This is a genomic window from Ruegeria sp. HKCCSP346, assembly GCF_017872595.1.
Classification (GTDB): domain Bacteria; phylum Pseudomonadota; class Alphaproteobacteria; order Rhodobacterales; family Rhodobacteraceae; genus Ruegeria.
The window spans coordinates 1,300,249-1,357,175 of record NZ_JAEDOT010000001.1 but is presented as its reverse complement, the minus strand read 5'-3'; the positions used below and the strand labels follow the sequence as shown (position 1 = coordinate 1,357,175).

The window sequence follows — 56,927 nt, the reverse complement described above, 5'->3', positions numbered from 1 at the left end:
GAAGCGATTGAATTCTCTGGTATCGAGCCCGAGATGGCTGATCCGCGCAAGTTCTCGGCGCCCATCGATGCAGGCTCGGTGCACCAGGGTGCCGCGTTGGAGGTGAAGCCGTTGGATTGGGGCGGACTGGCCGAAAACTGCATCGGTCGGGAAAATCCACGCGTTATCCTTCTGGACCGCGTTACGGACCCGCACAATGTCGGGGCGATTCTGCGCTCGGCCGAAGTTCTGGGTGCCAGTGCCGTCATAGGCACCCGCCACCATTCCGCGCCCGAGACCGGGGCCCTGGCAAAAACCGCCAGCGGCGCGCTGGAGCGTCAACCCTATCTGCGGATGCGCAACTTGGCCGACACAATTGTTGAACTACAGAATATGGGATTTCTGGTCCTTGGGTTGGATGGTGAAGCAGAGGTAACGATCGAAGGCGCGCTGAGCGACGGTCGGGACCGCCCCGTCGCACTTGTTCTGGGGGCGGAAGGCCCGGGATTGCGCCAAAAGACGAAGGAAACCGTGGATCAATTGGTGAAAATTGACGCAGCCGGGGGATTCGGATCGCTGAATGTCTCAAATGCGGCGGCAATCGCCTTATATGCATCCCGGCCCTGACAAAAAAAGGAGAGCGCTATTTCCGGTCCATCCAAAATTGCGACCTGCTGCTATTGCGGGACCCGGGCTGCGCTGGTCCTGAGGGGCAAAGAACGGCACGAGCTGAGCTGTTCCAGTTGTGGCGCACCTTTGCACGATCTGAAGATGCTGCCCAAGCGGAAGGCCGCGCCTGCCAAAACGGTGCGATCTGCGGTTTCTCATGCCCCTCCGCGGAAGGCCAAGCGAAAAAAGAAGAAAAAGAGCATGTTCTCGCGCGTGTTCGATGAAGCCTGGGATGTGATCGAAGACATTTTCGATTGAACGTTTTTGGGTGAAGATCGTTCACATCCACGTCAACAGGGGTTCCGCATGCAGCAAAAAATTGCATCTTGATTCCCCAGTGATTTCAGATTCTGACATGGCAATGCTGACCCGACGTTCCACACTTGGCGCGCTGTGCGCTTTTTTTCTGGCGCCTGCCACGTATGCGCAGGAAAGGCCCGTTTACTACGCCACCGAAGGGGTGGCGTTGGCCGGGTATGACGCCGTGTCCTATTTCGACGGTTCTACGCCGATCATGGGCATGCCCGAGAATTCCGTGATGTGGAAAGGGGCGCGGTGGCATTTCACCTCGCAGGAGAACCGCGAGCTGTTCGAAAGCAATCCCCGTGCTTTCGCGCCGCAGTTCGGCGGGTATTGTTCATATGCAATGGCGATGGGCGTTCTGAAGAGCTCGGACCCCAAGGCCTGGAAAGTCGTGGATGGTCGTCTGTACCTGACACACTCGATCGAGATCGAAGAAATCTGGAAGCAGGATCAGGCAGAATACATTGAGTTGGCTGAAGAAAACTGGCCGGCAATCCTCTATCACGAATGAGCGGGAATCAGCTAATTGTGAAGAGTCATCACAAAAATGCGCCGCCCCTCTTTTTTTTAACAAATATATGCCTAAATGTCACAGTGACCGCGGAATGGAACTGCCGCGGGTCATTTCACTGTCCCTCGTTCCAACAACTGGCGCCCAAGGTTTCTTGGGCGCTTTTTTCTTTTTGGAACCCTGCTAAGGATAGGGCATGCCAGACTATTCCGATCAGCACCTGAGAACCATTCTGCAACGCACCAAGTCCGTTGCCGTTGTCGGGGTGTCCATGAACCCGGTGCGGCCCAGCTACTACGTCGCCCGCTACCTGTCGTTGAAAGGGTTCAACGTGATCCCGGTCAATCCGGGCCATGCCGGGAACGACCTGTTTGGCCAGACGGTACGCGGCAGCCTTTCGGAGATATCCGAACCCGTGGACATGGTAGACATCTTCCGACGGTCCGAATCCGTGCCGCCCATTGTGGACGAAGCGCTGGAGGGGTTCCCGTCCCTCGGAACGATCTGGATGCAGATCGGGGTTGAACACCCTGAAGCGGCAGCCAAGGCCGAGGCCCGCGGTGTGGACGTCGTGATGAACCGCTGTCCGAAGATCGAGTATCAGCGCCTGTTTGGCGAGCTGCGCATGGGTGGGTTTTCCACCGGGATCATCTCGTCCAAGCTTTAGGGCGTTGCTGGCTGATAGGGTTTCAGGCGGGCAACCTGTTCCTGTCGTCGTTTTTCCAGCACCACGTCCCGAGGGACCCAATCATATCGGGTATCCTCGACCAGAGGTGACCAGAACAAAACCCCGCCATAGCGCCACGGATCCAGCACGACGCCCTCATACAGCGATTCACCCTTGCGACTGATAATCGCGGTGCTGTGGTCGATCCTCAACGGATTGTCGGCGTTGGCGATGGCGCGGTGCAATTCCAGCGTCTGGAAGTTTTCCTGTTTCAGACGACGCTCGATATCCTCGGCCCAATGCCAGCACAGACCACGCGGGCGCAATCCCTTGTTGACCTTCGCATTGTGGATCAGCGGCGGGTCGGTGATCTGGTATTCGTCCACCAGCTGCGCGGTATAGGAATAGGCGACTTGCGCCGCCCGGCGGGCTTCTTCCGGATCGATATCCGGGCCAAGACGCTGAATCTCGGCTGTCAGGCGTTGCACCTCATCCCCGGTCGAAGGGGGAGGCGCCGCACATGCCGCAACGATGGCAAGCGTTGCCACAAGCATCAAAATTCGGATCATGTCGCGCCCTCGGCCTGTCATTCTGACGCCCGAGTATAGCGGGCGTTGCGGCGGCGCGGAACCCGGCCGTTACCCTTTGGGGCGGGCGGCTTTTTCGGCAATGCCGCTGATGCCCTGACGGCGCGCAAGTTCGGCCAGAACATCCTCCAGCGCCACGTCCCGGGCGGCCAGCATGACCAGCAGGTGATACAGCACGTCTGCGGCTTCGGCGGTCAGCTTGGCCTGATCGCCCTTTGTGGCTTCGATGATGGCTTCGATGGCTTCTTCACCAAATTTCTCGGCGCATTTCTCAGGACCCTTTGCAAGCAGCTTGGCTGTCCAGCTTGAATCGGGATCAGCCCCTTTACGCGCCTTAATCGTGGCAGCAAGGTCGTGCAGAATGCTCATGTCAGCCTCATCGGAATGCCTGCGGCGGCCATATGCTCTTTGGCTTCGCGGATCGTGTATTCTCCGAAATGGAAGATCGAGGCTGCAAGCACCGCACTTGCGCCACCTTGGGTGACGCCTTCGACCAGATGGTCCAGTTTACCGACACCGCCGCTTGCGATCACGGGCACATCCACGGAATCGGAAATCGCGCGGGTCAGGGGCAGGTTGAAGCCAGCCTTGGTGCCGTCGCGGTCCATCGAGGTCAGCAGAATTTCCCCGGCGCCTTTGGCGACAACAGTTTTTGCGAACTCGACCGCATCAATGCCCGTTGACTTGCGGCCGCCATGCGTGAAAATCTCCCACTTTCCGGGGCTGACCGTCTTGGCGTCGATGGCGCAGACGATGCACTGGCTGCCGAATTGATCTGCTGATTCCGCGATCACGTCGGGATTGGCGACGGCTGCCGAGTTGAAGCTGACCTTGTCTGCCCCCGCCAGCAACAGGGCGCGGACATCATCCTTGGTGCGAACTCCGCCGCCGACTGTCAGAGGTACAAAGCACTGCTCGGCGGTGCGCTGTACCACATCGAACATGGTGCCGCGGTTTTCGTGGGTTGCGTGGATATCAAGAAAACAGATTTCGTCCGCGCCTGCGGCGTCATACGCCTTGGCCGATTCCACGGGATCGCCCGCATCGCGCAGACCGACGAAATTCACGCCTTTGACCACGCGGCCATCGGCAACATCAAGGCAGGGAATGATCCGGGTCTTCAGCATCTGATCGTCCTTCGTTGCCGAACCTTTACCGACAAAGCGCCGCCGATGCCACAGACGTTTTGCCGCCCATGGCCCTGGTAGCACGGGCCATGGGCGGAGCGGGGGGCTTAGTGATCCCGGTTCTTCAGCAGTTTCAGTGCCGAAAGCAGGTTTGCCTTACCATCGGTCCATGGCAGCGCTCCGTCGGTTTCGACGATTTGCCAGTTTCCATCCTGTGCAAAACTCTCAATTCGGGATTTGTCGGGGCTCAGGATCACAACGCTGCTGGTGGCGGCTCCGGTTTCAACCTGCTCTTTACCCACGGCCAGCTGCTGATGCGCAGCGGTCAGGTTCAGGCTGTCGGCAATTCGGGCCAAAGGCTGGACCAGATCGTAGAACCGGTTTGTGATGTGGAACACCAAAACCCCATCATCGGCCAGGCGGCTGGTGTACATCTCTACCGCCTCGCGTGTGATCAGGTGAAGCGGAATCGCGTCCGAGCTGTACGCATCCAAAACCAGGATATCGAAGGCAAAAGGCTTTTGCTTCAGAACGATCCGGGCGTCACCCAGATGGGTCTCGGAATCGGGCGTGCATTCCGACAGATAGGTGAACAGCGAAGGGTCGCGTGCGATCTGGTCAACGGTCGCGTCGATCTCGAAGAAGTCCCAGTTTTGAGCAGGCTGCCGATAGCAGGCCAGTGCACCTGTTCCAAGACCGACAATTCCGATGCTGTTGGATTGCTTGCCGAAGTCCGACGTGATGACCTGCGCCATCGGTCCTTCGGGGTGATAATAGGACAGCGGTGTGGGTCGAGTGCCATATTCGGATTCGCGTTGCCAGCCATGCACCGTGGTGCCGTTCTTGTAAAGACGGTAGCCCTTGCTTGAATACACGGAATGCACGCCGAAAAAGCTGCGATCTTCGAACACCGGATTGTTCTTTACCGCAAATGCGGGAAGCAGAACGACGGTAAGAACCACAGGGATACGCATGGCCTGCGCCCGGAACAGGTACAGCACTGCGAATATCAGCAAGAACAGCGCGCCTGCACGCGGGATATCCGCGCTCAGCGCCGCGACGCCGCGTGTCGCACCTGCGATGACGAGGATGAAAACACTTGCCGCGATGCCCATGATGACATGGCGAAGGGCAAATCCCGGGGCGCGGACAAGAAACAAGCCTCCGGCCAGAATCATGGTGATTGGCGCCTCCAACTCACGTGTGAAGGCAATCGGCGCAACGATCGAGTTGAACAGCCCGCCAATTGCTCCGCCCATGGAAAGGGCGATGTAGAACACGGTCAATTGCTCGGCGGATGGGCGCATGTCGTACAGCAGGCGGTGCGCAAAAAGGGCGATGATGAACAACACCGGGACATAGAGCAGAATAACCACCGGCGCGTCATGCTCGCTGACCACCTTGGACACCAGTAAGACACCCGCCGCCAGCGCCGCCAGCATGGGCAGGTTCAAGGCGTCAAGCGTCAGGTGTTTCCATTTGGCAAACGCGATGATGAAGGACAGGATATAGACCGCCAGCGGAACAACCCAGATCAACGGGAGAGCACCCAGATCCGTGCTAACCCGCGTTGTGAAGGACAGCATCAAGGAAGAGGGGATGAAGGCGACGAACACCCAGACAGCGATCTGCCGCAGGGTCGGGAAACTGGCCTTGAGCGCCGTTTGAACCGACGGCTTCGTGTGCCGTGATCCCCGCAAGGCGATCATGCCACTGCCAAGCAAAAGCGCGCCGAGCAGCACGAAGCCGACCAGCCAGGCACGGCTGATCTCGGCTGCGCCAAAAAAAGGATCCGCAACCAGGGGGAAGGCCAACAACGCCAGCAAGGATCCGACATTGCTGGCGCTGTAGAGGAAATACGGATCATCCGCCGAAGGCCCGCCCGACCTGGCGTACCAGGCCTGCAACAGGGGCGCATTTGCCGACAATACCGCAAAAGGTACACCCACACCTACGGCGAACAGGCCAAGCGTTTGCAGCGCGGTCGAGGTCGAGGCGTCATAGCTCCAGCTTTCGCTGGTGGACAGCGGCAGGAAAGTCAGCGCCGCCACCCAAAAGGCAAAATGGGCGATGATCTGCCAGCGCAAGGGCAGAAACTTGGTCAACAGGTGCGCGTAAACATACCCGAGTATCAGCACCACTTGGAAAAACAGCATTGCGGTCGTCCAGACCGCCGGGGCACCGCCGATCTTGGGAAGAACCAGTTTGGCAAAAAGCGGCTGGACAAAGAACAGCAGACTGGCGCTCGTGAAAATCGCCGCGCAGAAGATCGCAATGGTTGCCGATGCGATTCTGGACGTCTTGGGAACGTCTAGGTTGGAAATACTCACGTTTGCCACCCGGGTTGTTGTATTTGACGAAGGAGTTAAGCGGGGATTCCGCCCGAATTATGGCTCAACACAGTAAAATGTTTGGCTTCTGGTCGGATTGTTCTCGAAAGCAAGGGTAAAATGGGCGTCATCAATTCTGGCAAAGCTTTGCTGATGCCAGACTTGTGATTGTCAGATTTCCAAAACCTGTGAGAATTGGAGTGAATATTACAGAAGGAATACCGACATGCGTAGCTTGATACTTGCTTCAATTTTTTCGCTCGGAGGGGCTTTGGCCGCCATGGCTGACGACATCATCAAAGTTCAAACGAACAAATCCGTAGCCGAGGCGCTGGATGCGCTGGAAGCAGCGGTTGGCAACGCAGGGGCCACTGTCTTCGCCCGTATCGACCACGCGGCCGGGGCGGAAAAGGTCGGTACGCCCATTCCGGCCAATCAAGTGCTGATTTTCGGCAATCCTGCGCTGGGCACGCCGGCCATGCAGATCGATCCGCGTGCAGGATTGTTCCTGCCGCTCAAGGTGCAGGCGTATGAGGATGGGAACGGTCAGGTCTGGTTGGCCTATGAAGACCCCAAGGAAACGATGGACGAGCTGGATGACGTCGAAAAGTCACCTGTAGTCGAGAAGATGCGCGGTGCGCTCGCCAAGTTGACCGCTGCGGCCGCGGGTTAGACCTTTTGGGTCATGTGCTTGCGCTTTTCAAACGCGCAAGCGCGTTTCGCGCGATCAGGATGTGAAATGGCAGGATCGCAGCCAGGTACAGGCGCCCGCCAAGGTTATGGCGTCGGACCCATGTGGCCAGCGAGATGCGGCCGTTTTCCGACAGGACGGACACCCGGAAATCCAGGTGGCGATCGTTGAATCCTGCGATCACCTCGGTCCTGCCATCATGTTCGACCGGGAAGATCCCCAGCTTGTCGTCAGCATCCGGGCCGGTCGTGCTGAGGCCAAAGGGTGTCACCAACAGGCCGCGCAGCCGAACCAATGCCAGCGCCCATCCGGGGAACGCGGTGATGATTTCCGCGGCCCGGCGCGGCGGAAGATTGGATTCAACACTGAAGCAGTCCAGAAAGTCGCCGGTTTTGAATCGTTCGTTCAGCAGGCTGTGCGCGGACAGTTCGGAACGCTTTACCGGCGAATGAAACATAAAGCTATCCTCTGAGCGCGGTCAGAGCCTCTTTCAGATCAATCGCTCCATCATAAAGCGCGCGGCCGGAAATGGCACCGTTCAAAGCTGCGCCACAATCGCGCAGGGCGATCAGATCGGCGATCGAGGACACGCCGCCAGATGCGATGACCGGAATATCGACCGATTTGGCAAGCTCTGCGGTGGCCTCGACATTGGGGCCCTGCATCGCGCCGTCCCGGTTGATGTCGGTGTATATGATCGCAGCGACGCCCGCGTCTTCGAAGCTGCGGGCCAGATCGGTTACCTGAACGTCGGTTTCTTCGGCCCAACCCTTGGTGGCAACCAGACCGTTGCGCGCGTCGATGCCCACGGCGACCTTGCCGGGAAAGGCTTTGGCCGCTTCGCGCACCAGATCGGGGTTCTCGACCGCGACCGTGCCCAGAATCACGCGGGCCAGGCCTTTGTCGATCCAGGTCTCGATGGTGGACATGTCGCGGATGCCGCCTCCCAATTGCGCGGGCACGTCGCAGGCTTTCAGAATCGCTTCGACCGGGGCGGCGTTGACCGGCTCACCTGCAAAAGCGCCGTTCAGATCGACCAGGTGCAGCCAATCGCACCCGGCCTCGACAAAGGCGCGGGCCTGCGCGGCGGGGTCTTCGTTGAACACGGTGGCCTTGTCCATTTCACCACGCAGCAGGCGCACGGCATTGCCGTCTTTGAGGTCGATGGCGGGGTAGAGGATCATGTCGGGCGGCCCTATATCTGTGTTGCACGCGCGGGATATCGCACAGGCGGGGCAGGGGATGCAACGCGACGCTGGGTCATTCTTGCCCGCAGCTGGTTGCCGGGTCAGACTGCCATCAAAACAGGGAGACAATCATGAAGAAATTTACGTTTGCAGCGGGTTTGATGTTTCTTGCGACCAGCGCGATGGCTGCGGATCCCGTCGACGGTCTGTGGAAGACTGCACCCGGTGATACCGGCGGCTATCTGCACGTGACGATTTCCGGATGCGGCAGTGCGATCTGCGGAACCATCGACAGCGCCTTTGATGCGGATGGCAACGAGCAGCTGGAATATGAAAACCTGGGCAAGCAGATCATTTGGGACATGGTGCCCGATGGCGGCGGAAGCTATGATAGCGGCAAGATCTGGGCACCGGACCGGAACAAGACATACAATTCAAAAATGTCACTGGACGGCCAGAACAAACTGACCGTCAAGGGATGTGTGGCGGGCGGTCTGATCTGCCGCGGTCAAACCTGGACGCGTGTTCAGTAAGCCTCAGGGTTTCCAGGTCAGGAAGTTGCCCAGCATGCGCAGGCCAACGTCCTGGCTTTTCTCGGGGTGAAACTGCATTCCAACCATCGTGTCGCGGCCAATGACGGCCGTGACCTCCTGCCCGTAGTCCACATAAGCCAATCTCTGTGCCGGGTCGGACACCCGGAAGTGGTACGAGTGGACGAAATAGGTGTGATCGCCGGATTTCACCCCGTTGAACACCGGGTGATCGCTGTCCAGAACAAGATCGTTCCAGCCCATATGCGGAACTTTCAGCGATGTGTCTGACGGCTCGATCCTGACGACATCGCCGGCAATCCAGTCCAGACCATCCGTTTCGCTGTATTCATGGCCTTTGGTTGCCATCAACTGCATCCCCACACAGATGCCCAGAAACGGGCGGCCTTTCTGTTCGACCGCCTCGACCATCGCGTCATAGATGCCCTTGTGCCCACGCAATTCGGCAGCGCATGCCGGAAACGCCCCGTCGCCCGGCAGAACCAAGCGATCCGCGCGTGCCACAACATCCGCGTCCGAGGTGACGACAACCTCACCGGCGCCGACCTCTTGCGCCATGCGCTGAAACGCTTTTTCCGCCGAGTGCAGGTTGCCGCTTTCGTAGTCGATAATGGCGGTCAGCATTTACAACGCGCCTTTGGTCGACGGAATCGCATCTGCCTTGCGCGGATCGGTTTCAACGGCGTCGCGCAGCGCGCGCGCGACGGCCTTGAATGCGGCCTCGGCGATGTGGTGGCTGTTGAAGCCGTGCAACTGGTCGATATGCAGCGTGATGCCGCCATGGGTGCTGAGCGCCTGAAAGAACTCGCGCACAAGTTCTGTGTCGAATGCACCGATTTTCTGCGTCGGCAGGTCCACATTCCAGATCAAATAGGGGCGGCCGGACAGGTCCAGCGCACAGCGAACCTGAGCGTCATCCATCGGTAGGTGGCATTCTCCGTACCGCCGGATACCCTTTTTGTCGCCCAGGGCCTGCGTCAAAGCCTGCCCCAGCGCGATGCCGGTATCTTCGACCGTGTGGTGATCATCAATGTGGTAATCGCCCTTGGCGCGGATCGTCATGTCGATCAGCGAATGGCGCGCCAGTTGATCCAGCATGTGATCAAAAAATCCAACTCCGGTCTGATTTTCATACATGCCGGTGCCATCCAGATTGATCTCGACCGAAATTTCGGTTTCGGCAGTCTGGCGGCTGATCTTTGCGCTGCGCATGGGCGAATTCCTTTTGCTACAGGCGCGCTTATAGACGGGGAAGGTCGGGGTTTTCCAGACCGCGCGTTGCGAACGCTGCAAACTGTTGCAGGGGATTGCGCCCGGCTTGGCCCCGTGTCAGCTTGTCAACAATACGAACCGATAGGGTCAAACCATGTCCACCTGCGTTTTCATCCAGATCCGTTGCAAGCCCGGAACCACCTACAAGGTCGCCGAGGAAATCGCCCTGCGCGAAATCCATTCTGAACTGCATTCCACCAGCGGTGAATATGATCTGCTGCTCAAGCTATATATCCCCGAGACCGAGGATGTGGGCCATTTCATCAACGAACACCTGCTGGTGATTCCCAATATCGAACGCTCGCTGACCACAATGACGTTCAAGGCTTTTTAACCCAGTTCGAATGAGGTGACGCCAAAGACACGGCTCAGATCGATATCCGGCTCGTGGCCGGAATACATCCGGGCCGTTTCAAACACCTTTTCCAACCCCAGCTTTTCGGCAAGCGCAATCGCGGCCGTGTTGGGCAAAGGCATGTCAATGAAAACGGCCTCCTGTGAATGGTGGGGTGGCACGGTTTCCAGCAAACCGGCCAGCAGGGCTTTGGCGATGCTCTCGCGATCTGCAAAAAGCGGCCCGATCTTGTAACCTGTCTGGCAGGGGCGCAACGTTGCATACCCCTTGATCCGACCATCCTCGGAATACACGCGGGACATATGGCCCGGCGCGCTGATCCAGCCCTGCAAGAACGCGTCGCGGCGGGCCGGAAAAAGGTGCCGGTCGTAGGCGAACAAAGCCTCGGACGCCGCCGTCAGGGGATCAACGCCGGTTGATGGGGTCAGAGCCTGCTGCAACTTCTCTATAGTCCCCGTGAAACGATAGTTGTTATAGGCAAAGGAAAAACCGGACTTGCGGTAGTTATCCTGCTGCTCGACGACCCCATCCAGGCCGATATTGCCCGCATTGCAGTTTTCCAAGGCGTGCTGCCAGATTTTCAGCCCGTGGCTTGATCCGCGAAACTCGGGCCGGACGATGTAGAAGCCAAGGAACGCAAACGCGTCATCATACTGAACGACCGAGATGGAAGCGATCATTTCGCCATCCAGGAACCCGCCGAGAAACCCGCGAGTATCCGTGCCGTGGAAGCAACGAGCATCGTGATGCCCCGGGTTCCACCCTTCGCGCCCGGCCCAATCGACGGCCTTTTGGACCTCGTCAACGGTAAGAGGGCGGATGACGTAATCAGACATGGGTGAATCCTGCGTTGGGCAATGCAACCAGAATGACGCAATGTCATGTGAAGAACCAGCATGTATGGAGAATTTCGTATCTGGAGCGGGCGAGGCGATTCGAACGCCCGACCCTAACCTTGGCAAGGTTATGCTCTACCCCTGAGCTACGCCCGCATCAGATACATATGTGGTCCGAAGACCTCTCAATGGAGCGGGCGAGGCGATTCGAACGCCCGACCCTAACCTTGGCAAGGTTATGCTCTACCCCTGAGCTACGCCCGCGCCGTTGAGTGAGGAGGGATTTATAAATTCCCACGCGGGGCTGCAAGCGGAAAAACACAAAAAAGAGGAAAAATATTTCGACGGAACCTGGCATCCGGCCCGTTCAATCTCGAACACGGATCAAAAAAGGACACAGGCAGAGGGGCTTTCATGATTTCTGTTGCAGACATGAAGATAATGGCGCTGGCCGCAATGATCTTGCTGGTCACTGCGATGCCGAAATCGGACGATCACGAACACAACCGGATCACGCCCGTTTTGTTGAAAGCGCCCCTTGTGATGACGACGGATCTGACCGGATAACACCCGCCAGCCGACCTACAGCGCCAGAATCAGGTTGGCGATGGCCGCAACCAGAATGGCCAGGAACGTCAGGCTCATGCCAGCCTGCCGCAGGATGACGATCTGGGGCGTGCGCCCGAATCCGTACGCGTGCAGCAGACGCCCGGCCAGCAACATCAAGCCCAGTATATGCAAAAGCAATCCGCCCGCTCCCTGCAATTCCACCATGGCGATCAGCAAAAGGGCGATAGGGGCGTATTCGGCGCAATTGGAATGTGTCCGTATCGCCTTGATCATCAATTTGCTGCCCCCATCCCCGACTGAGATTTTGTCGCTGCGGCGCTGAAGGATCACTTTGACGCTGAGTGCCACGTAAAGAATAGCGATCAGGGCCGCATAGATCGGGGTGATGGCAAGCATGGTGGGTCTCCGTTCCAGCATGAAAAAAGGGCCGCGCGGTTTCTCGCGCGGCCCTTTGAACTGTAACCGGTTCGGCAGGTTATTCCAGCTCGACCAGAAGGTCCTTTGCGTCAATCTGGCCACCGGGCTGCACATGAACGGCCTTGACGGTCGCATCGCGCTCGGCGTGGATGCCGGTTTCCATCTTCATCGCCTCGATGGTCAGCAACATGTCGCCTTCCTTGACCTGCTGGCCCGCTGTTACGGCGACGGTGGCAACAACACCGGGCATCGGCGCACCGACATGATCCGGGTTGCCGACCTCGGCCTTGGGCCGCGCCTGCGTGGTCGAGGTGACCAACCGGTTCGGAACCCGGATCACGCGCGGTTGGCCGTTGAGTTCAAAAAACACTTTGACCTCTCCGCTTTCATCCGTTTCGCCAATGGCCTGACACCGGATTTCCAGCGTCTTACCGGGGTCGATTTCCGCGGTGATCTCCTCGCCCGGCTCCATGCCGTAGAAGAAGGTGCGCGTTGGCAGGGTACGAACCGGGCCGTAGATCCGGTGGCGACCCATGTAGTCCAGGAACACCTTGGGATACATCAGGTATCCGTTCAGATCCTCGTCATCGACCTCTTTGCCTTCCAGCTGCTTGGACAGCTCGGCGCGGGTGGCTTCAAGATCGACCGGAGGCACGTCCTTGCCGGGTCGCTGCGTGTTGGGAACCTCGTCTTTCAGCACCTTCTTGATGATGGTCTCGGGGAACCCGCCCGGAGGCTGACCCAGATTGCCGCGCATCATGTCCACGACCGAGTCGGGGAAGGCCACGTCGGTATTCGGGTCCTCGACCTGTTCACGTGTCATGTTCTGGCTGACCATCATCAGCGCCATGTCACCAACGACCTTGGAAGACGGCGTGACCTTCACGATGTCACCGAACATCTGGTTCACGTCAGCATACATCTGCGCCACTTCGTGCCAGCGTTCTTCCAGACCCAGGCTGCGTGCCTGCGCCTTGAGGTTGGTGAACTGACCGCCCGGCATCTCGTGCAGATAGACCTCGGACGCGGGGGCCTGAAGGCTGGATTCGAAGGCCGCATACTGGCCACGCACAGCCTCGAAGTAATCGCTGATTTCACGGATGGCCTTGATGTCCAGCCCGGTGTCGCGGTCGGTATGGCGCAGCGCTTCGACCACGGTGCCCAGCGTCGCCTGGCTGGTGTTGCCTGAGAAGCTGTCCATCGCGCAGTCAACTGCATCGACGCCCGCCTCGGACGCGGCCAGAATGGTCGCGCTGGCAATACCGGCGGTGTCATGTGTGTGGAAATGGATCGGCAGCCCGACCTCTTCCTTCAGCGCCCGGATCAGGATTTTGGCCGAGGCCGGTTTCAGCAGGCCCGCCATGTCCTTGAGGCCCAGAATATGCGCACCGGCGTCGCGCAGTTCTTTCGCCATGCCGACATAATATTTCAGATCGTACTTGGCGCGATCCGGGTCAAGAATATCGCCAGTGTAACAGACGGTACCTTCGCAAATCTTGCCGCTATCGACGACCGCATCCATCGCCACGCGCATGTTTTCGACCCAGTTCAGCGAGTCGAAGACACGGAACACGTCAATTCCTGTCGCCGCCTGACGCACGAACTCCTGCACCACGTTGTCAGGATAGTTCGTATAGCCCACGCCGTTCGCGCCGCGCAGCAGCATCTGGGTCATCAGGTTCGGCATCGCTTCACGCAGGTCCCGCAGGCGCTGCCACGGGCATTCCTGCAAGAACCGATACGCCACATCGAAAGTCGCGCCGCCCCAGCATTCGACCGAGAACAGCTGCGGCAGGTTCGCCGCATAGGAGGGAGCCACCTTGATCATGTCGATCGAGCGCATCCGGGTCGCCAGCAGAGACTGGTGCCCGTCGCGCATGGTGGTGTCGGTGATCAGCAGTTGGCGCTGCGCCTTCATCCAGTCGGCCACCGCCTGCGGGCCCTTCTGCTCCAGCAGGTTGCGCGTACCCATCTGCGGTTCGGTCTTCAGCGCCGGAGGCCTGGCCTCCTTCAGGTCGGCGCGCGGGCGCGGGCGGTCCTTGGTTTCGGGATGCCCGTTCACGGTGATGTCCGCGATATAGGTCAGAACCTTGGTGCCGCGGTCGCGCCGCTTCTTGAAGGTGAACAGTTCGGGCGTCGTGTCGATGAACTTGGTGGTGTATTCGTTCGACAAGAAGGTCGGATGCTTGAGCAGGTTGATGACGAAGTCGATATTCGTCGAAACCCCGCGGATGCGGAACTCGCGCAGGGCGCGGTCCATCCGAGAGATCGCCTTTTCGGGCGTGGGGGCCCAGGCCGTAACCTTGGTCAGCAGCGAGTCGTAATAGCGCGTAATCACCCCGCCCGCATAGGCCGTGCCGCCATCCAGACGGATGCCCATACCGGTGGCCGAGCGATAGGCGGTGATCCGGCCATAGTCGGGGATGAAGTTGTTCTGTGGGTCCTCGGTGGTGATCCGTGTCTGCAACGCGTGCCCGTTGAGCTGGATATCCTTTTGGCTGGCCATGCCGGTCGCCTCGGCCAGCGTCTTGCCCTCGGCGATCAGGATCTGCGCCTGCACGATGTCGATACCGGTGACTTCTTCGGTCACGGTGTGTTCGACCTGAACGCGCGGATTGACTTCGATGAAATAGAACTTGCCGGTGTCCATATCCATCAGGAACTCGACCGTGCCGGCACATTCGTAATTCACATGCGCACAGATCCTGCGGCCAAGCTCGCAGATCTCGGCGCGCTGTTCGTCGCTCAGATACGGGGCAGGGGCGCGTTCCACGACCTTCTGGTTCCGGCGCTGGACCGAGCAGTCGCGTTCATACAGGTGATAGATTTCACCGTGCTTGTCGCCCAGGATCTGCACCTCGACGTGGCGCGCACGAATGATCATCTTTTCCAGATAACCCTCGCCATTGCCAAATGCGGCTTCGGCCTCGCGACGGCCTTCCAGCACTTTCTCTTCCAACTCTTCTTCCGACTGGATCGGGCGCATGCCGCGCCCGCCGCCGCCCCAGGACGCCTTGAGCATCAGCGGATAGCCGATTTCGGCGGCCTCCTTGCGGATCGCGTCCATGTCATCGCCCAGAACTTCGGTGGCAGGAATGACCGGAACGCCTGCTTCGATTGCTACGCGTCGCGCGCTTGCCTTGTCGCCAAGCGCGCGCATGGTTTCCGCCTTGGGGCCGATGAAGGTGATGCCGTTCTTGACGCAGGCATCGACGAAATCCGGGTTCTCGGACAGCAGACCATAGCCCGGATGAATCGCGTCGGCGCCACATTGCTTGGCAACACGGATGATCTCGTCGATCGAAAGATAGGCGGCAACCGGCCCCATGCCTTCACCGATCTGATACGCCTCGTCAGCCTTGAACCGGTGCAGGCCCAGTTTGTCTTCTTCAGCGTAGACGGCGACGGTTCGTTTTCCCATCTCGTTTGCTGCGCGCATGACGCGGATGGCAATCTCGCCGCGGTTGGCGATCAGGATCTTGTTGAAGTCTGTCATGATAGGTCCCGGTCTTTTGTGTATGGGCGTCTTATTGGGCGGAGAATACGCGCAGGTATATCCGTTCTTCTGGGTAGAACCGGCATGTTATCGCTCGCAAACGCCCTATGATCGCAGCGCCATTATACTTTTGCTGCGCCGCAGCATCAAATGTTTAACGTTAACTCTCAATCTGACACAGGCTTGCCAGGCCCATCTGGCCCATATTTGCATGCAGGTCTTGCCTGAGAATCTCGATGACATGTGCAGGCCCCCGCGCGCCAAGTGCTGCAAGACCATATAAAAAAGCCCGCCCGAGCATCACGAAGTCTGCGCCCAGCGACATGGCACGCAAAATATCCAGACCGCCTTCGACACCACTGTCGAAGATCAGGGGCAGGCGGGTTGCATCCCGGACAGAGGGCAGAACCTCGATGCTGGCCGGGGCCGCGTCAAATTGCCGACCGCCATGATTCGACACCCACAAAGCATCGACACCGACCTGTTCCAGCCTTCTCGTATCCTCTGGTCGCAGGACACCCTTCAGGACAAGCGGACCGTCCCAGTGGTCGCGCAGCCATTTGACATAGTCCAGATCCGGCGAGGTTCGAAGCAGGTAACCGATATGAGCCGTGGGCGGAAGATTCCCGGGGTTTTCGATATATTTGTCCAGCGTTCGCATATGCGGCACACCGTTGCGCAGCATGCCCATCGCCCAGGCGGGTCTTTGGGCGATCTGCGCCAGAATGCGCAGGGTCAGCTTTGGCGGTTGCCGCAGGCCCGATCGTGTCTGCCTTTCCCTGCGCGATGCAACGGGAACATCCGCGGTGAGGACCAGGGTTTTGAACCCAGCCTTGCGGACCCGGTTCAGCAGGTCTTTTCGAATATCCGGATCCCGGGGCGGGTAAAGCTGGAACCAGGCATTGTCCCCAAGATGCGGTGCCATGTCTTCAGGGCTTTGGCTGGCTACGGTCGACAGGGTATAGGGAATACCCGCCTCTGCGGCCGCGCTGGCAAGCAGTTGCTCGGCGCGGGGCCAGACCAGCCCGGACATTCCGATCGGCGCGATTCCGAACGGCAGCGGATATGAAGCGTCGAGAAACGACTTTGACGTATCAAAGTCCAGCTCGCCATGCAGGATCGAGGGGCAGAGGCGCACGTCATCCAGCGCCTTGCGGTTCCGGTGCAGCGTCGTTTCAATCCCGGTTCCACTGTCGATATACTCCCACACGAAATGCGGCAGACGACGGCGCGCACGGTGTTTCAGATCCGGTATGCCGGGATAGGTGCTGTGCAAGTCCATGCAGATTGATCCGACCTGCCATGCGATTCGGCAAGTTTTTTAAGCTGCATCCTTGGGTGGTTGCCGGTTTTCAGGCGACGCATTTTCGGTCTTGTTCCTGGTGCCGCTTGCAACATGCACCTGGTTGCGCCCCTTGTCCTTGGCGACATAAAGCGCATCGTCTGCCGCGCGCATCAGGTCCTGCGGCATGGTGCCGTGGGCCGGGTAATGTGCAACCCCGACCGATATCGTAATGCGCGGCAATACCTTCTCGCCATATCGGACGGTTACGGCTTCAACCGCCTGGCGCAGTTGTTCGGCGCGGGTCATGGCATCTTCGGGGCTGTTGTCAGGCAGGATCAGCATGAACTCTTCCCCCCCGATGCGGCAGGCGACTTCGTCCCGGTCGCACCCCTGTTCCAGGGCGGCGCCGACGGCGCGCAATACCATGTCGCCCGCATCATGCCCATGAGTATCGTTGAACTTCTTGAAGTGATCCACGTCCACGGCGATCAGGCTTAGCGCGGCGCCCGTCTGCTGGCTGCGGCTGATGGACTTGCGCAGCGTCTCGGTCATATGGCGGCGATTGAACAGCCCGGTCAGGGGGTCTCGTACCGATTGGTCGTGAAGCTGATCCCGCATGCGGACGTTGGCGATCGCCATACTGATCTGTTCGGCGCATAATTGGGCCAGCTTGCGGCTCTTGTTAAAGCAGTCTTCGCGCCCCTCAAGTGCCCGCAAATGCAAAAGACCAACGGTTTCGCCATGGGCCAGAATGGGAAAGCAGAAATAGGGCCGCCCGTCATGCGGTTCGGCGTGTTCGCAGACAAAGTCAATCTCGGATGCGCCGAACTCGTAAGTCCGGCCGCGCCGCAAACCCCAGCAACCTTCGGGGTGAATGTGGGATTTATGAGTTCCACCGTTCCAGCTGGCGCAGCCATCCAGCACATCGCGTGAGTTTGAGTAGACATACACGCTGCCTTCGGCCTCTGGCAGGATGTGGGTCATGAAGCGAGACACCATGTCGAACAGTTCATCCAGCGACCGGCTTGATTGCAGCCATTCGTTCAACTCACCCAACAGACGGACCTCTCGGGCCAGGCGCAGCTGCTCGTCCATCAGCTCCCTCTCTTTCTGGGCCCGTTTGCGCAGGTCGCGAACCTGACGACGGTTGGTGCGATGGACAATCAGGATGACAGTCGTCAGCGCCAGCAGGGCGACGCCGCTCAACAGCGCCAGAGACAGGCGAACGCGCGTGATGAACAGGTTCCGCAGGTCGGTTATGTCGGAATAGAACTCGATCGCGCCCATGAACGTCGCATCCTTGATGATCGGCGTATAGACCTCTGCCACATGGCGGCTGCTCAGTTCCGTATCCCGGGAATTGTCGAAAACAAAGGAATCAACTTCGGTAACCGGCTTCTCTTCGTGTTTGTAAAAAAGGCCCCCAGCGGCGACGATCGACTGGAAATAGGGTTTCGTATTCACGAACCCGACGTCGCTGGCTCGGGTCGACCAGAACACCTGCCCCGAAGCATCAAACAGCTTGAAGCGGTAAATGTCCGTGGTTTCGGGCAGTAGCTCCAGAAACTCCTGGTCATGATCGGTCAATGCGTGAAAACGGAATGTCTGCTCAAGATCGTTTAGATGGCTTTCGACCTGGCGGCTCATCCGCATCGCGTTCTTTCGCAGGTCTGCTTCCAACATGCGGTCAACCACTGGCGCCGGGGCGGCATAGATTCCCCAGCCCGCTGCTGCCGTCAGCGCGAGCAGCATCAGGGCCACGCCCATCATCTTAAGCCTCGAGGATTGACCCGTCAGTTCCGCCTGTTTCATTTGTCCGCTCCCACTACACTGTGCCAAACATCCCAGTCAGGATTTGACAGAGAGTTAACGGGGGTGCGGGGCGGTGGTGTGTTTGTTTAGAATTGAATGCAAAAAGAAGTGCGGAAAGTCTGTGAACAAGCCGTGAACAAACCCTTTCCCTTCGCGCTTATCCGGCGTAGTTTGGGGCCATGAGCAGTTTTGACGAAATGGACGCCTTCGAGGGCGCATCGCTGTCGGCGCGGGCCATGGCCGTGCGCCCTTCGCCCTATCTGGATGAGCTGAACCCGGCACAACGGGACGCGGTCGAGCGTCTGGACGGACCGGTTCTGATGCTGGCAGGTGCCGGAACGGGCAAGACCAAGGCTCTGACCGCCCGGATCGCACATCTTCTCAACACCGCGCGCGCACGTCCGAATGAGATTCTGTCGGTAACCTTCACCAACAAGGCCGCGCGCGAGATGAAGGAACGGGTGGGCCGCCTGTTGGGGCAGCCTGCTGAGGGGATGCCATGGCTGGGTACCTTTCATTCGATCTGCGTCAAACTGCTGCGCCGCCATGCGGAACTGGTCGATTTGAAATCGAACTTCACCATTCTGGATACCGACGACCAGTTGCGCCTGCTCAAGCAGTTGGTGCAGGCCGCAAATATCGACGACAAACGCTGGCCTGCGCGGATGTTGCTGGGAATCATCGACGATTGGAAGAACCGAGCGCTGACACCCGACAAGGTGCCAGCCGCCGATGCCGGGGCTTATGACAACAAGGGCATTGAGCTATATGCCCAATATCAGACCCGCCTGCGCGAATTGAATGCGGTGGATTTCGGCGATCTGCTTCTGCACATGGTTACGATCTTCCAGACCCATCAGGATGTTTTGGAGCAATACCAGCGCTGGTTCCGCTATATCCTGGTGGACGAGTATCAGGACACCAACATCGCCCAATATCTGTGGCTGCGGCTGCTTGCGGGCGGGCACAAGAACATCTGCTGCGTCGGCGATGACGATCAGTCGATCTATGGCTGGCGCGGGGCCGAGGTGGGCAACATCCTACGGTTCGAAAAGGACTTTCCCGGCGCGTATGTGGTGCGGCTGGAACAGAACTACCGCTCGACCCCGCATATTCTGGCGGCTGCGTCGAACGTCATTCGCGGCAATGAAAACCGTCTGGGCAAAGAGCTGTGGACCGAAGCCGAGGAAGGCCACAAGGTCAATCTGATCGGCCATTGGGACGGCGAGGAAGAGGCCCGCTGGATCGGCGAGGAAATCGACGCGATGCAGGGCGGTACGCGCGGTATTCGCCCGATGAACCTTGATGAGATCGCTATCCTCGTCCGCGCCAGCCACCAGATGCGCGCCTTCGAAGACAGGTTTCTGACCATCGGTTTGCCCTACAAAGTGATCGGCGGCCCGCGATTCTATGAACGGATGGAGATTCGCGATGCCATGGCCTATTTCCGGCTGGTGGTCAGCCCCGAGGATGATCTTGCGTTTGAGAGAATCGTAAACACGCCGAAACGCGGCTTGGGTGACAAGGCGCAGCAAACCATCCAGATGACCGCGCGCGAAAATGGGGTGTCATTGGTCGAGGGGGCTCGGATTGCGGTCGATAACGGGTTGATCAAGGGCAAGGGAGGCAAGGCGCTGCGCGAACTGATCGACGGTCTGGCGCGTTGGAATGCGATGACACGTGGGCCGCGGATCGAGGTGGACGACGATTCGGTGATCGATGACGGTTCGCCCATGCGGTTCGGCGCACCCGAGCATACGCATATCGAACTTGCGCAGATCATTCTCGACGAATCCGGCTATACCGCCCACTGGCAGAACGACAAGACGCCCGAAGCGCCGGGGCGCCTTGAAAACCTCAAGGAACTGGTGAACCAGCTGGACAATTTCGAGAACCTGCAAGGGTTTCTGGAACATGTCAGTCTGGTCATGGACAACGAACAGGACAGCGACGGGGCCAAGGTTTCGATCATGACCCTTCACGCGGCCAAGGGGCTGGAGTTTCCCGCCGTCTTCCTGCCGGGCTGGGAGGACGGGCTGTTCCCCTCGCAGCGGTCAATGGACGAATCCGGGCTCAAGGGGCTCGAGGAGGAACGGCGGCTGGCCTATGTCGGCATCACCCGTGCCGAAGAAGTGTGTACCATTTCTTTTGCCGCCAACCGGCGGGTGTTCGGTCAGTGGCAGAACTCGATGCCGTCCCGTTTCATCGACGAATTGCCGGACGATCACGTTGAGGTTTTGCCAGGGGCCGGGTTGCACGGCAACAGTCAGATGTCGGCCGGTATCGAGACCCGCGCGGCCGAAGCGAATGTCTACAACTCGCCGGGCTGGAGACGGATGCAGGCGCGGCAGGGGCAATACGGCATGTCGCAGCCGCGCGAATCCCGCAACACGGTGATCGACGCGACCGCCGTGGCCAGTTTCACGCTGGGGGAACGGGTGTTCCACCAGAAATTCGGCTATGGCGCGGTTGTCGGGATCGAGGGCGACAAGGTCGAAGTCGAATTCGACAAGGCAGGCACAAAGAAAGTGGTCTCGCGTTTTCTGACCAACAAGGATGACGTCCCGTTCTGAGGCGTCATATCCCTTCGACCAGAACCAGATTGGTTGAGGCGGTGGCTTGCCGGACCTTCGCCAGCTCGATGTAATCAGGGTCGTCTTTCCAGGCTTTCGCCGTGGCAAGGTCCGGAAACTCCATCAGCACAATGCCACCTTTGGGCCAATCTCCTTCGACCCGTTCGACCGGTTTCGATGAAACCGTGAGCAGGCGTCCCTTGTGGCGGTCGAAGATCGGCATGAAACCCGCCAGATAATCCTGATACCCATCCGGGTGGTGGATGTCGATCTGCGCGATGAAATAGGCGGCCATTGTTTCCTCCGGATCAGAAATCAGAGGGCCATCTTACACCTATGTCAGAAAAATAAAAAAACGGCGGTTCCCAGGGAGGAGGAAGGGGAACCGCCGTCTTGTCAACATCAGAGCAGGGAGGAGGAGAGCCCCGATGTATTCGAACCCGGGTTTGAGCCCGGTATGGAGAAGACGCGGCGACGTCAGGGAGGAGGAAGGCGTCGCCGCGCGCTTTCAACATCAAGGCAGGGAGGAGGAGAGCCTCGATGTATCAGGATCCGGCGGGTTGAGGCCGGTATATGGTGCGGCAACGTCAGGGAGGAGGAGAGACGTTGCCGCTGATAACAGACCCTAAGGGAGGAGGAAGGGCCTGATCTCGATATTCGTGGCGCGCTTATTGCGCGATGTGATCGTTGGCGGCCTGCATGGCCACCCGACGGATCATGGAACGATGCAGGCCCAGATCGGCCAGTTCACGGTCCGACAGTCCTGCCAGCTCATTGACGGTCTGGCGATACATACGATAGCGGGCAAAACGAGCCTTTGCGTTTTCGATCAAAGTTGCGATTCCGAACGCCGGTGTGCTCTTCGATGCTGTATGTGTGCTTGCGACTGCCATGCTCATCATCCGTATTTATTTGCTTTGCCGATTACGCTCGGCCCTTGCTTGAGGTTGAAAATAGGCAAATGCTGCGATTGCACAATAGGTCGCGTCGTCAATGCTGCTATGCAGCAAGCGCATAGATTGGTTCAGTTTTTTCCTTCAACTCGAAATGCACCTTGAAACATTGGGCCTTCCCTTGGGTCACGGGTGACAGCGGAAACATGGCCTTCTTATGGCTTGCCCTTTAATTGAGCGGTGTTGGCTGGAATATGTGCGCAATAAAACCATTCAAGACGTGCGTGTGACCGAAGCGCCAGGCAAGGCGTGGCGGTTCAGCTATTCCCTGATGCACGATTTGCCCGTTTCGCACGTCGCAGAGCAAACTGCCCGAACGCCACGGGATTTCATGGGCCAATGTGGTTGTCGAGGGGAAGTCCCGCCGAAATTGCGCTCAAAGTGCAAATGATTCTGCGAGATCGCTGCCCAAAGATGCCAGGTTTTTTCCACCCTGAATGGCAATTCTTTAGATATTCCGGGAAATCGTGGGAAAAAAATTCCAACTTCGAATTTTCTATATCTGGGGTACTGTGCGGAAAGACCTCCTACAATTGGTGTCATTGTGATCAAATTTCATGGTGGTATTGTTGTTGGAGCGTGATTCATGGAACACGGTCCACAAAATTCCTGTTGATTTCCATGAATTCCCATGGCATCCCTAATACATCCGATGAGGACGAGGCAGCAGGGGCACCAAACGACCCCGACCAAAAATAATCAGGTTTCATACAGGCATCTCGCTTTCATCAATCAAGAGATCCGGCGCGCGGGCGAGCAGACATCCCCCCAGGTGGCGCGTGCAGCTGGACATCCCGCACAGCGGGTCAATGCGGCGGGTTGATCAGTGGCAGCAGATCAACCCGCCGTTTTTCATCCGGGGGGAACGCGAATTTCAAGTGGGGCGCAAGCGAAAGGGACAGTCGTCTTGGCGCGCAGGTTCAGAGGTGAAAGCCACCATAAGGTGGATGCGAAAGGCAGGGTGTCGATCCCGGCCTCGTTTCGCCGCGTGCTTGAAGCCTCCGATCCCAACTGGCAGCCCGGCGACAATCCAGAGCTTGTGATTGTCTACGGGGATCATCGCCGCAAATACCTGGAATGCTACACGATGGAGGCGATCGACGAGGTCGATGCCAAGATCGATGCGCTGCCACGTGGCGCGATGAAGCGCAAGATGTTGCAGCGCCTGTTCCATGGGCAGTCCTTCCCGACCAATGTCGATGAAACCGGGCGGCTGGTTCTGCCGGCAAAGCTGCGCAAGAAGATCGGTCTTGAGGGCGAGGCGTTTTTTATCGCCGCCGGGGATACTTTTCAGATCTGGAAGCCCGAGACCTACGAATCCGAGGAACTGGCGGCGACCGAGGAATGGCTGGACGGCCTTGGCGACGATGTTGATCCGCTGGAATTCCTCGATGAAGTCGAGGGCGGGTGACTGCATGGCGGCCGCGGATCATCCACAACCGGACGCGCCTCACATCCCTGTCTTGCTGCGCCCGCTCTTGGCGGCGGTGGCGCCGGTCACGGGCGTCTGGCTGGACGGAACCTTCGGCGCAGGCGGGTACACCCGCGGATTGCTGGAGGCCGGGGCCGACAAGGTGATCGGCGTGGATCGCGATCCCTTGGCTTTTGAGATGGCGTCAGACTGGGCGGGCGCCTATGGTGATCGGCTGGTGATGCAGCCCGGCGTGTTCTCTCGTATGGATGAATATGCACAGAACCTGGACGGCGTTGTTCTGGACCTTGGCGTTTCCTCGATGCAACTGGACCAGGCCGACCGCGGGTTTTCCTTCATGAAGGATGGTCCTTTGGACATGCGCATGAGCCAGGATGGCGAAAGCGCCGCCGATCTGGTCAATACCGCGACCGAGGCGCAACTGGCCGACATCCTGTTCCACTATGGTGAAGAACGCGCCAGCCGCCGGATTGCCAAGGCGATCGTCAAAGCGCGCACGGAAGAGCCGATCACCACAACCCTGCGTCTGGCCGCGATCATCGAATCCTGCCTGCCACGTCCGAAACCGGGGCAATCCCACCCGGCCACGCGCAGCTTTCAAGGGCTGCGGATCGCCGTGAATGCAGAATATGAAGAGCTGTTTCAAGGGTTGATGGCCGCTGAACGTGCTTTGAAGCCCGGCGGGCAACTGGCCGTTGTCACTTTCCATTCCATTGAAGACCGAATGGTGAAACGGTTTTTCCAGTCCCGCGCGGGCAAGACGGGGCGCGCGAACCGCTATGCGCCCGAGATTGAACAGGAACAGCCGCAATTCACACTGAAGACCCGCAAGGCGGTGGGGCCTGACGAACAGGAATTGCAGGAAAACCCGCGCGCGCGCTCGGCCAAACTGCGTGTGGCGATCCGAACCGAAGCTCCGGCGGGGGAAATTGAAGCGCGGGCCATCGGAATGCCGCAACTGGGGGGAAGGGCAAGATGAAGAGTGTTTTGTATGTGTTGACTGCTCTGTCCGTGTTCGGGTTGGCGTTGTGGGCCTATCAGGAAAACTACCGAACCCAGCAAGTGGTAAAGGAAACCCAGTCTTTGCAGCGCGAGATCGGAATGGCACAGGTGCGACTGGCTGTTCTGAACGCGGAATGGGCCTATCTGAACCGCCCGGACAGGCTGCGCGAACTGGCCGACCTGAACTTTGAACGCCTTGGTCTGCTGCCGTTGCGGGCCGAGCAGTTCGGGCGCGCGGATCAGATCGCCTATGCCGAAGACCCGGACCTGCCCGTCGTTGATCCGATTGAATTGCAGGCCATCACTGACATTCAGGCTTTGGGCGAGGTGCAGATTCCATGACACGCACCCCTCTGCGCCCCCTGGCCCGAATCCTGGATGCCCGCGCGCGGGGCGAAAACCCCAAGGCAATCGAGCGTGAGAACATCCGCAAGCGCCACGAAGAGATGAAGGATCGCGCCCGCGCCCGTGCCGAAGGGCGTCTGCTGGTGCTGGGCCTGTTCTTCTTCTGCGCTTTTTCAGTCGTCGGTGTCCGCATGGGCATGCTGGCGACCTCGGAAGCACAAGAGCCTCTGGCCAGCGCACCGGGCGCGGCGATTGCCATGCAGCGCGCCAACATCGTCGATCGCGAAGGGCGCATACTGGCCACCAATCTGGACACCTATTCCGTTTACGCGCAGCCCCCGTTGATGATCGATCCCGTCGCCGCTGCAGAGCAGTTGGTTGCGATTTTTCCTGATCTGGACAAAGAGCGGCTGATCAAGGACTTCACCGGCAACCGCAAATTCCTGTGGATCAAGAAACGCATTTCGCCCGAGCAGAAGCAGGCCGTGCACGACATCGGTGATCCCGGCATCCTGTTCGGTCCGCGTGAAATGCGGCTTTACCCCAACGGGCGGCTGGCCGCTCATATCCTGGGCGGGTCCGGTTTTGGTCGTGAAGGCGTCAGCGCCGCCGAAGTGATCGGCGTGGCCGGTGTGGAAAAGCAGTTCGACGATTATCTGCGCGATCCGGCCAACGGCAACAAGCCGCTGCAACTGTCGCTGGACCTGACGATTCAAGCCGCAGTTGAACAGGTTCTTTACGGCGGTATGAAGATCATGAATGCCAAGGGGGCCTCGGCCGTTCTGATGAACGCGCATACGGGCGAGGTTATTTCCGCTGCTTCGCTGCCTTCTTTTGATCCGAATGACCGCCCGCGCCCACCGACCTCGGGCTTTGACCCCTCGGACAGCCCGCTTTTCAACCGTTATGTACAAGGCGTGTATGAACTGGGATCTGTTTTCAAGATTTTCACCGCGGCCCAGGCCGTTGAACTTGGATTGGTGAATTCGAACACCATCATCGATACGTCCGGGCCGATGAAGATCGGCCGCTTTCCCATCGGCGAATTCAACGGCAAAAATTACGGCAAGATCAGCGTGGCGGATGTGATCGTCCACAGCTCGAACCGAGGCACGGGGCGTCTGGCCTTGCAAATCGGTGCCAAACGGCAGCAGGAGTTTCTGGACGCGCTTGGCATGTTCGATCCGACCCCTTTCGAGATTGTCGAGGCCAAGGGCGGCGTGCCGCTGAAGCCGAAGAAATGGGGCGAGCTCAGCACCGTGACAATTTCCTATGGCCATGGCCTGTCGACCAGTCCGATGCATCTGGCCGCCGGATATGCTGCGATTGCCAATGGCGGGCATTACGTCAGCCCGACCATCCTGCGCCAGAACGGCACGCAATACGGGCCTCGTGTCATGTCACAGGACACCGCACGTCAGGCGCAGAAAATGCTGCGCAAGGTGGTAACGGACGGCACCGCCAGTTTCGCCGAGGTCAAGGGCTATGACGTGGCGGGCAAGACCGGTACGGCCGACAAGCCCAAACCGCGCGGCGGGTATTACGACGACAAGGTCATTGCCACATTTGCGACGATCTTCCCGGCCTATGACCCGCAATACGTTCTGATCGTCACGTTGGACGAACCTTCGATCGTGGCCTACGGTGAAAAGCGCCGCACGGCCGGTTGGACTGCGGTGCCTGTTGCCGCCGAACTCATCGGTCGCGTCGCACCGTTGTTGGGGCTACGTCCACGGCTTGAGCCTGAGGCGGGCGCTGCTATAACGCTGACCTCAAACTAGGCTGTCCGGCAAGAGGTGGGTCATGGGCACAAGGACGAAGAAACTCAGCCAGCTGGCCCTGACCGCAAGAGAGGGCGCAAACCCGGATATCACTGGTCTGGCCGTTGACAGCCGCGAGGTGAAAGAGGGCTTCCTGTTTGCCGCGCTGCCCGGGTCCCGCGTTCATGGGGCAGAGTTCATTCAGTTTGCCCTGCGCATGGGGGCCGCTGCAATCCTGACCGATGCCGAAGGGGCAGAGATCGCCGAGGCCGAACTGGCAGCTTCGGACGCAGCGCTGGCCGTGGTGGAAGACCCGCGTCAGGCGCTGGCCGGTGCCGCGGCGCTGTGGTTCGGCGCGCAGCCGCAAACCATCGTGGCCGTCACGGGAACGAACGGCAAAACATCTGTTTCCACCTTCGTCCGGCAGATCTGGTCCGCGCTTGGTCACGCCGCCGTCAACCTCGGCACCACCGGGGTTGAAGGTGCGTGGACAGTGCCACTGACCCATACCACGCCCGAGCCGATCACCTTGCACCGCTGTCTGGCCGAGGCGGCCGAGAACGGCGTGACCCATGCCGCTATGGAGGCTTCGTCCCACGGCCTTGAACAGCGCCGCCTTGACGGCGTTCACCTGACTGCCGCCGGTTTCTCGAACTTCACGCAGGATCATCTGGATTACCACGAAACCTTCGAGGCTTATTTCAACGCAAAGGCTGGTCTGTTCGACCGGGTTTTACCGCAGGACGGAACAGCTGTCGTCAACCTGAGCGACCCTAAAGGGGCTCAGATCAGACGGATTGCCGAGATGCGCGGCCAGTCGGTGCTGACGGTCGGGCTGGGCGATGCTGACCTGTGCCTGATCAACCAACGGTTCGACGCGACGGGGCAAGACCTGCGCTTTGCGTGGCAGGGCCGAACGTTCCAGACCCGCCTGAACCTGATTGGCGGGTTTCAGGCCGAAAATATCCTGCTGGCCTGTGGGCTGGTGATCGCTGCCGGGGACAGCCCCGAACGGGTGTTCGAAACTCTGCCCCATCTGACGACGGTTCGCGGGCGGATGCAACTGGCCGCCACGCGTGACAATGGCGCGGCGGTGTTTGTGGATTATGCCCACACGCCTGATGCTGTCGCCACGGCGCTCAAGGCGCTGCGCCCGCATGTGATGGGCCGTCTGATTGCCGTTATCGGTGCGGGCGGGGATCGCGACGCCAGCAAACGCCCCTTGATGGGCAGGGCGGCAGCCCACCATGCAGACGTGGTCTTTGTCACCGATGACAACCCGCGCAGCGAAGATCCCGCAGTCATCCGCGCGGCCGTGATGGCAGGCGCGTCAGAGGCAGCAGGCGACGCCAGCGTGACCGAAGTCGGCGACCGCGCCGAGGCCATTCTGCGCGGCATCGATGCGCTGCAACCCGGTGATGCGCTGCTGATCGCCGGAAAGGGGCATGAAACCGGTCAGATCGTGGGGGATCAGGTTCTGCCCTTCGACGATGTGGAACAGGCCAGCATTTCCGTTGCAGCGCTGGACGGGCGGGTCGCATGACGCTCTGGACTGCATCCGAAGCGGCCGCGGCGACGGGCGGTCAGGCGACGACCGACTGGACCGCAAATGGTGTCTCCATCGACACCCGCACCCTTCAACCCGGTGATCTGTTTGTTGCGCTGAAAGCGGCACGTGACGGGCATGAGTTCGTAGCCCAAGCGCTTGAGAAAGGCGCGGGCGCGGCTTTGGTCTCGCATATTCCCGACAACGTATCGCCAGACGCACCACTGCTGATCGTCGAAGATGTGCAGGCGGCGCTCGAGGCTTTGGGGCAGGCGGCTCGCGCCAGAACGGATGCGCGTGTGGTGGGGGTGACTGGCAGTGTCGGCAAGACGTCGACCAAGGAAATGCTGGCCGTGATCCTCGAAACACAGGGCAGAACCCATGCCAGCGTGGCCAGCTACAACAACCACTGGGGCGTTCCGCTGACCCTTGCCCGGATGCCGCGCGACACTGAATTCGCAGTGATCGAGATTGGCATGAACCATCCGGGCGAGATTGCCCCGCTGGCCCGGCAAGCCCGCCCGCATGTGGCGCTGGTCACGACCGTGGCGGCGGTGCATCTGGAAGCCTTCGAGAATGTGGCTGGCATCGCCCATGAAAAAGCTGCGATCTTTGAAGGGCTCCAATCCGGTGGCGCGGCAATCGTCAATGCGGATATCGAGCACGCGGACATCCTGCGCCAAACGGCACTTGGGCAGGGGGCCGGGATCGTGGATTTCGGCCAAGGCGCAACGGATTACCGGCTGACCGACGTTCAGCAGGGGACGAGCGCCGTGAATGCCGAAGCTGCCGTTGGTGATCAGGTATTCCGCTTTGCGGTGAACTCTGCCGGTACGCATTTCGCCATGAACGCACTGGGGGCTTTGGCAGCCTGCGTTGAACTGGGTGTCGATCTGGATGACGCTATCGCGGGTCTGCGCGCATGGTCTCCGGTCAAGGGGCGCGGCGTACGGGAAAGCCTGCCTTTGCCCGGCGGCGGGCAGATCGAACTGCTGGATGACAGTTATAACGCCAACCCGACCTCGATGGAGGCCGCGCTGGATGTCTTGGCCGCCTCCAAAGGCACCCGCCGCGTTGCGTTTCTGGGTGACATGAAGGAACTGGGCGCCCAGGAAGAGGCCATGCATGCCGCCATGGCGGATATCGAGGCGATGGCGCGCGTGGATCAGGTTCATTGCATCGGGCCATTGATGCAGGCAATGCACCGCGCGCTGCCCGAGAAGAAACGTGGGCTCTGGTTCGCAACCAGTGCGGAAATGGCGGAACATCTGCCTGCTTTGATCCGGGATGGAGACACGGTGCTCGCCAAGGGTTCACTCAGCATGGCGTTGGCCGCGATTGTTGACGGTCTGCGCAAAATGGGGCAAGGGGGCGCGCTTGATGGGTGAACTTGCCCGCGCGCCTCGTGTGAGAAAGGTATTGTCATGCTGTACTGGTTGACCGCTCTGTCGGACGGAGGGGATTTCTGGAACCTCTTCCGGTATATCACCTTCCGCGCAGGCGGTGCCTTCATGACCGCGCTGATCTTTGGGTTCATCTTCGGAAAACCCCTGATCAACGTGCTGCGCAAGAAACAGGGCAAAGGCCAGCCGATCCGTGACGACGGCCCCGAAGGGCATTTTTCCAAGGCAGGCACGCCGACGATGGGTGGATTGCTGATTGTCGGAGCTCTGGTCACGTCAACCCTTGTCTGGGCGCGGTTGGACAACCCTTATGTCTGGATGGTTCTTTTTGTGACCTTGTCTTATGCGGCCATCGGATTCGCGGATGACTACGCGAAGGTCTCAAAACAGAATACGCAGGGGGTTTCAGGCAGGATGCGCCTGGCGTTGGGCGTGATTATCGCCGTGCTGGCTTCGCTTTGGGCGACGTTGCACCATCCCGAAGCGTTGCAGAACCAGCTGGCTGTACCCGTCTTCAAGGACACGCTGGTCAATCTGGGCATCTTCTATATTCCGTTCTCGATTGTCGTGATCGTCGGGGCCGCCAATGCGGTGAACCTGACCGACGGTCTGGACGGGCTGGCCATCATGCCGGCGATGATCGCAGCCTCGACCCTGGGCGTGATCGCCTATGCGGTCGGTCGGGTCGACTTTACCGAATATCTCGATGTGCATTACGTCCCGGGCACCGGTGAGATCTTCATCTTCACCTCCGCGTTGTTCGGAGCCGGCCTCGGGTTTCTCTGGTACAATGCCCCCCCGGCGGCGGTGTTCATGGGCGATACCGGATCGCTGGCCCTGGGCGGGGCGCTGGGCTCAATCGCCGTGGCCACCAAGCACGAGCTGGTTCTGGCCGTGGTCGGCGGCCTGTTCGTGGTCGAGGCGCTGAGCGTGATCATTCAGGTCCTCTACTTCAAGCGCACCGGCAAGAGGGTCTTCCTGATGGCTCCGATCCATCACCACTATGAGAAAAAAGGCTGGGCCGAGCCGACCATCGTGATCCGCTTCTGGATCATCTCGCTGATCCTGGCGATGATCGGTCTTGCGACGTTGAAGGTGCGGTAGTTAAAGACAACGCGGAATGACTTGCGATCAAATGGAATTGTGTGGGCGCGAACGGCTTTACGCCATCGCGGCTGGGTTACAGTCGGCAGGGTTGGCTGTAATTTTTATCAAATTTTGGGAAAGCGTTTCTCTTGGGAAAGGCACCATTAGCTTGTTCTTAAACAACACTCTTGGTCTTTTTGATCTGTGCAGTTCGTACTGGGGAGTGATCATAGCAGCGTTGGTTTTGTCCGCTGTGGCTATCGTCGTGCCAATCCCCATAGTTATGCTTCACAATAGCGTAAATACAAGGTGGCCCAAAAGTAAGTCTTCTCGTCGTTCTTTTGATCAAGCTTTGTGGCTCGCTATTGCGGTATTTTTCATACTGATTTTTTTGGCCTGTGTTGGCTTTGATATCCGTGTGTTTTTGATCACGGCGTTTGTAGTATTGGTCGCGTTCCTTCACGTTGCAAACTCAGCAGCATTAGTAGTTGGCTACAGGCTTACTCAATTGAGTGGTCGCTACGACCGCGAGGCAGTAAGCGTGCAAATTTTATCGTTTTTCATTTCGTTGCTGTTTATTATTGGCGGGGTCGTAGCTGTTGGTGATTTCACGATCTTCGGTAATCTAAAAAAGGTGACCCCCTAATGATCGCGGTCAAAGGCTTTTCAGGACAGAAAGTAGCCGTTCTGGGGCTGGGCCGGTCCGGCCTGGCCACTGCACGTGCGCTGCGTGCGGGCGGGGCGGAACCGGTGTGCTGGGATGACAACCCGGCTGCCCGTGATACCGCCGAAGGCGAGGGATTCACCTGCGCCGACCTGCGCAAGCATGGGGCATTTGACGACATCGCGTCGCTGATCGTTTCACCGGGCATTCCGCATCTCTATCCTGAACCGAACCCCGTGGTGGCGGCAGCCCTGGATGCAGGCGTGCCGGTGGACAATGACATCGGCCTGTTCTTCCGCTCCTTTGCCGGACCGGAATGGAACAACTACGACACGCCTCCGCGCGTGATTGCGGTGACAGGCTCGAACGGGAAATCGACGACTGCCGCTTTGATCCATCATATCCTGACCGAGGCCGGTCGCGAGGCGCAGTTGGCGGGGAATATCGGGCGCGGTGTTCTGGATATCGATCCGGGCGGTGATGATTCGGTCGTGGTGCTGGAGCTTTCCAGCTATCAGACCGAGCTGGCCCGCGCTCTGACCCCCGATGTGGCGGTGTTCACCAATCTGTCGCCCGATCATCTGGACCGCCACGGCGGCATGGGGGGATATTTCGCGGCCAAGCGGCGCCTCTTTTCCGAAGGCGGCCCGGATCGCGCGATCATTGGCGTCGACGAAACCGAAGGTGCGTTTTTGGCAGGGCAACTGGCTGAAGGACCATCGGATGACCGGGTGATCCGTATCTCGGTGGCGCGGAAGCTGACTGGGCCGGGCTGGCAGGTCTTTGCGCGCAAAGGGTTCCTGTCGGAATACCGCAAGGGGCGGCAGGCGGGGTCTATCGACCTGCGCGCCATCAAGGGCCTGCCCGGTGCACATAACCACCAGAATGCCTGCGCGGCCTACGCCGCCTGCCGGTCGCTGGGCCTTGCCCCGCGCGTGATCGAGGATGCGCTGCATTCCTATCCGGGTCTGCCGCATCGCAGCCAGATCATCGCCGAGGCCGATGGGGTTACCTACGTCAACGACTCCAAGGCGACCAATGTCGACAGCGCCCTGAAAGCGCTTATGGCATTCAAAAAGATCCGATGGATTTGCGGCGGTCTTGAGAAAGAGGGTGGCATATCAGCCCTGAACATGGCGGCGGGCGAAGTCATCAAGGCCTATGTGATCGGTCGCGAAGCGGCCGGTTTTGCGATGCAGCTCGAGGCTGATGCGCAGGTCTGTACGACGATGTCAGAGGCCGTGGCGCAGGCCATGGCGGATGCCCGACCCGGCGAGACGGTCCTACTGGCGCCCGCGGCGGCAAGTTTCGACCAATATGACAACTTTGAACAGCGCGGCGAGGATTTTGCAACGCAGGTCAAGCGCCGGCTGACAGAATAGCCATTTGCAATAGACCGCCGGCTGGGCCAAACTTGGATGCTATCAGCTTGACGCGGCACCATTATTGGTTTTGCCTGCCAGCAGATTCAACACGAGGTTATGACTATGCCATTTCGTAGACTTTCTCTGATCCTACCTGCCATTCTTGTTGCGGGGGCCTGTACGAACACGGGTGCCAACTATCAGCCCATCGTCGACGGTCCGGTCGGCCCGAATTACAACGTGGACCTGCAGCAATGCCAACAACTGGCGGCATCGCAGAGCAGCGTTGATGGCTCTACCGCGGGGAATGCAGCAATTGGCGCAGCGGGTGCTGCGGCCGTTACCGGGATCGTTCAGGACAGCAGCGACAATCTTGGTCGCGCGGCTGTGGCAGGTGCCCTGGTAGGCGCTGGCGCAGACGTCATCAATAAAAACCAGAACAAGGAAGTGATCGTGCGCAACTGCATGCGCGGGCGTGGCTACAACGTCGTAGGCTAGCGTCCGGCGGCAATTGCAACACCTGCAGCATGGCCTGACGACCATGCCCACTGGAAGTTGTAGCCGCCCAACCAACCGGTGACATCAACTGCTTCGCCAATTGCATAGAGGCCGGGGACATCCCTGGCCTCCATCGTTTTCGAAGACAAGTCATCCGTGTTGATCCCGCCCAAGGTGACTTCGGCGGTGCGATACCCCTCGGTCCCCGACGGCACCAGTTGCCACGCAGACAAGGCCGAGGTCAGTTCGGCCAGTTTCGCGTCCGACTGATCCGCCAGCTTCCCGGACATCGGAATGATCCGACACAGGTAATCGACCAGCCGGGCCGGCAGATGCCGCGCCAGTTCAGTGGTCAGCGCTTTGCGGCCAGCGCTTTGCCGCTGTGCGCGCAACAGATCCAACAGGGGCAGGTCGGGGATCAGGTTCACCTGGATTGCCTCACCTTCGCGCCAGTATGACGACAGTTGCAACACCGACGGCCCGCTGAGACCGCGATGGGTGAACAGCAGCGCCTCGTCGAAGCTGGCGCGATCATTCGACATTCGCACGGGAAGTGAAACGCCGGACAGGTCCTTGAACCGCCCGTCCGAGAAGGTGAAAGGCACCAGCGCCGCCCGAGTCTCGGTCATCCGCAACCCGAACTGACGCGCGATGTCATAGGCCAGCCCGGTAGCGCCCATCTTTGGAATCGATTTCCCGCCCGTCGCCAGCACCAGATTGGCGCAGGTCAGGTGCTGCCGTTGCCCGTCACGCTCCACCTCCAGCGCAAAGCCGCCTTCGGTCTTGCGCAGATCGCGCAGCAAGGTTTGAACCCACAGCTCTGCTCCTGCACTGCTCATTTCATCCAGCAACATCCGGATGATCTGTTTCGAAGAGCCATCGCAGAACAACTGGCCCAATGTTTTCTCATGCCAGGCGATGTTGTGACGCCCGACCAGATCGATGAAATCCCATTGCGTGTACCGTGAAAGGGCGGATTTGCAGAAATGCGGGTTTCGCGACAGGAAGTTGCCCGGCCCGGCATACATGTTGGTGAAATTGCAGCGCCCCCCGCCCGAGATGCGGATTTTCTCGCCGGGTGCCTTGGCATGGTCAATCACCAGCACGCGCCCACCGCAATGGGCCGCACACATCATGCCGGCAGCCCCGGCCCCAAGGATGATCGTGTCGTAGGTCATGCGCGGGGGATGGCGTGGATTAAACAAGATGGCAAGAGCCCATGCCGAAGTCGCGCGGCGCGCGCTCGCCGCGTTCTCGCAAATTCGAAGTCGGCTGACAGGGCGATTGCCAGAGTTCCAGCGCACTGACATGCTGCGGCCATACCGCAAAGAGGTTTTGACAAGACAAACTGGCAAAAGGAACTCTGAATGCAATTCCCCGAATTTATTTCGTCATTTCCAAAACTGGATGTGCCTTTTCCTGAAGACGTGGTGCAGACGGCCGTCATTCGATCAGATGCAGGGTTGGTCGCTTTCTTCACTTTTCTCAAGGACATGGAGCTTCCCCTGCATTCGCATGGTGCCCAATGGGGGACGGTGGTTGAGGGTGAAATTGAACTCACGATCGGTGGCAAGGCCCGCATCTACGGCCCCGGCGACAGCTACTCGATCCCAAGCGGAGTCGCGCACGGAGGGACCATCAAGGCGGGGTCTCGCGTCATTGACGTGTTTGAGGAACCCGACCGATATCCGATCAAGGAATAATGCATAGCAACCCGCCTTGTGGATCAACGCGCGCCACTCCGCTAAGCGGCGTGTCCAAAGCTGCAATAACCACGGGCCGCCACGTGCAGCCGGGGGTGCTTTGCGCCTGGAAGGTCGATTTATGCCTTGTGGCTTCATCCTACTAGCCCAAACACAAAAATCCCTGTAGAGTCTCAATCAGACCCCGAAAACGGGGCGTTGACGAGGCAGAGAGTGGCGGTATCTCATGACTGAGATGGTGTATGGCGCGGTCCAGGACCAGCGCGGAGAACCGATTCTACCGAAATGGTGGCGCACAATCGATCGCTGGACGATGTCCTGCGTTCTGATCCTGTTTGCCATCGGTCTGTTGCTGGGGCTGGCGTCTTCGCCACCGCTGGCCGGGCGAAACGGGTTCGATCCGTTCCACTATGTCGAACGTCAGGCCATATTCGGCGGATTGGCGCTGATTGCGATGCTTCTGACCTCGATGATGTCGCCGACGCTGGTGCGTCGTTTGGCGGTGCTGGGTTTCCTGGGGGCCTTCGTGGCACTGGTTTTCCTGCCCGTCTTCGGGACCGACTTTGGCAAGGGCGCGGTGCGCTGGTATTCGCTGGGGTTCGCCTCGCTTCAGCCGTCCGAGTTTCTGAAGCCCGGCTTCATCGTCGTTGCTGCATGGCTGCTGGCTGCCTCACAAGAGATCAACGGCCCGCCGGGGCGGATCTGGTCGTTTGCCCTGTGCATGGCGATTGTCGGTATGCTGGTGATGCAACCTGATTTCGGTCAGGCCTGCCTGATCCTGTTCGGCTGGGGGGTGATGTATTTTGTCGCCGGGGCGCCGATGCTGCTGCTGGTTGGAATGGCCGGGTTTGTTGTTCTGGGCGGTATGTTCGCCTATTCCAATTCTGAACACTTTGCCCGCCGTATCGATGGCTTTCTGAATCAAGAGGTCGATCCGACCACCCAGTTAGGCTATGCCACCAACGCCATCCGCGAAGGGGGGCTGTTCGGTGTCGGCGTGGGTGAGGGGCAGGTCAAGTGGTCGCTGCCGGACGCGCATACCGATTTCATCATCGCGGTCGCGGCCGAGGAATACGGCCTGATCCTGGTGCTGATCATCATCGCGCTTTATTCGTTGGTCGTGGTACGTTCGTTGCTGCGCCTGATGCGGGAACGCGACATGTTCATCCGCCTGGCGGGCACCGGTCTGGCATGCATGTTCGGCGTGCAGGCGATGATCAACATGGGTGTTGCGGTACGTCTGCTGCCCGCGAAGGGAATGACGCTGCCTTTTGTCAGCTATGGCGGCTCATCCCTGATTGCAGGCGGTATTGCGGTCGGAATGCTGCTGGCCTTCACCCGAACCCGCCCACAGGGCGAGCTTGGCGAAATTCTGCGCGGACGAGGATAATGGGGAACCCTTACCTGTTGATTGCGGCTGGCGGGACCGGGGGGCACATGTTCCCGGCTCAGGCGCTGGCCGAGGCGATGCTTAACAAGGGCTGGCGCGTGCGCCTGTCCACCGACCCGCGCGGCGCCCGCTATACCGGTGGTTTCCCGCATTCGACCGAGATCGTCGAGGCATCATCGGCCACTTTCGCGCGTGGCGGTCTGGCGGCCAAGGCCATGGCCGGCCCCAAGATCGCCGGTGGCGTGGCTGGCATGGTGTTCCAGATGGTGCGGGACAAGCCCGACGTCGTTGTGGGTTTCGGCGGGTATCCCTCGATCCCGGCGCTGAGCGCTGCGACCATGCTCAAAATCCCCCGCATGATCCACGAACAGAACGGGGTGCTGGGGCGTGTGAACCAGTTGTTCGCCGCCCGTGTCGCGCAGGTGGCCTGTGGTGTGTGGCCCACGGACCTGCCCGAGGGCGCGCATGGCATCCACACCGGAAACCCGGTCCGGTCCGCCGTTCTGGACCGCGCCGCGGCCGGTTACATTCCGCCCGGTGATTATCCGATGTCGGTCCTTGTCATGGGCGGTTCGCAAGGCGCACGCATCCTCAGCGATGTGGTGCCTGGTGCCATCGCCGCACTGCCCGAAGAAATCCGCACTCACATCCGCGTGGCGCATCAGGCCCGGGACGAGGATGGCGAGCGCGTCACAGCCTTCTACAACGAACACGGCATCCGCGCCGACGTGCAGCCCTTCTTTGATGATGTCCCCCGTCGCATGTCGGATGCCCAACTGGTGATCTCGCGGTCTGGCGCGTCCAGCGTTGCCGATATCTCGGTCATCGGGCGCCCGTCGATCCTGATCCCCTTTGCCGCCGCCGCCGGAGATCACCAGACAGCCAACGCACGGGGCTTGGTGCAGGCGGGCGGGGCCATCATGATCCCGGAAAAGGCTCTTGACGTTCCTGCGCTGACACAGCAAATCACCACGGTTCTCACGAACCCCGAAGCCGCACAGAAAATGGCCCATGCCGCCTTGTCCGTCGGGGCACCTGACGCCACCGAGCGTCTGACAGCCCTTGTTGAACAATTGGCGCAGAAGGAGACCACATGAACCCAGCAACCAAACTGCCGCAGGACGTAGGGCCGATTCACTTTGTGGGGATCGGCGGGATCGGAATGTCGGGTATCGCCGAGGTGCTGCTCAATCTGGGGTACCGGGTTCAGGGCTCGGACCTGAAGGCATCGAAGATCACCGACCGGCTGGCAAGTCTGGGGGCCGAGATCTTTGTCGGTCAGCGCGCGGAAAACCTTGAAAACGCGGCCGTTGTGGTGGTCTCGACCGCGATCAAACCGGGCAACCCCGAGCTTGACGGCGCCCGTGCCCGCGGCCTTCCGGTGGTGCGCCGGGCTGACATGCTGGCCGAACTGATGCGGCTGAAATCCAACATCGCCATCGCCGGGACTCACGGCAAGACCACCACGACCACGATGATGGCCGAACTGATGGTGGCAGGGGATTTTGACCCGACCGTGATCAATGGCGGCATCATCCATGCCTACGGCTCGAACGCCCGGATGGGACAGGGCGAATGGATGGTGGTCGAAGCGGACGAGAGCGACGGCTCGTTCAACCGCCTGCCCGCGACCATCGCCATCGTCACCAATATCGACCCCGAGCATATGGAGCATTGGGGCGATTTCGACAAGCTGCGCGCGGGTTTCCATGAATTCGTATCGAATATCCCCTTTTACGGGCTGGCTGTGTGTTGCACCGACCATGCCGAGGTGCAGGCGCTTGTCGGCCGCATCACCGACCGCCGCGTGCGCACCTATGGCTTCAACGCGCAGTCCGATGTGCGGGCCGAGAACCTGACCTACAAGGGCGGCGTCGCGCATTTCGACATTCACCTGCAATACGAAGACAAGGTGATTGAAGGCTGCACTCTGCCGATGCCCGGCGACCACAACGTCTCGAACGCTTTGTCCGCCGTGGCTGTTGCCCGCCATCTGGGCATGAAAGCCTCGGAAATTCGCGAGGCACTGGCCAATTTCGGCGGCGTCAATCGCCGCTTTACCAAGGTCGGAGAGGTCGACGGTGTCACCATCATCGACGACTATGGCCACCACCCCGTTGAAATCACCGCAGTCCTGAAGGCCGCGCGACAGGCGACCGAAGGCCGCGTAATCGCCGTGCACCAGCCGCACCGTTATTCGCGCCTGTCCAATCTGTTCGATGATTTCTGCACCTGCTTCAATGACGCCGATGTCGTGGCTATCGCCGATATCTTCGCGGCTGGTGAAGACCCGATCGAAGGCGCATCGCGCGACGATCTGGTGCAGGGTCTGATCCGTCACGGCCACCGCCACGCCCGCGCGCTGTTTGACGAAAACGATCTTGAGCGGCTTGTGCGCGAGCAGGCCCGCCCGGGCGATATCGTCGTCTGCCTCGGGGCCGGTACGATCAGCGCCTGGGCCAATGGTCTGCCCGAGAGATTGCAACGAAAACAAGCTGTTTGACTTCTCTTCTGTTTGGTGCACAACCTGAAGGTGTAGCAAATGCCCGCAGCCGCCGCATGTCCTCGGAGGGGACAGATGGACTATTCGATGATCATTGCCGCCCTTTGGGTGATCTGCGCCACGATCGTGGCGTTCTTGCCGATGCGAATGCAGTTTCCGCCGGGCGTGACCCTGCTGATCTGCGCTCCGGTACTGATTGTCTGGCTGGGTTATGATCACGGTTGGTTCTGGTCGGTTTTCGCCTTCGGCGGATTCGTTTCGATGTTCCGCAACCCCATCCGGTATTACTGGCGAAAATGGGTGCGCGGGGAGGTCATGGAATGAACTGGTCCATCGCCCTTGCCGGTCTGTGGGGCGTTTCCGCGAATCTGCTGGCAATGATCCCGAGCAAAGACAACCACTGGACACGCGCCTATATCCTGATCGCCGTGGGCATTCCGATTCTGGGGTATGTCACCTATCAGAACGGCCCGTGGATCGGCTTGCTGGTGCTGGCCATGGGTATGTCTGTGCTGCGCTGGCCCGTGATTTATCTGACCCGTTGGACAAAGATGAAAATGCAGGGCATGAAGGCGGCTGACGAATAACCGGCCAGTTTCAGGAGGTCCGCCATGGCGTCCGTCGCCACATTTGCCTATCTGCCAATTCTTTCTTTCCTGCTAGGTGCCGCCGCCGGTTTTACGGCGGGCCGTTGGCTGGGCCTGCGCGGCTTGTTGTGGCTGATCGGTCTGGCCTCGGCCGTCGGGCTGGCGTTGATCGTGGTACTGGCCGGTATTGGCACCGGCGAAGAAGAACAGGCGTTCGGCCCGCTGGTCTGGCTGACCGCCGGCGTTCTTCCCTTTCTGTTCGCTGCAATCATGGGCGGTGTGGGCGGACGCAGCCTGGCGGTGCGTGCAGACGCATGACAACGTTTCCCGTTCCGAAAGGTCGCCTGTCTCGGGCGCGACCTCTCTCTGAGCTCACATGGCTTCGCGTCGGCGGCCCGGCCGATTACCTGTTCCAGCCTGCCGATACCGAAGACCTGCAAGCCTTCCTGCGGGAACTGCCCGCACAAACCCCGATCTTTCCAATGGGTGTCGGTTCGAACCTGATCGTTCGGGATGGGGGGCTGCGGGCCGTGGTGATCCGGCTGGGGCGCGGGTTCAACGCGATCTTGGTTGACGGCAACACGGTTACGGCAGGGGCTGCGGCGCTGGACGCGCATGTTGCGCGAAAGGCGGCGGATGCCGGTGTTGACCTGACCTTTCTGCGCACCATTCCGGGCTCGATCGGCGGCGCGGTGCGGATGAACGCGGGCTGTTACGGCAGCTACACGGCGGATGTTCTGCGCAAGGCCACGATTGTCACCCGGCAAGGCGAACTTGTGGACCTGACGCCCGAAGACTTGAACTTTCGCTATCGCCAGACGGACCTGCCGGAAGGCGCCGTGCTGATTTCGGCTGTGTTCGAGGGCCCTTCAGGCAGTCCCCAAGAACTCCATGCCCGTATGGAGGCACAGTTGAAAAAACGCGACGAAACCCAGCCCACCAAAGATCGCAGCGCGGGGTCGACCTTCCGTAACCCGGCGGGGTTTTCTTCGACCGGGCAGGCGGATGACGTGCATGATTTCAAGGCGTGGAAGGTGATCGACGACGCCGGAATGCGCGGCGCGACGCTTGGCGGTGCGCAGATGAGCCCGAAGCACTCGAATTTCCTGATCAATACCGGCGCGGCCACCGCTGCAGACCTCGAAGGTCTTGGCGAAGAGGTGCGAAAAAAGGTTTACGAAACAAGCGGCATCACGCTAGAGTGGGAAATCATGCGGGTCGGTGATCCGCTGACAGAATAAAGCCCCGACCGTCAGACCATAACAGGCAAATTCAGGCGACGGATCAAAGGCATAAACGCAGTACGGACCACCACATAAGGTCCGGGGACATTGAGGCGCACATTGGGTATGTCGAGCAGGACAAACCCCAAAGTGGCGGTATTGATGGGTGGACCCTCGGCGGAACGCGAGGTGTCTCTCAGCTCTGGGCGCGAATGCGCGGCCGCCCTTGTGGGAGAAGGCTTTGAAGTGGTCGAACTGGACGCGGGTCCCGACCTCTGCGCGCGCCTTGTGGACATCAAACCGGATGTGGTTTTCAACGCCCTGCATGGCCGCTGGGGCGAAGATGGGTGTGTGCAGGGCCTGCTGGAATGGATGCGTATCCCTTACACCCATTCCGGTGTGCTGGCCTCGGCGCTGGCAATGGACAAGCAGCGCAGCAAAGAGAATTACCAGACCGAAGGGCTGCCCGTCGTACCAAGCGTGATCGTGCCCAAGGTCGAGGTGGTCGAAGCTCACGTGATGGAGCCACCCTATGTGGCCAAGCCGAACAACGAAGGCTCCAGCGTCGGGATTTACATCGTCCATGAAAACGCCAACGGCCCGCCGCAGCTGTCCGAAGACATGCCCGATCAGATCATGGTCGAGAAATATGTTGCGGGGCGTGAACTGACCGTAACGGTGATGGGCGACCGCGCCCTGACCGTGACCGAGATCATGACCGATGGTGGTTGGTATGATTACGATGCCAAGTACAAACCGGGCGGATCATGGCATGTTCTGCCTGCCGATGTGCCACCGGACATCTTTGACCGTTGCATGGATTACGCCGTGCGTGCGCATGTTGCCTTGGGATGCAGGGGCGTCAGCCGCACCGATTTCCGCTGGGATGACAGCAAGGGTGCCGATGGGTTGTTCCTGCTGGAAACCAATACCCAGCCCGGCATGACGCCAACCTCTCTGGTCCCGGAACAGGCCGCTCATCTTGGAATGACATTCGGACAGCTCTGCGCCTGGATGGTGGAGGACGCCTCATGCGACCGCTGATCGCCAGTCGTTCATTGGAAATCCACCGCAGCACACCACTTGCGGGGCCGGATGCCGATTTCGCCTCGGCCGACACGGACTCGCACGAGGCCGAACCGCTTTTGCGCCTGCGCGGTGCGCGTGTGTTTTCCCGCTCTGCGAGGCGCAGTGACCCTGCGCCGTCTCGTCTCAGCTATCGGCTGCAACGTTGGATGCTGACGCCGGGCATTCGCCTTGGTGTCAAGGTCGGCCTGCCGATCTGCGCCATCGCTGCCGCGGTTGGCATCTTCTTTGCCTCGCAGGACCGTCGCGACGCACTTGCCGCTTATATCGCCGATGTGCGCACTTCGATTCAGGAGCGCCCCGAATTCATGGTCAACCTGATGGCCATCGATGGGGCGGGAACCGACCTGTCCGAAGATATCCGTGAAATCGTTCCGCTGGATTTCCCGATCAGTTCCTGGGATCTGGATGTGGAACAGATCCGCGACACGATCACCGGGCTGGACCCGGTGAAATCCGCAACCGTCAGAATCCGCCCCGGAGGCATCCTGCAAGTCGATGTCGTCGAGCGTCAGCCCGTAATCGTCTGGCGAACGCGTGAGGGGCTTGAGCTGCTGGATGAGACAGGCGCCCATGTCAAGGAAGCCACCTCTCGCAAGGATCACGCCGATCTGCCGCTGATCGCAGGGATGGGCGCCGACGATCACGTCGGCGAAGCGCTGGAGCTTCTGCGGACTTCGCGCAGCCTGGGCAATCGCGTGCGCGGCTTGGTGCGCGTGGGAGAGCGGCGCTGGGATCTGGTGCTGGACCGTGGTCAGCGCATCATGCTGCCGACCGAACGCCCGGTGCGTGCGCTGGAACGCGTGCTTGCCGTGAACGAGGTACAGGACCTTCTGGAACGTGACGTGGCCGTGGTCGACATGCGCCTCGGGCAGCGTCCGACCATCCGAATGACCAAAGCCGCCAGCGAAGACTGGTGGAACACAAAAGTGACAGTGAGTAACGGGCAGTAACGACCATGATGACCGATCTTTATCAGTCCCAACGTGCCATGCGTCAGATGCGGCGGCAGGCATTGCAACGCGGTGTGATTGCGATTCTGGATGTGGGCAGTTCGAAAATCGCCTGTCTTGTGCTGCGCTTTGACGGAACCGGTCGGCTGAGCGAGGACAACACCATCGGTTCCATGGCAGGGCAGACAGGTTTTCGCGTCATCGGTGCCGCGACCACCCGGTCGCGGGGCGTGCAGTTCGGCGAAGTCACCGCCATGCAGGAAACCGAACGTGCCATCCGCACCGCGCTTCAGGCCGCACAGAAGATGGCCGACATCCGCGTCGACCATGTGATCGCCTGTTTCTCGGGCGCGAACCCGCGGTCTTACGGGCTGGATGCACAAGTCGATCTGGACGGTCAGATCGTGACCGAGGCCGAAGTAGGCCGGGTTCTGAACGCCTGCGACGTGCCGGATTATGGTGACGGGCGCGAAGTACTGCATGCTCAACCGGTGAATTTCGCGCTCGACAACCGATCGGGCCTGATCGACCCGCGCGGGCAGATGGGCCAGAGCCTTGCGGTCGACATGCATATGCTGACCGTGGATTCGTCAGCGATCCAGAACATCGTGCGCTGTATCAAGCGCTGCGATCTGGAACTGGCCGGGATTGCGAATTCGGCCTATGTCTCGGGCATCTCGGCGCTGGTCGAGGATGAGCAGGAACTGGGTGCGGCCTGTATCGACATGGGCGGCGGCACCACGAGCGTTTCGATCTTCATGAAAAAGCACATGATCTATGCCGATTGCGTGCGTATGGGCGGCGATCACGTGACTGCCGATATCTCGATGGGCTTGGGTGTACCTGCCGCCGTGGCGGAACGGATCAAGACATTCAATGGTGGCGTTCATGCCACCGGGGCCGACGACAGGGATATGATTGATATCGGTGGTGATACCGGCGATTGGGAACACGACCGCCGCACCGTCAGCCGTGCCGAGTTGATCGGCATCATGCGCCCGCGTGTCGAGGAAATTCTTGAAGAGGTCCGCGTCCGGCTGGACGCCGCCGGATTTGAACACATGCCAAGCCAGCAGATCGTGCTGACCGGCGGCGGCAGCCAGATCATGGGGCTGGACGGGCTGGCCACGCGCATCCTCGGTCAGCGCGTTCGCCTGGGCCGCCCCTTGCGCGTGCATGGCCTGCCCCAATCAGCCACCGGGCCCGGGTTCTCGTCCGCTGTCGGCCTCAGCCTGTTTGCAGCCCATCCTCAGGATGAATGGTGGGACTTTGAAATCCCGGTCGATACCTATGCCGCGCGCCCGTTCAAGCGCGCCGTGCGGTGGTTCCGTGACAACTGGTAGAGTCCTGCGCGGGTGTGCACTGGGCACGGCGCTGCTGCCTTGCTTGGCCTCGGCCCAGACCATGATCACGCCCGAGGCGTTTCTGGACGCGGCGGTCGGCAAAACTCTGACATTCTACGAAATCCGCAGCGGTGGCCTGGTGGGAACCGAACAATTTCTGAACCGCCGCATGTCGGTCTGGCGCGAAGAGGGGCAGGGCTGTGTCTACGGGCAGATCACGACGCCAAACGGTCAGTTGTGTTTTCTGTACGACAATGACCCGGACGGCATTCCGGTCTGTTGGTGGCCGTTTTTGCATGAAGATCGTTTGATGGTGCGGCTTGCCTCATTCGTCGATGGCGAAATACAGGAAGTGCGATCCATGACGGACCGCGGCCTGGACTGTCCAAATGCACCGCTCAGCTGAAGAAACCGGTTGCAGCGTTTCGATTTATCCCTCAAGATATCCACAAGGCCCGAAAGAGGCCTCGCGGCAGGACCTGAGCAGTTTTCCGCAATGTAGTCGACAGTCGATCAGAGCGCGATGAACGAATGTGTTCTCGCGTTCATGCCGGTTGTCTAGTAATGGTCGCCGTTGTTTCCGCTATATCTGGCGTGACCTGCGAAATGCCGCCGGTTTCTGCCTTATTTCCTCCATATTTTGTGGGAAAACGCGATTTTTGACGTGACCTTTTGGCATCAGGCCGCTAGAATCGAACAAGGATAGGTAAGAAAAACACCGCTTTGGCGGGACATAAATACAGGCGGACAGAGCATGACATTGAATCTTTCGATGCCCGGGCACGACGAACTGAAGCCTCGGATTACAGTATTTGGCGTTGGCGGTGCAGGCGGGAACGCCGTCAATAACATGATTGAAAAACAGTTGGACGGCGTTGATTTCGTGGTCGCCAACACCGACGCACAGGCGTTGCAACAAAGCCAGTCTTCGGCGCGGGTGCAGCTGGGCGTGAAAGTCACCGAAGGTCTGGGGGCAGGGGCCCGCCCGACCGTAGGCGCGGCCGCCGCCGAGGAAAGCATCGAACAGATCGTGGACCACCTTGCCGGCGCGCATATGTGCTTCATCACCGCCGGTATGGGCGGCGGTACCGGCACGGGGGCTGCTCCGATCATTGCGCAGGCCGCCCGCGAATTGGGTGTTCTGACCGTCGGTGTCGTCACCAAGCCCTTCCAGTTCGAAGGTGCCAAGCGGATGCGCCAGGCTGAAGATGGTGTCGAGGCGCTGCAACAGGTTGTCGATACGCTGATCATCATCCCGAACCAGAACCTGTTCCGTCTGGCCAATGAAAAGACCACCTTTACCGAGGCGTTCTCGATGGCTGACGACGTTCTGTATCAGGGCGTCAAAGGCGTGACCGACCTGATGGTGCGGCCCGGCCTGATCAACCTCGACTTTGCCGACGTTCGCGCCGTAATGGACGAGATGGGCAAGGCAATGATGGGCACCGGCGAGGCAACAGGCGAAGATCGCGCCATTCAGGCGGCGGAAAAGGCCATTGCAAACCCGCTGCTGGACGAAATCAGCCTCAAGGGTGCCAAGGGCGTGCTGATCAACATCACCGGGTCGCACGACTTGACCCTGTTCGAGCTGGACGAAGCTGCCAACCGCATCCGCGAGGAAGTGGATCCCGAGGCCAATATCATCGTCGGCTCGACGCTGGATACCGCCATGGAAGGCGGAATGCGCGTGTCGGTTGTTGCGACCGGCATCGACGCCAGCGAAAAATCGACCGAAGTCCCGGTGGCACGCCGTTCGATGTCCGAACCGCTGACCCGCACGGTTTCGGCTGAAGAGCATATTCAGGAAGAAGCGCACGTAGCTGCCGACACAGCAGAGCCTGCCCCGCAGCCGGAAGAAAACCGCGAACCTTCGCTGTTCGAAGCCGCGGAAGAGCCGGCGCAGCCACAATTCCAGCCGCGCGTCGAGCGTGACGATGACGGCTTGCCGCCACCCGCTTATCAGCCGCGTGTGGCCGAATTCGAACCGCAGCCCGAGCATGTTGAACCCGCGCCGGAGGCATTCGTGGCACCGCGCGGGCATGCTGCCGGCACCCCGTCGCCCGAAGCGTTGCAGCGTTTGCAGGCCGCTGTGCAGAAGGTTCCGTCGGCGCCACAGCGTCCGGCGGCGCCCCGTCAACCCGAAGCAGTTTCGCAGCCGGAACACGAAGAACGCTCGCGGTTTGGCTTCAATCGCCTGATCGACCGGATGACCGGGCACGCCTCTGACACACCGGCTCAACCGCCGCGTCAGCAGCCCGTTTTGCGACAGTCCGAGGCAACCGCGCCGCTTCAGGAAGAGGCCGATCCGGATCAGGACCGTATCGAAATTCCGGCCTTCCTGCGCCGTCAAGCCAACTGATCGCGGTAACAAAATCCACTCAAAGGGCTGCCATTTGGCGGCCCTTAATTGTTTATTAATAGTCACTTGCAACTATGTGAGCAGGGTTTCGCCGATCTGTTACATACATGTTTCAATCGGTTGCAAAGAGTGAGTTGAGCCTTGACGCGGGCTTCCTTAACTCAGTGTCCAACACGGCCCAAGCAGGCTGGACACTACTCACCGAGGCCTATTTTGCAACATACGCTCAAATCTCCGGTCACGTTTACAGGCGTCGGGCTGCACAGCGGCAAGCCGGCGACCATGGTCCTGAAACCGGCGGCAGCCGGTCATGGCATCTGGTTCAAGCGGACGGATATTCAACTGGGCGACGCGATGATCCCGGCGATCTACTATGCGGTTGAACGGACCCCGCTTTGCACGCGTCTGGTGAATGATGCCGGCGTTTCGGTTTCCACCGTCGAACATATCATGGCTGCATTGGCCGGGTGTGGCGTGCACAACGCGCTTGTCGAGATCGACGGTCCCGAAGTTCCGATCATGGACGGCTCCTCGATTGATTTCGTGCGTGGCATCATGGCCCGGGGTGTGCGCCGTCAGGCCAGCCCGGTATTGGCCTATGAGGTCCTGAAAACCGTCACCGCATCCCGCGAAGGCGCGAGCGCCAGTATTGCGCCCGCTGACGGGCTGATCATCGACTTCCATATCGATTTCGAAGACGGTGCCATCGGCAGCCAGAGCAAAACGCTTGATATGCGCAACGGTTCCTTCGCGCGCGAACTCAGCGATTGTCGCACGTTCTGCCGACGCACGGATGTCGAGGCGATGCGCGAAAACGGGTTGGCTTTGGGCGGCACGCTTGAAAACGCCGTGGTCGTTCAGGGCGTCGAAGTTCTGACACCGGGCGGTTTCCGCCGGGTCGACGAGGCCGTGCGCCACAAAATGCTGGATGCTCTGGGTGATCTCTATCTGGCTGGTGGGCCGATTTTGGGTCACTTCACCGGAAACAAGTCGGGTCATTCGCTGACCAACACATTGCTGCGCAACCTGTTCGAAACGCCGGGCGCCGTGCGTCCGGTACTGTGCACACCGGAACAGGCCGCGCGCCTGCCGGGGCAGGGGCTTGTGGTCAACGAAATTCCCGAAGTGGCCTGATCAGATCAACTCTGACGACATTTGCGCCGGAAGTCGCATAAGGCGTTTTGCACCGGAATTTTCTGTGCTAGACCATGGCTCAAATCGGGGCAAACCCCATTAAGCAAGACGACAAGGATGGGCGGTATGGTTGGCAGCAAAGCGGCAGTCAGACTCGCGGGTGCGATTCTTCTGGCAGCAGTTTTGACGGCATGCGGCAACGCCGGCGGCCTTTTTGGTCGCAAGGGCGCGGACCGTGAACAGAATCTGGAAGGGTTCACGCCGGAACAGATCTATACCCGAGGTGAATACGAACTGTCGCAGAATCGCTCGGACGACGCGGCTTGGTATTTCTCGGAAGTCGAACGTTTGTATCCGTATTCGGACTGGGCCAAGCGCGCACTGATCATGCAGGCGTTTTCGTTCCATTCGGACCAGAATTACGAAGAAAGCCGCGCGGCGGCGCAGCGGTATATCGACTTCTATCCGACGGATGAAGATGCTGCCTATGCGCAGTATCTGCTGGCGCTCAGCTATTATGACCAGATCGACGAAGTCGGGCGTGACCAGGGCCTGACCTTCCAGGCGCTGCAATCTCTGCGGACCGTGATCGAGGTCTATCCCGACAGCGAATACGCCACATCGGCGGTACTGAAGTTCGATCTGGCCTTCGACCATCTGGCGGGCAAGGAAATGGAGATCGGGCGCTACTACCTGCGTCAGGATCACTATGTCGCGGCGATCAACCGGTTCCGAGTTGTGGTCGAAGACTTTCAGACCACATCCCACACCGCCGAAGCACTGTATCGTCTGGTCGAGGCCTATCTGTCGCTTGGCCTGCTGGACGAGGCGCAGACCGCAGGTGCCATTCTTGGCTACAACTACCAGTCCTCGGAATGGTATGACGATGCGTACAAACTGTTGACCTCTCGCGGGCTTGATCTCAAGAGCCGCGGTAACAACTGGCTCAGCACGATTTATCGTCAGACCATCAAAGGTGAATGGTTGTAATCGCGATGGCCTTTGGTCCGGGACGCTGAAGACCACATGCTGCGCGCCCTTGATATCCGCGATATGCTGATCATTGACCGGCTGGAACTCAGCTTTCAGCCGGGCTTGAACGCCCTGACCGGCGAGACCGGTGCAGGCAAATCGATTCTGCTGGATTCGCTTGGCTTCGTGTTAGGCTGGCGCGGGCGCGCGGAACTTGTGCGGCAGGGTGCCGCGCAGGGTGAGGTCGTCGCCGAATTCGAACTCTCTGCCGATCATCCCGCACATGCGATTCTGGCCGAAGCCGGTCTGCCGGGTGGCCAGGAACTGATCCTGCGCCGCGTCAACACGGCCGAGGGGCGCAAGACCGCCTGGGTCAATGACCGCCGCTGCTCGGGCGAAGTTCTGCGGGCGCTGTCCGAGACCTTGATTGAACTGCACGGACAGCACGATGACCGCGGTTTGCTGAACCCACGTGGTCATCGGGCGATGTTGGACGAATTCGCACAGGTCACGGAGCAGCTGTCAAACGTGCGAACCGCCTGGGCCGCGATGTCCCGAACCCGCAAGGCGCTGTCCGAGACCGAGGCCGCTCTGGCTGCGGTCCGCAGCGAGGAAGAATTCCTGCGTCACGCGGTCGCCGAGCTAGACCAGCTTGACCCGCAACCCGGTGAGGATGCCGAACTGGATGCCCGCCGCCGCATGATGCAAGGGGCCGAGCGGATTCGCGACGATGTTGCGCGTGCCTTTGCCCTGTTGGCCGGGGACGGGGCGGAAGGGGCCATGTCCGACGCCATGCGCTGGTTGGAAGGCGTCTCGGACAACGCGGGCGGCCAGCTGGAAGAACCGATAGCAGCGCTCGGGCGCGCGATGATCGAGTTGGGCGAGGCGCAGGATGGCGTGAATGCCTGCCTTCAGGCGCTGGACTTCAACCCGGCAGAATTGGAACAGGCCGAGGAACGCCTGTTTGCCATCCGTGCGCAGGCCCGCAAACATGACGTGGCCCCGGATGATCTGGGTTCGTTTGCCGACACTCTGCGTGACCGGTTGAACCAGTTGGAGGCAGGGGATGCCGACCTGGCAGACAGGCGAGCTGCCGTAGACGCGGCGCAACAGGCCTATGACGCCGCCGCAGCCGACCTCAGCGCCGCGCGCAAGGCCGCCGCTGGGCGGCTTGACGCGGCCGTCATGGCGGAACTGGCCCCGCTCAAGATGGAACGTGCCGTGTTCCAGACCGAGATCACCCCGGTTGAACCCGGCCCCGAAGGTGCCGACGCTGTGGCCTTCACCGTGGCCACCAACCCCGGTGCGCCGGCGGGGCCGCTGAACAAGATCGCCTCGGGGGGTGAGCTCAGCCGCTTTCTGCTGGCCCTCAAGGTCTGCCTGTCTGGCGACGACAGTGCCCGGACGATGATCTTTGACGAAATCGATCGCGGTGTCGGTGGGGCAACCGCCGATGCGGTCGGACGCAGGCTGGCGTCGCTCGCGCAGGGCGGGCAGGTTCTGGTTGTCACCCATTCCCCGCAAGTTGCTGCGCGGGCAGCTCATCACTGGCGGGTGCAGAAACAGGTTACCGACGGACAAACCCTGTCCACCGTCATTCCTCTGGCCGAACCGGATCGGGTGGACGAGATCGCGCGCATGGTGGCCGGCGACACCATCACCGAAGAAGCCCGCGCCGCCGCCCGGGCTCTGTTGCAGGCCTGACGCGGCGATGGCGTGAATTGGTGCTCACACTGTCGCTATCTCACTTTTATATGGGCGCTCCGTGGCTTACTAAGGGTTAAGTGATGATCCTCGAGGGCCAATGACCCAATCGACCCGCACCGTTCTGCGCAACCAGTTCAATCAGGCTGTGGCCGCGATCAAGGATGCGTGGCGGGTCATGCTGCGCCGGGGGCCAAGCCAGATCCAGTTCTGGTTCATTGCGCTGGCCATCGGGATAGGGGCGGGTTTCATGGCGCTTGGCTTCCGCAAGGCCATCAGCGCATTGCAGGCCTATCTGTACGACACCAATGATATCCTGCTGCTGCACAGCCACGCCGAGAAACTGCCATGGTTCATGGTTCTGATCATTCCCATCTTCGGTGGCCTGGTCGTCGGCATCATCCTGAACCGGTTCACCAATGACGGGCGCGTCCGGTCGGTTGCCGACGTGATCGAAGGTTCGGCCATCACCGACGGGCGGGTCGAGGTCAAGGCGGGCATCGCGTCGTTCTTCGCCTCGCTGATCACGCTCAGTTCGGGCGGGTCAACAGGCCGCGAGGGGCCGGTGGTGCATATGGCCGGAGTGATTTCCACATGGGTCAGCAACCGCATACATGCGGACGGGATCACGGGGCGTGACCTGTTGGGATGTGCCGTCGCTGCGGCCGTGTCGGCCAGCTTCAACGCCCCCATTGCGGGGGCCTTGTTCGCGCTCGAGGTCGTGCTGCGCCATTTCGCCGTTCACGCCTTTGCCCCGATCGTCATCGCCTCGGTCGCGGGAACGGTGATCAACCGGCTGGAATATGGCGACGTTACCGAGTTCACGCTGGAGACGCCGGGATCGCTGCAATTCTATGTCGAGCTTCCGGCATTCCTGATCCTGGGCCTGATCTGCGGACTTGTCGCGCTGCTGCTGATGCGGTCGATTTTCTTTGCCGAGGATATCGGCAGCCATATCCAGAACCGTCTGTCGATTCCGGCCTGGTTGCGCCCTGCGGTGTCCGGGGCGATGCTGGGGCTGATGGCGATCTGGTTCCCGCATATCATCGGCGTGGGGTACGAGACGACAATTCGCGCCCTGACCGGTGATCTGGTGCTGACCACGGCCATCCTGTTTGCGGTGACCAAAACGGTTGCGGTGGCGATTACCATGGGTGGGCGCATGGGCGGTGGGGTGTTCTCACCGTCTCTGATGGTCGGCGCATTGACCGGGCTGGCCTTCGGTCTGATCGCCACCGGGTTGTTGCCGGATGTGTCGGGCACGCATACGCTCTATGCCTTTGCCGGAATGGGCGCCGTAGCTGCGGCGGTGCTGGGCGCGCCCATCTCGACCACTTTGATCGTTTTTGAACTGACCGGCGATTGGCAGATCGGTCTTGCCGTGATGGTAAGCGTGTCCATGTCCACGGCACTGGCCTCGAGACTTGTGGACCGGTCTTTCTTCCTGACCCAGCTGGAACGGCGTGATGTCCACCTGGCCGCGGGGCCGCAGGCTTATCTGCTGGCAATGCTTCGCGCCGGTGCCGTGATGCGCCCGCTTGGGGATCCGCGGTCGATCACGAAAGAAGAGGCGCAGGGGCTGATCGACCAGGGCCTGTGCATTCAGGCCAGCGCCACGCTGGAAGCCGCCATGCCCTATTTTGATCGTGACGACATCCCCTGCATTCCGGTTGTCATTCTGGAAAACGACGGCTCTGAAACACCGGTTGGGGCGCTCTATCACGTCGATGCGCTCAAGGCATATAACAGGGCGCTTGCGGCCACGGCTGCCGAAGAGCATTCCTGAGTTTCACTCACCATACACGCTGGCTGCGTCGCCCAGATAATTGTCCCACGCAAACCAATAGGAAACATGACCGGCGACTCGTGGCAAACGCGTTCCATCCGGCCCGATCAAAGCCTCTTCCGTGACGGTCCAACCGTTCCCCGCGCTATCCTGCAACCCGCCTTGCGTCGCCCAGAACGCATGCGTTTTTCGCTCATAGGCCCGCACGCTGCGCTCTTTGGGATCGCCAATCAGAACCAGAGGTGTCCGACCGATTGCATCGTTGATCACCGGTTTGCCCTTGAACGCAACCAGAGGCCAGGCGCGGGCTGCACCAAACTGGCGCACGGCAAAGATGTAATCCTTCTGCCTAAGCCGGGACTGATCCACAACCGCCGGGAACATCAGCTCGCTCGAGGCGAAATAGTCGCGATAAACCACCCCTGATCCGTAATTGCGCCGATGCCCGGTGTTCAGCGACAGAACACGGGTTTTGGGATGCGAGGTCCTCCAGCTGTCCCATGTCGTGATCACCACAGGGCGTTGTTTCAACGTGATGCCGCTGTTCGCCAAGGGCCCCACAACAGGTTTGCCGGTATACTGGTTCCACAGCGAATGCGTCTCACGGTCAAACATCAGCTTGTTCGAGCGATAGAGGAAACCTGACGACCCGAAAATGAACGGCTTTCGCCGCCCCGCCACCTGGGTTTCAAACAGGATGCCAGACCCGCAAAGCGTGCAATAGGCCAGCGCCACGGGCACGCCACCGATCACCTCGTTGAACATCTCGTGCCAGCCCATGATCCGCAGGGGATAGGCGCGCTCATCCCCGTTGATGGCGACGCCGAACACCAGATCATCGCCCTTCAGATACCCCGCATTCGAAGCAGAGATCAGGGTGGGATCGTCCAGGGACGGAATGCCATCCTTGTACACACCGCCCCAGGCGATCTCTTCCAGGCGGATCTTCATCTTGTCGCGTTGCAGATATTCGGGCCGCAGGAACAGATCGAAATTCGGGTCGATCCCCAGAAGAACCTCGCGCTTGAACGGGATCAGCGACGGATGAGGGACAATCTGCGGGTTACGTTCCTGCCACAGCATCCAATCGAACCAGTCATTGCCATGGCGTTGCCCGGTCAGGGCCTCCATCACCTCGACAATCTCATCCCGTCGCCTGTCGGCATAACGCATCGCAGTCAGCAACCCGGCCACAACATCCGGCTGGCCACGGCCCTTCAGATACGCCATCTGCGCCTCAAACGCGGTCCGACGCCCGCTCAGCGTGCTGCGCAACGCGTCCAGAACCGGATCCTGCTGCGCCCACAGCACGCCGGGCGCCATTGCACCAGCCCCAATCATCCCAGCAAAATCGCGACGTGACATCGACATGGAAGCCTCCGGTGTTACCCCGGAGAAAGTGTGCCGCAAATGCCGTTCACGTGCATGCCACAGCTGCGTGAGGTGGGCGCGGGGGCTGGCGTTAAATCTGCTCCACTTTCACCGATTCGACCGGGTAGAATGCCAGATGGTCCTTGATCTCGGCCACCGCCTGAATCGGATCCTCATAGCTCCAGACCGCGTTGTCGGTCACGGATGACTTGTTGACGATGGAAAAATGCGTCGCGTCGCCCTTGCCGGGGCAGTGGGTCACCTTGTCGGTCCGATCCAGAAACGCCATCGCAATATCGTTGCGCGGGAAATAGATCACCGGATCCTTTTCGCCTTCAAGCAGTTCCAGCGCGTTGTTCGTTTCGCCCAGGATAGCACCGCCCGAGCGGACAGTCCATTTGCCCGGCGCTTTCCGGATCGTGATCTCAGCCATTCCTCTTCCTTCCGTCGTCGTATCAGGGTCACCCCTCTGCCTGTTTTATGTAACAGGCCAGTGTCAGATTGGGGCAGTTGCGGCATCCAACCACAGTTGTGCGTCATGTCCCAGCCTTGGGCGGATTTTTTCCGCAACGTCGCGGTGATAGGCATTCAGCCAGTCGCGTTCGTCAGGCGTCAACATATCGACCAAGATCAGTCTGCGGTCAATCGGCACGAAGGTCAGCGTGCGCCAGTACAGCATCGCGCGTTCGGCATCGCCACCGGGAAGCAGAGGAGCGTCTTCCACCACCACAAGGTTTTCGATGCGGATGCCAAAGGCGCCTTCCCGGTAATACCCGGGTTCGTTTGACAGGATCATGCCGGGTTGCAGCGGTACATGGCTGACTTTGGACAGCCGTTGCGGCCCTTCATGCACGCTCAGATAGGCGCCGACCCCATGTCCGACCCCATGGTTGAAATCCTGTCCCGCAGACCACAGCGGCACGCGGGCCACACATTCGATATCCCGCCCGGAAAGGCCCGCAGGCCAGCGCAGCATCGACATGGCAATCATGCCCTTCAGCACCCGGGTGAAGCAGGTTTTTTCCTCGGTTCCGACGTCACCGATGGCGATGGTTCGGGTGATGTCGGTGGTGCCGTCCAGATACTGCCCGCCACTGTCCAGCACCAGAATATGGCCGTTTTCCAGGCGGCTGTCGGTCTCTTCGGTCACGCGGTAATGCATGATCGCGCCATTCGGACCCGTGCCTGCAATGGTATCGAACGAGATGTCCTGAAGCGCATTGTCCTTACGCCGGTTTTCTTCCAGCCGGGTGACAACCTGTGTTTCGGTCACGCTGCCCGGGGCCTGTTCGTCCAGCCAGCACAACGTCTCGATGACCGCCACCGCATCGCGCAAATGCGCCTCGGCGCTGCCCGCGATTTCAGCCGCATTCTTGCAGGCTTTGGGCAGGGCGCAGGGATCGCCGCCATCCGTCATCGCGTCACCCAGCGCATCGGCCACGATCTGAGGCACCGAAGCGGCATCCACCTGCACCGGACCGGCCAGAGCCGCAACCGAATCCAGAAAATCGCCCACAGCGCGCAAGGTCACCTGAGAACACAGATGATCCCGTACCCCGGCCAGTTTTTCTGCCGCCATGAACAGATCGACCTGACCACCTGCATGAAGAATGGCAAAGCCGTGGGCCACCGGGTTATAGGCGATATCCGACCCACGGATATTCAACAGCCACATGATGGAATCCGGCAGGGTGATCACCGCTGCCTTGTGCCCGGCCCGCCGAAGGTCTTCGGCCAGACGGGCGATCTTGCTGTCCGCACCTTCCCCGGCAAACTCGATCGGATGCGTCTTGACCGGGTTCATCGGGGGTGCGGGTTGATCGGCCCAGATCCGGTCCACAAGGTTTTCGCACCTTACCAGTTCGATGCCCGATCCATCCAGATCGCTCAAAGTGCCGGAAATCTGCCCCGCCGCATGCAGCCACGGATCAAAACCGACCTTGCCGCCGTTGGGCAACTGCTGTTTCAGCCAGGCGCTCAGGCTTACTTCGGGCCAGGGGACCGGGGTGAAATCTTCGGCAACTTGTGCCTTGACCTGGGTGCGATATCGCCCGTCGATGAAAACTCCGGCCACGTCACGCAGTGCGGCGCAAAACCCGGCCGAGCCCGTGAACCCGGTCAGCCAGGCCAGACGTTCATCGCGCGCCGCGACATACTCTCCCTGATGCGCATCCGCCCGTGGGATCAGAAACCCGTCCAGCCCTTCTTGCACCATCTGTTCGCGCAAGGCGGCCAGCCGCGGTGGCCCCTGTTCCGGGCGGGCGGTCACTTCGAAGGATTGGAACATGGGCGGCCTCATTCACATCATTTGAGCGTGACCCTGAGGCGCATTTCAAAAAATGTCCAGACGGGAACACCCCGTCTGAACAGGCCGATGATCAGCAAGGAAAAACACGTCGCCCTCGGGGAAATACGCCCGCCGCGCGGAAGATCAGCCTCAGCCGGCCTTTCTCATCCCCATGACACGCGCCCGCGCCCGCGGGTCACTGTCAAACAGAGCCGCCAGTTGTTCGGTCATCGCGCCGGCCAGTTGCTCTACATCGGTAATCGTCACTGCCCGGTCGTAATACCGGGTCACGTCATGGCCGATGCCGATGGCCAAAAGTTCGACCATCTTGCGTTTTTCAACCATCGCGATCACGTCGCGCAGGTGTTTTTCCAGATAGTTGGCGGGGTTCACGCTCAGTGTCGAATCATCGACCGGCGCACCGTCCGAGATCACCATCAGGATCTTGCGTTGTTCGCGCCGTGCCAGCATCCGGCGATGGGCCCATTCCAGGGCTTCCCCATCGATGTTTTCTTTCAGCAGGCCCTCTTTCATCATCAGACCCAGATTGGGCCGCGCACGACGCCAAGGGGCGTCCGCGCCCTTGTAGATGATGTGGCGCAAATCGTTCAGACGGCCGGGCTGTTGCGGGCGGCCATCGTTTAGCCACGCCTCGCGCGCCTGACCGCCTTTCCACGCCCGCGTGGTAAAGCCCAGAATTTCGACCTTAACATTGCACCGCTCCAGCGTCCGGGCCAGAACATCGGCACAGATGGCGGCGATCGAAATCGGACGTCCGCGCATCGACCCCGAATTGTCCAGCAGCAGCGTCACCACCGTGTCGCGGAACTCGGTGTCTTTCTCGACCTTGAAACTCAGCGGAGTGGTGGGGTTCGCGACCACACGTGCCAATCGACCCGCGTCCAGAATGCCTTCCTCGCGGTCGAACTCCCAGCTGCGGTTCTGCTGCGCCTGCAAGCGGCGTTGCAGCTTGTTGGCCAGGCGCGACACCGCGCCTTTCAGCGGTTCAAGCTGCTGATCCAGATAGGCCCGCAGACGTTCCAGCTCGGCCGGTTCCGCTAAATCCTCAGCGGCGATCTCTTCGTCGTGAGTGTCCAGATAGACCTTGTAATCCGGGTCCGCTTCAGATGCCGGCGGTGGGGCAGGCGGCTCCAGAGGCGCCTCGCCATCCGGCATCTCAGCCTCGTCACCCATCTCGTCTTCGGCCATTTCGTCCATCGAGACCTGGGCCTGAGACTGATCCTGCTGCTCTTCC

Annotated in this window: 55 protein-coding genes and 2 tRNA genes (2 of these 57 only partly in view); 35 read left to right on the top strand and 22 right to left on the bottom strand. The window is 60.1% G+C overall.

The features are described from left to right. The 3 genes from rlmB to I9185_RS06775 all read left to right on the top strand — a co-directional run. On the top strand, window positions 1-606 hold the 3' portion of the coding sequence (gene rlmB / locus I9185_RS06785) for a 23S rRNA (guanosine(2251)-2'-O)-methyltransferase RlmB (RefSeq protein ID WP_171630944.1). Its footprint begins 165 nt before the window's first position; the window shows 606 of its 771 coding nt (coding positions 166-771); its start codon lies beyond the left edge, outside the window; it ends in the stop codon at window positions 604-606. 397 nt (window positions 607-1,003) lie between these two features. Next, window positions 1,004-1,462: a YHS domain-containing (seleno)protein gene (locus I9185_RS06780; protein ID WP_171630946.1), complete on the top strand. Its 459-nt coding sequence runs from the start codon at window positions 1,004-1,006 to the stop codon at window positions 1,460-1,462. Between the two features lie 196 nt (window positions 1,463-1,658). Beyond that, window positions 1,659-2,129: a CoA-binding protein gene (locus tag I9185_RS06775; RefSeq protein WP_171630948.1), complete on the top strand. Its 471-nt coding sequence runs from the start codon at window positions 1,659-1,661 to the stop codon at window positions 2,127-2,129. Here I9185_RS06775 and I9185_RS06770 read toward each other — a convergent pair. The 4 genes from I9185_RS06770 to I9185_RS06755 all read right to left on the bottom strand — a co-directional run bounded on the left by I9185_RS06770 (window position 2,126) and on the right by I9185_RS06755 (window position 6,173). Further along, window positions 2,126-2,698 carry a hypothetical protein gene (locus tag I9185_RS06770; RefSeq protein ID WP_171114881.1) on the bottom strand — a complete coding sequence of 191 codons (573 nt, stop codon included), beginning with the start codon at window positions 2,696-2,698 and terminating at the stop codon, window positions 2,126-2,128. The genes I9185_RS06775 and I9185_RS06770 overlap by 4 nt on opposite strands. Window positions 2,699-2,767: 69 nt before the next feature. Beyond that, window positions 2,768-3,085, bottom strand: a complete 318-nt coding sequence (locus I9185_RS06765; protein ID WP_171630951.1) for a phosphoribosyl-ATP diphosphatase — start codon at window positions 3,083-3,085, stop codon at window positions 2,768-2,770. Further along, a complete protein-coding gene (gene hisF, locus I9185_RS06760; protein ID WP_210092642.1) occupies window positions 3,082-3,843 on the bottom strand; it encodes an imidazole glycerol phosphate synthase subunit HisF in 762 nt (253 codons plus the stop codon). The genes I9185_RS06765 and hisF overlap by 4 nt, the downstream gene beginning before the upstream one ends. A 107-nt stretch (window positions 3,844-3,950) precedes the next feature. Beyond that, window positions 3,951-6,173, bottom strand: a complete 2,223-nt coding sequence (locus I9185_RS06755) for a fused MFS/spermidine synthase (RefSeq protein ID WP_348539718.1) — start codon at window positions 6,171-6,173, stop codon at window positions 3,951-3,953. 226 nt (window positions 6,174-6,399) lie between these two features. Here I9185_RS06755 and I9185_RS06750 point away from each other — a divergent pair, with 226 nt between their 5' ends. Beyond that, window positions 6,400-6,846 (top strand): DUF302 domain-containing protein, encoded by a 447-nt coding sequence (locus I9185_RS06750; protein ID WP_245223420.1) that lies wholly within the window; start codon window positions 6,400-6,402, stop codon window positions 6,844-6,846. Window positions 6,847-6,856: 10 nt separating this feature from the next. On the opposite strand, the gene I9185_RS06745 is transcribed toward I9185_RS06750, so the two are convergent. Next, window positions 6,857-7,321, bottom strand: coding sequence for a DUF2867 domain-containing protein (locus tag I9185_RS06745; RefSeq protein ID WP_209832496.1), 465 nt, complete (start codon window positions 7,319-7,321; stop codon window positions 6,857-6,859). Between the two features lie 4 nt (window positions 7,322-7,325). Continuing rightward, window positions 7,326-8,048 carry a 1-(5-phosphoribosyl)-5-[(5-phosphoribosylamino)methylideneamino]imidazole-4-carboxamide isomerase gene (gene hisA, locus I9185_RS06740; protein ID WP_210092641.1) on the bottom strand — a complete coding sequence of 241 codons (723 nt, stop codon included), beginning with the start codon at window positions 8,046-8,048 and terminating at the stop codon, window positions 7,326-7,328. Window positions 8,049-8,182: 134 nt separating this feature from the next. Between hisA and I9185_RS06735 the strand changes: the two genes are divergently transcribed. Then, window positions 8,183-8,584 carry a DUF2147 domain-containing protein gene (locus I9185_RS06735; protein ID WP_171722904.1) on the top strand — a complete coding sequence of 134 codons (402 nt, stop codon included), beginning with the start codon at window positions 8,183-8,185 and terminating at the stop codon, window positions 8,582-8,584. 3 nt (window positions 8,585-8,587) lie between these two features. On the opposite strand, the gene hisH is transcribed toward I9185_RS06735, so the two are convergent. Together hisH and hisB are read right to left on the bottom strand one after the other, a co-directional pair. After that, the gene (hisH, locus tag I9185_RS06730; RefSeq protein ID WP_170343693.1) at window positions 8,588-9,226 is read right to left on the bottom strand and encodes an imidazole glycerol phosphate synthase subunit HisH; all 639 of its coding nucleotides are present in this window, start codon (window positions 9,224-9,226) and stop codon (window positions 8,588-8,590) included. Beyond that, window positions 9,227-9,814, bottom strand: a complete 588-nt coding sequence (hisB, locus tag I9185_RS06725) for an imidazoleglycerol-phosphate dehydratase HisB (protein ID WP_210092640.1) — start codon at window positions 9,812-9,814, stop codon at window positions 9,227-9,229. A gap of 154 nt (window positions 9,815-9,968) precedes the next feature. On the opposite strand from hisB, the gene I9185_RS06720 reads away from it, so the two are divergent. After that, complete coding sequence (locus I9185_RS06720) at window positions 9,969-10,208, top strand: Lrp/AsnC ligand binding domain-containing protein (protein ID WP_210092639.1); 240 nt, start codon at window positions 9,969-9,971, stop codon at window positions 10,206-10,208. Here I9185_RS06720 and I9185_RS06715 read toward each other — a convergent pair. The 3 genes from I9185_RS06715 to I9185_RS06705 form a co-directional block, all read right to left on the bottom strand. Beyond that, the gene (locus I9185_RS06715; RefSeq protein WP_210092638.1) at window positions 10,205-11,065 is read right to left on the bottom strand and encodes a GNAT family N-acetyltransferase; all 861 of its coding nucleotides are present in this window, start codon (window positions 11,063-11,065) and stop codon (window positions 10,205-10,207) included. The genes I9185_RS06720 and I9185_RS06715 overlap by 4 nt on opposite strands. An 81-nt stretch (window positions 11,066-11,146) precedes the next feature. After that, window positions 11,147-11,221: transfer RNA gene (locus tag I9185_RS06710), tRNA-Gly, on the bottom strand. 33 nt (window positions 11,222-11,254) lie between these two features. Next, window positions 11,255-11,329, bottom strand: a tRNA-Gly gene (locus tag I9185_RS06705). 150 nt (window positions 11,330-11,479) lie between these two features. Between I9185_RS06705 and I9185_RS06700 the strand changes: the two genes are divergently transcribed. Further along, window positions 11,480-11,632, top strand: coding sequence for a hypothetical protein (locus tag I9185_RS06700; RefSeq protein WP_171167198.1), 153 nt, complete (start codon window positions 11,480-11,482; stop codon window positions 11,630-11,632). Window positions 11,633-11,647: 15 nt separating this feature from the next. On the opposite strand, the gene I9185_RS06695 is transcribed toward I9185_RS06700, so the two are convergent. From I9185_RS06695 to I9185_RS06680, 4 genes are all read right to left on the bottom strand, one after another. Further along, window positions 11,648-12,031, bottom strand: a complete 384-nt coding sequence (locus tag I9185_RS06695) for an MAPEG family protein (protein ID WP_171630974.1) — start codon at window positions 12,029-12,031, stop codon at window positions 11,648-11,650. Window positions 12,032-12,110: 79 nt separating this feature from the next. Beyond that, a complete protein-coding gene (locus I9185_RS06690; protein ID WP_210092637.1) occupies window positions 12,111-15,548 on the bottom strand; it encodes a pyruvate carboxylase in 3,438 nt (1,145 codons plus the stop codon). A gap of 160 nt (window positions 15,549-15,708) precedes the next feature. Further along, on the bottom strand, window positions 15,709-16,830 hold the full coding sequence (locus I9185_RS06685; RefSeq protein ID WP_210092636.1) for an alpha-hydroxy acid oxidase: 1,122 nt from the start codon (window positions 16,828-16,830) through the stop codon (window positions 15,709-15,711). A 39-nt stretch (window positions 16,831-16,869) separates the two neighbouring features. Then, window positions 16,870-18,645, bottom strand: a complete 1,776-nt coding sequence (locus tag I9185_RS06680; RefSeq protein ID WP_210092635.1) for a diguanylate cyclase — start codon at window positions 18,643-18,645, stop codon at window positions 16,870-16,872. A gap of 179 nt (window positions 18,646-18,824) precedes the next feature. Here I9185_RS06680 and I9185_RS06675 point away from each other — a divergent pair, with 179 nt between their 5' ends. After that, window positions 18,825-21,218, top strand: a complete 2,394-nt coding sequence (locus tag I9185_RS06675) for a UvrD-helicase domain-containing protein (protein WP_210092634.1) — start codon at window positions 18,825-18,827, stop codon at window positions 21,216-21,218. A gap of 4 nt (window positions 21,219-21,222) precedes the next feature. On the opposite strand, the gene I9185_RS06670 is transcribed toward I9185_RS06675, so the two are convergent. Together I9185_RS06670 and I9185_RS06665 are read right to left on the bottom strand one after the other, a co-directional pair. Beyond that, on the bottom strand, window positions 21,223-21,513 hold the full coding sequence (locus I9185_RS06670) for a DUF1330 domain-containing protein (protein WP_210092633.1): 291 nt from the start codon (window positions 21,511-21,513) through the stop codon (window positions 21,223-21,225). A gap of 373 nt (window positions 21,514-21,886) precedes the next feature. Next, window positions 21,887-22,111 (bottom strand): DUF1127 domain-containing protein, encoded by a 225-nt coding sequence (locus tag I9185_RS06665; RefSeq protein ID WP_171630987.1) that lies wholly within the window; start codon window positions 22,109-22,111, stop codon window positions 21,887-21,889. Between the two features lie 967 nt (window positions 22,112-23,078). Between I9185_RS06665 and mraZ the strand changes: the two genes are divergently transcribed. The 10 genes from mraZ (at window position 23,079) to I9185_RS06615 (ending at window position 33,271) form a co-directional block, all read left to right on the top strand. After that, on the top strand, window positions 23,079-23,582 hold the full coding sequence (mraZ, locus tag I9185_RS06660; protein ID WP_171630988.1) for a division/cell wall cluster transcriptional repressor MraZ: 504 nt from the start codon (window positions 23,079-23,081) through the stop codon (window positions 23,580-23,582). 4 nt (window positions 23,583-23,586) lie between these two features. Next, window positions 23,587-24,582 (top strand): 16S rRNA (cytosine(1402)-N(4))-methyltransferase RsmH, encoded by a 996-nt coding sequence (rsmH, locus tag I9185_RS06655; RefSeq protein WP_171633764.1) that lies wholly within the window; start codon window positions 23,587-23,589, stop codon window positions 24,580-24,582. After that, a complete protein-coding gene (locus tag I9185_RS06650) occupies window positions 24,579-24,947 on the top strand; it encodes a cell division protein FtsL (RefSeq protein WP_152458671.1) in 369 nt (122 codons plus the stop codon). Before rsmH ends, I9185_RS06650 begins: the two co-directional genes overlap by 4 nt. Continuing rightward, window positions 24,944-26,731, top strand: a complete 1,788-nt coding sequence (locus I9185_RS06645) for a penicillin-binding protein 2 (protein ID WP_210092632.1) — start codon at window positions 24,944-24,946, stop codon at window positions 26,729-26,731. Before I9185_RS06650 ends, I9185_RS06645 begins: the two co-directional genes overlap by 4 nt. Before the next feature lie 22 nt (window positions 26,732-26,753). After that, window positions 26,754-28,253, top strand: coding sequence for a UDP-N-acetylmuramoyl-L-alanyl-D-glutamate--2,6-diaminopimelate ligase (locus I9185_RS06640; RefSeq protein ID WP_210092631.1), 1,500 nt, complete (start codon window positions 26,754-26,756; stop codon window positions 28,251-28,253). Then, window positions 28,250-29,644 (top strand): UDP-N-acetylmuramoyl-tripeptide--D-alanyl-D-alanine ligase, encoded by a 1,395-nt coding sequence (gene murF / locus I9185_RS06635; protein WP_210092630.1) that lies wholly within the window; start codon window positions 28,250-28,252, stop codon window positions 29,642-29,644. The genes I9185_RS06640 and murF overlap by 4 nt, the downstream gene beginning before the upstream one ends. A gap of 36 nt (window positions 29,645-29,680) precedes the next feature. Beyond that, a complete protein-coding gene (gene mraY, locus I9185_RS06630; protein ID WP_210092629.1) occupies window positions 29,681-30,763 on the top strand; it encodes a phospho-N-acetylmuramoyl-pentapeptide-transferase in 1,083 nt (360 codons plus the stop codon). Between the two features lie 16 nt (window positions 30,764-30,779). Then, window positions 30,780-31,391 carry a hypothetical protein gene (locus I9185_RS06625; RefSeq protein WP_210092628.1) on the top strand — a complete coding sequence of 204 codons (612 nt, stop codon included), beginning with the start codon at window positions 30,780-30,782 and terminating at the stop codon, window positions 31,389-31,391. Next, complete coding sequence (gene murD, locus I9185_RS06620) at window positions 31,391-32,791, top strand: UDP-N-acetylmuramoyl-L-alanine--D-glutamate ligase (protein WP_210092627.1); 1,401 nt, start codon at window positions 31,391-31,393, stop codon at window positions 32,789-32,791. Before I9185_RS06625 ends, murD begins: the two co-directional genes overlap by 1 nt. Before the next feature lie 105 nt (window positions 32,792-32,896). Then, entirely contained in the window at window positions 32,897-33,271 is a 375-nt protein-coding gene (locus I9185_RS06615; protein WP_245217959.1) for a glycine zipper family protein, read from the top strand. Here the strand turns inward: I9185_RS06615 and I9185_RS06610 are convergent. Further along, the gene (locus I9185_RS06610; protein WP_210092626.1) at window positions 33,268-34,449 is read right to left on the bottom strand and encodes an NAD(P)/FAD-dependent oxidoreductase; all 1,182 of its coding nucleotides are present in this window, start codon (window positions 34,447-34,449) and stop codon (window positions 33,268-33,270) included. The two genes, I9185_RS06615 and I9185_RS06610, sit on opposite strands and share 4 nt — an antisense overlap. Before the next feature lie 189 nt (window positions 34,450-34,638). Here I9185_RS06610 and I9185_RS06605 point away from each other — a divergent pair, with 189 nt between their 5' ends. The 17 genes from I9185_RS06605 (at window position 34,639) to I9185_RS06525 (ending at window position 52,014) form a co-directional block, all read left to right on the top strand. Beyond that, a complete protein-coding gene (locus tag I9185_RS06605; RefSeq protein WP_210092625.1) occupies window positions 34,639-34,974 on the top strand; it encodes a cupin domain-containing protein in 336 nt (111 codons plus the stop codon). 226 nt (window positions 34,975-35,200) lie between these two features. Next, on the top strand, window positions 35,201-36,364 hold the full coding sequence (gene ftsW / locus I9185_RS06600) for a putative lipid II flippase FtsW (protein ID WP_171362489.1): 1,164 nt from the start codon (window positions 35,201-35,203) through the stop codon (window positions 36,362-36,364). Continuing rightward, window positions 36,364-37,461, top strand: a complete 1,098-nt coding sequence (locus tag I9185_RS06595; RefSeq protein WP_210092624.1) for a UDP-N-acetylglucosamine--N-acetylmuramyl-(pentapeptide) pyrophosphoryl-undecaprenol N-acetylglucosamine transferase — start codon at window positions 36,364-36,366, stop codon at window positions 37,459-37,461. The genes ftsW and I9185_RS06595 overlap by 1 nt, the downstream gene beginning before the upstream one ends. Beyond that, window positions 37,458-38,867, top strand: coding sequence for a UDP-N-acetylmuramate--L-alanine ligase (gene murC / locus I9185_RS06590; RefSeq protein WP_171630998.1), 1,410 nt, complete (start codon window positions 37,458-37,460; stop codon window positions 38,865-38,867). Before I9185_RS06595 ends, murC begins: the two co-directional genes overlap by 4 nt. Before the next feature lie 75 nt (window positions 38,868-38,942). Continuing rightward, window positions 38,943-39,191: a DUF2484 family protein gene (locus I9185_RS06585; protein ID WP_171631000.1), complete on the top strand. Its 249-nt coding sequence runs from the start codon at window positions 38,943-38,945 to the stop codon at window positions 39,189-39,191. After that, window positions 39,188-39,454: a DUF2484 family protein gene (locus I9185_RS06580; protein ID WP_171114920.1), complete on the top strand. Its 267-nt coding sequence runs from the start codon at window positions 39,188-39,190 to the stop codon at window positions 39,452-39,454. Before I9185_RS06585 ends, I9185_RS06580 begins: the two co-directional genes overlap by 4 nt. 24 nt (window positions 39,455-39,478) lie before the next feature. Beyond that, window positions 39,479-39,772 (top strand): hypothetical protein, encoded by a 294-nt coding sequence (locus I9185_RS06575; RefSeq protein WP_152458656.1) that lies wholly within the window; start codon window positions 39,479-39,481, stop codon window positions 39,770-39,772. Next, window positions 39,769-40,695, top strand: a complete 927-nt coding sequence (gene murB, locus I9185_RS06570; RefSeq protein ID WP_210092623.1) for a UDP-N-acetylmuramate dehydrogenase — start codon at window positions 39,769-39,771, stop codon at window positions 40,693-40,695. Before I9185_RS06575 ends, murB begins: the two co-directional genes overlap by 4 nt. Window positions 40,696-40,797: 102 nt before the next feature. Continuing rightward, window positions 40,798-41,721, top strand: coding sequence for a D-alanine--D-alanine ligase (locus tag I9185_RS06565; RefSeq protein WP_210092622.1), 924 nt, complete (start codon window positions 40,798-40,800; stop codon window positions 41,719-41,721). After that, window positions 41,709-42,716, top strand: a complete 1,008-nt coding sequence (locus tag I9185_RS06560) for a cell division protein FtsQ/DivIB (protein ID WP_210092621.1) — start codon at window positions 41,709-41,711, stop codon at window positions 42,714-42,716. Before I9185_RS06565 ends, I9185_RS06560 begins: the two co-directional genes overlap by 13 nt. Window positions 42,717-42,724: 8 nt before the next feature. Further along, window positions 42,725-44,059: a cell division protein FtsA gene (ftsA, locus tag I9185_RS06555; RefSeq protein ID WP_170344711.1), complete on the top strand. Its 1,335-nt coding sequence runs from the start codon at window positions 42,725-42,727 to the stop codon at window positions 44,057-44,059. After that, a complete protein-coding gene (locus I9185_RS06550) occupies window positions 44,046-44,465 on the top strand; it encodes a hypothetical protein (RefSeq protein ID WP_210092620.1) in 420 nt (139 codons plus the stop codon). Before ftsA ends, I9185_RS06550 begins: the two co-directional genes overlap by 14 nt. A gap of 348 nt (window positions 44,466-44,813) precedes the next feature. Next, window positions 44,814-46,418, top strand: coding sequence for a cell division protein FtsZ (ftsZ, locus tag I9185_RS06545; RefSeq protein WP_209832528.1), 1,605 nt, complete (start codon window positions 44,814-44,816; stop codon window positions 46,416-46,418). A 213-nt stretch (window positions 46,419-46,631) separates the two neighbouring features. After that, complete coding sequence (gene lpxC, locus I9185_RS06540) at window positions 46,632-47,552, top strand: UDP-3-O-acyl-N-acetylglucosamine deacetylase (RefSeq protein WP_171722921.1); 921 nt, start codon at window positions 46,632-46,634, stop codon at window positions 47,550-47,552. Window positions 47,553-47,678: 126 nt separating this feature from the next. Next, on the top strand, window positions 47,679-48,542 hold the full coding sequence (locus I9185_RS06535) for an outer membrane protein assembly factor BamD (RefSeq protein ID WP_171631018.1): 864 nt from the start codon (window positions 47,679-47,681) through the stop codon (window positions 48,540-48,542). Between the two features lie 36 nt (window positions 48,543-48,578). Then, on the top strand, window positions 48,579-50,228 hold the full coding sequence (gene recN / locus I9185_RS06530; RefSeq protein ID WP_210092619.1) for a DNA repair protein RecN: 1,650 nt from the start codon (window positions 48,579-48,581) through the stop codon (window positions 50,226-50,228). Window positions 50,229-50,328: 100 nt separating this feature from the next. Beyond that, window positions 50,329-52,014 (top strand): chloride channel protein, encoded by a 1,686-nt coding sequence (locus I9185_RS06525; RefSeq protein ID WP_171631023.1) that lies wholly within the window; start codon window positions 50,329-50,331, stop codon window positions 52,012-52,014. 3 nt (window positions 52,015-52,017) lie between these two features. Here I9185_RS06525 and I9185_RS06520 read toward each other — a convergent pair whose 3' ends face one another. From I9185_RS06520 to cobT, 4 genes are all read right to left on the bottom strand, one after another. Then, window positions 52,018-53,385 (bottom strand): DUF3179 domain-containing protein, encoded by a 1,368-nt coding sequence (locus tag I9185_RS06520; RefSeq protein WP_210092618.1) that lies wholly within the window; start codon window positions 53,383-53,385, stop codon window positions 52,018-52,020. A gap of 91 nt (window positions 53,386-53,476) precedes the next feature. Then, on the bottom strand, window positions 53,477-53,818 hold the full coding sequence (locus tag I9185_RS06515; protein WP_210092617.1) for a DUF427 domain-containing protein: 342 nt from the start codon (window positions 53,816-53,818) through the stop codon (window positions 53,477-53,479). A 63-nt stretch (window positions 53,819-53,881) separates the two neighbouring features. Next, a complete protein-coding gene (locus tag I9185_RS06510; RefSeq protein ID WP_210092616.1) occupies window positions 53,882-55,672 on the bottom strand; it encodes an aminopeptidase P family protein in 1,791 nt (596 codons plus the stop codon). A 150-nt stretch (window positions 55,673-55,822) separates the two neighbouring features. Then, window positions 55,823-56,927 carry the 3' portion of a cobaltochelatase subunit CobT gene (gene cobT, locus I9185_RS06505; RefSeq protein ID WP_210092615.1) on the bottom strand. 773 nt of this gene lie beyond the right edge of the window, so only the last 1,105 of its 1,878 coding nucleotides appear in the window; the start codon falls outside the window, past its right edge; the stop codon is at window positions 55,823-55,825.

Coding starts and splice junctions, on each gene's coding strand:
- I9185_RS06780 (WP_171630946.1), top strand. CDS start 1,004: ATGGCAATGCTGACCCGACGTTCCACACTTGGCGCGCTGTGCGCTTTT.
- I9185_RS06775 (WP_171630948.1), top strand. CDS start 1,659: ATGCCAGACTATTCCGATCAGCACCTGAGAACCATTCTGCAACGCACC.
- I9185_RS06770 (WP_171114881.1), bottom strand. CDS start 2,698: ATGATCCGAATTTTGATGCTTGTGGCAACGCTTGCCATCGTTGCGGCA.
- I9185_RS06765 (WP_171630951.1), bottom strand. CDS start 3,085: ATGAGCATTCTGCACGACCTTGCTGCCACGATTAAGGCGCGTAAAGGG.
- hisF (WP_210092642.1), bottom strand. CDS start 3,843: ATGCTGAAGACCCGGATCATTCCCTGCCTTGATGTTGCCGATGGCCGC.
- I9185_RS06750 (WP_245223420.1), top strand. CDS start 6,400: ATGCGTAGCTTGATACTTGCTTCAATTTTTTCGCTCGGAGGGGCTTTG.
- I9185_RS06745 (WP_209832496.1), bottom strand. CDS start 7,321: ATGTTTCATTCGCCGGTAAAGCGTTCCGAACTGTCCGCGCACAGCCTG.
- hisA (WP_210092641.1), bottom strand. CDS start 8,048: ATGATCCTCTACCCCGCCATCGACCTCAAAGACGGCAATGCCGTGCGC.
- I9185_RS06735 (WP_171722904.1), top strand. CDS start 8,183: ATGAAGAAATTTACGTTTGCAGCGGGTTTGATGTTTCTTGCGACCAGC.
- hisH (WP_170343693.1), bottom strand. CDS start 9,226: ATGCTGACCGCCATTATCGACTACGAAAGCGGCAACCTGCACTCGGCG.
- hisB (WP_210092640.1), bottom strand. CDS start 9,814: ATGCGCAGCGCAAAGATCAGCCGCCAGACTGCCGAAACCGAAATTTCG.
- I9185_RS06720 (WP_210092639.1), top strand. CDS start 9,969: ATGTCCACCTGCGTTTTCATCCAGATCCGTTGCAAGCCCGGAACCACC.
- I9185_RS06715 (WP_210092638.1), bottom strand. CDS start 11,065: ATGTCTGATTACGTCATCCGCCCTCTTACCGTTGACGAGGTCCAAAAG.
- I9185_RS06700 (WP_171167198.1), top strand. CDS start 11,480: ATGATTTCTGTTGCAGACATGAAGATAATGGCGCTGGCCGCAATGATC.
- I9185_RS06695 (WP_171630974.1), bottom strand. CDS start 12,031: ATGCTTGCCATCACCCCGATCTATGCGGCCCTGATCGCTATTCTTTAC.
- I9185_RS06690 (WP_210092637.1), bottom strand. CDS start 15,548: ATGACAGACTTCAACAAGATCCTGATCGCCAACCGCGGCGAGATTGCC.
- I9185_RS06685 (WP_210092636.1), bottom strand. CDS start 16,830: ATGGACTTGCACAGCACCTATCCCGGCATACCGGATCTGAAACACCGT.
- I9185_RS06680 (WP_210092635.1), bottom strand. CDS start 18,645: ATGAAACAGGCGGAACTGACGGGTCAATCCTCGAGGCTTAAGATGATG.
- I9185_RS06675 (WP_210092634.1), top strand. CDS start 18,825: ATGAGCAGTTTTGACGAAATGGACGCCTTCGAGGGCGCATCGCTGTCG.
- I9185_RS06670 (WP_210092633.1), bottom strand. CDS start 21,513: ATGGCCGCCTATTTCATCGCGCAGATCGACATCCACCACCCGGATGGG.
- I9185_RS06665 (WP_171630987.1), bottom strand. CDS start 22,111: ATGGCAGTCGCAAGCACACATACAGCATCGAAGAGCACACCGGCGTTC.
- rsmH (WP_171633764.1), top strand. CDS start 23,587: ATGGCGGCCGCGGATCATCCACAACCGGACGCGCCTCACATCCCTGTC.
- I9185_RS06650 (WP_152458671.1), top strand. CDS start 24,579: ATGAAGAGTGTTTTGTATGTGTTGACTGCTCTGTCCGTGTTCGGGTTG.
- I9185_RS06645 (WP_210092632.1), top strand. CDS start 24,944: ATGACACGCACCCCTCTGCGCCCCCTGGCCCGAATCCTGGATGCCCGC.
- I9185_RS06640 (WP_210092631.1), top strand. CDS start 26,754: ATGGGCACAAGGACGAAGAAACTCAGCCAGCTGGCCCTGACCGCAAGA.
- murF (WP_210092630.1), top strand. CDS start 28,250: ATGACGCTCTGGACTGCATCCGAAGCGGCCGCGGCGACGGGCGGTCAG.
- mraY (WP_210092629.1), top strand. CDS start 29,681: ATGCTGTACTGGTTGACCGCTCTGTCGGACGGAGGGGATTTCTGGAAC.
- I9185_RS06625 (WP_210092628.1), top strand. CDS start 30,780: ATGACTTGCGATCAAATGGAATTGTGTGGGCGCGAACGGCTTTACGCC.
- murD (WP_210092627.1), top strand. CDS start 31,391: ATGATCGCGGTCAAAGGCTTTTCAGGACAGAAAGTAGCCGTTCTGGGG.
- I9185_RS06615 (WP_245217959.1), top strand. CDS start 32,897: ATGCCATTTCGTAGACTTTCTCTGATCCTACCTGCCATTCTTGTTGCG.
- I9185_RS06610 (WP_210092626.1), bottom strand. CDS start 34,449: ATGACCTACGACACGATCATCCTTGGGGCCGGGGCTGCCGGCATGATG.
- I9185_RS06605 (WP_210092625.1), top strand. CDS start 34,639: ATGCAATTCCCCGAATTTATTTCGTCATTTCCAAAACTGGATGTGCCT.
- ftsW (WP_171362489.1), top strand. CDS start 35,201: ATGACTGAGATGGTGTATGGCGCGGTCCAGGACCAGCGCGGAGAACCG.
- I9185_RS06595 (WP_210092624.1), top strand. CDS start 36,364: ATGGGGAACCCTTACCTGTTGATTGCGGCTGGCGGGACCGGGGGGCAC.
- murC (WP_171630998.1), top strand. CDS start 37,458: ATGAACCCAGCAACCAAACTGCCGCAGGACGTAGGGCCGATTCACTTT.
- I9185_RS06585 (WP_171631000.1), top strand. CDS start 38,943: ATGGACTATTCGATGATCATTGCCGCCCTTTGGGTGATCTGCGCCACG.
- I9185_RS06580 (WP_171114920.1), top strand. CDS start 39,188: ATGAACTGGTCCATCGCCCTTGCCGGTCTGTGGGGCGTTTCCGCGAAT.
- I9185_RS06575 (WP_152458656.1), top strand. CDS start 39,479: ATGGCGTCCGTCGCCACATTTGCCTATCTGCCAATTCTTTCTTTCCTG.
- murB (WP_210092623.1), top strand. CDS start 39,769: ATGACAACGTTTCCCGTTCCGAAAGGTCGCCTGTCTCGGGCGCGACCT.
- I9185_RS06560 (WP_210092621.1), top strand. CDS start 41,709: ATGCGACCGCTGATCGCCAGTCGTTCATTGGAAATCCACCGCAGCACA.
- ftsA (WP_170344711.1), top strand. CDS start 42,725: ATGACCGATCTTTATCAGTCCCAACGTGCCATGCGTCAGATGCGGCGG.
- ftsZ (WP_209832528.1), top strand. CDS start 44,814: ATGACATTGAATCTTTCGATGCCCGGGCACGACGAACTGAAGCCTCGG.
- I9185_RS06535 (WP_171631018.1), top strand. CDS start 47,679: ATGGTTGGCAGCAAAGCGGCAGTCAGACTCGCGGGTGCGATTCTTCTG.
- recN (WP_210092619.1), top strand. CDS start 48,579: ATGCTGCGCGCCCTTGATATCCGCGATATGCTGATCATTGACCGGCTG.
- I9185_RS06525 (WP_171631023.1), top strand. CDS start 50,329: ATGACCCAATCGACCCGCACCGTTCTGCGCAACCAGTTCAATCAGGCT.
- I9185_RS06520 (WP_210092618.1), bottom strand. CDS start 53,385: ATGTCGATGTCACGTCGCGATTTTGCTGGGATGATTGGGGCTGGTGCA.
- I9185_RS06515 (WP_210092617.1), bottom strand. CDS start 53,818: ATGGCTGAGATCACGATCCGGAAAGCGCCGGGCAAATGGACTGTCCGC.
- I9185_RS06510 (WP_210092616.1), bottom strand. CDS start 55,672: ATGTTCCAATCCTTCGAAGTGACCGCCCGCCCGGAACAGGGGCCACCG.